The organism is Pseudomonas sp. R4-34-07 (genome assembly GCF_003852375.1).
GTDB lineage: Bacteria > Pseudomonadota > Gammaproteobacteria > Pseudomonadales > Pseudomonadaceae > Aquipseudomonas.
The window spans coordinates 5,312,392-5,370,062 of the sequence record NZ_CP027760.1 but is presented as its reverse complement, the minus strand read 5'-3'; the positions used below and the strand labels follow the sequence as shown (position 1 = coordinate 5,370,062).

At 60.4% G+C, this 57,671-nt stretch carries 51 protein-coding genes and 1 tRNA gene (2 of these 52 only partly in view); 22 read left to right on the top strand and 30 right to left on the bottom strand.

The genetic code is table 11. From position 1 onward, the window contains the following. The 4 genes from pqqF to C4J85_RS24770 form a co-directional block, all read right to left on the bottom strand. Positions 1-524 carry the 5' portion of a pyrroloquinoline quinone biosynthesis protein PqqF gene (gene pqqF, locus C4J85_RS24785; protein WP_124410923.1) on the bottom strand. The gene continues 1,840 nt to the left of window position 1, outside the view, so the window shows 524 of its 2,364 coding nt (coding positions 1-524); the start codon lies at positions 522-524; its stop codon lies off the left edge, out of view. 48 nt (positions 525-572) lie between these two features. Beyond that, entirely contained in the window at positions 573-1,367 is a 795-nt protein-coding gene (locus C4J85_RS24780; RefSeq protein ID WP_124410922.1) for a carbon-nitrogen hydrolase family protein, read from the bottom strand. Between the two features lie 10 nt (positions 1,368-1,377). Continuing rightward, the gene (locus C4J85_RS24775) at positions 1,378-3,060 is read right to left on the bottom strand and encodes an NAD(P)/FAD-dependent oxidoreductase (protein WP_124372479.1); all 1,683 of its coding nucleotides are present in this window, start codon (positions 3,058-3,060) and stop codon (positions 1,378-1,380) included. Between the two features lie 167 nt (positions 3,061-3,227). Next, complete coding sequence (locus C4J85_RS24770) at positions 3,228-3,674, bottom strand: Lrp/AsnC family transcriptional regulator (protein WP_124364663.1); 447 nt, start codon at positions 3,672-3,674, stop codon at positions 3,228-3,230. A gap of 308 nt (positions 3,675-3,982) precedes the next feature. Here C4J85_RS24770 and C4J85_RS24765 point away from each other — a divergent pair, with 308 nt between their 5' ends. After that, the gene (locus tag C4J85_RS24765; RefSeq protein ID WP_124410921.1) at positions 3,983-4,747 is read left to right on the top strand and encodes a helix-turn-helix domain-containing protein; all 765 of its coding nucleotides are present in this window, start codon (positions 3,983-3,985) and stop codon (positions 4,745-4,747) included. Positions 4,748-5,157: 410 nt separating this feature from the next. Here C4J85_RS24765 and C4J85_RS24760 read toward each other — a convergent pair. The 5 genes from C4J85_RS24760 to rpsU form a co-directional block, all read right to left on the bottom strand. Next, a tRNA-Ile gene (locus C4J85_RS24760) sits at positions 5,158-5,234 on the bottom strand. A 15-nt stretch (positions 5,235-5,249) separates the two neighbouring features. Further along, entirely contained in the window at positions 5,250-8,993 is a 3,744-nt protein-coding gene (locus C4J85_RS24755) for a bifunctional diguanylate cyclase/phosphodiesterase (RefSeq protein ID WP_124410920.1), read from the bottom strand. A gap of 133 nt (positions 8,994-9,126) precedes the next feature. Continuing rightward, positions 9,127-10,977, bottom strand: coding sequence for an RNA polymerase sigma factor RpoD (rpoD, locus tag C4J85_RS24750; protein WP_124364661.1), 1,851 nt, complete (start codon positions 10,975-10,977; stop codon positions 9,127-9,129). A gap of 67 nt (positions 10,978-11,044) precedes the next feature. After that, entirely contained in the window at positions 11,045-13,015 is a 1,971-nt protein-coding gene (gene dnaG, locus C4J85_RS24745; protein WP_124364660.1) for a DNA primase, read from the bottom strand. A 440-nt stretch (positions 13,016-13,455) separates the two neighbouring features. Next, complete coding sequence (gene rpsU / locus C4J85_RS24740) at positions 13,456-13,671, bottom strand: 30S ribosomal protein S21 (protein WP_002551877.1); 216 nt, start codon at positions 13,669-13,671, stop codon at positions 13,456-13,458. Positions 13,672-13,873: 202 nt separating this feature from the next. Between rpsU and tsaD the strand changes: the two genes are divergently transcribed. Further along, a complete protein-coding gene (gene tsaD / locus C4J85_RS24735; protein WP_124364659.1) occupies positions 13,874-14,899 on the top strand; it encodes a tRNA (adenosine(37)-N6)-threonylcarbamoyltransferase complex transferase subunit TsaD in 1,026 nt (341 codons plus the stop codon). A 19-nt stretch (positions 14,900-14,918) separates the two neighbouring features. Here the strand turns inward: tsaD and plsY are convergent, their stop codons facing one another. Next, complete coding sequence (plsY, locus tag C4J85_RS24730) at positions 14,919-15,488, bottom strand: glycerol-3-phosphate 1-O-acyltransferase PlsY (protein WP_124368565.1); 570 nt, start codon at positions 15,486-15,488, stop codon at positions 14,919-14,921. Positions 15,489-15,562: 74 nt separating this feature from the next. Here plsY and folB point away from each other — a divergent pair, with 74 nt between their 5' ends. Beyond that, positions 15,563-15,916, top strand: a complete 354-nt coding sequence (gene folB, locus C4J85_RS24725; RefSeq protein WP_124368564.1) for a dihydroneopterin aldolase — start codon at positions 15,563-15,565, stop codon at positions 15,914-15,916. Beyond that, complete coding sequence (gene folK / locus C4J85_RS24720) at positions 15,907-16,425, top strand: 2-amino-4-hydroxy-6-hydroxymethyldihydropteridine diphosphokinase (RefSeq protein ID WP_124410919.1); 519 nt, start codon at positions 15,907-15,909, stop codon at positions 16,423-16,425. The genes folB and folK overlap by 10 nt, the downstream gene beginning before the upstream one ends. Before the next feature lie 71 nt (positions 16,426-16,496). On the opposite strand, the gene C4J85_RS24715 is transcribed toward folK, so the two are convergent. From C4J85_RS24715 to C4J85_RS24665, 11 genes are all read right to left on the bottom strand, one after another. Next, positions 16,497-17,729, bottom strand: a complete 1,233-nt coding sequence (locus C4J85_RS24715; protein ID WP_124410918.1) for a multifunctional CCA addition/repair protein — start codon at positions 17,727-17,729, stop codon at positions 16,497-16,499. Between the two features lie 63 nt (positions 17,730-17,792). Then, positions 17,793-19,358 (bottom strand): SpoVR family protein, encoded by a 1,566-nt coding sequence (locus C4J85_RS24710; RefSeq protein WP_124364655.1) that lies wholly within the window; start codon positions 19,356-19,358, stop codon positions 17,793-17,795. Continuing rightward, positions 19,355-20,626 carry a YeaH/YhbH family protein gene (locus C4J85_RS24705; RefSeq protein ID WP_124410917.1) on the bottom strand — a complete coding sequence of 424 codons (1,272 nt, stop codon included), beginning with the start codon at positions 20,624-20,626 and terminating at the stop codon, positions 19,355-19,357. Before C4J85_RS24705 ends, C4J85_RS24710 begins: the two co-directional genes overlap by 4 nt. Before the next feature lie 113 nt (positions 20,627-20,739). Further along, on the bottom strand, positions 20,740-22,662 hold the full coding sequence (locus C4J85_RS24700) for a PrkA family serine protein kinase (RefSeq protein ID WP_124368560.1): 1,923 nt from the start codon (positions 22,660-22,662) through the stop codon (positions 20,740-20,742). Positions 22,663-22,947: 285 nt separating this feature from the next. Further along, a complete protein-coding gene (gene glpE / locus C4J85_RS24695) occupies positions 22,948-23,277 on the bottom strand; it encodes a thiosulfate sulfurtransferase GlpE (RefSeq protein WP_124410916.1) in 330 nt (109 codons plus the stop codon). A 9-nt stretch (positions 23,278-23,286) separates the two neighbouring features. Further along, on the bottom strand, positions 23,287-24,138 hold the full coding sequence (locus tag C4J85_RS24690; RefSeq protein ID WP_124368559.1) for a symmetrical bis(5'-nucleosyl)-tetraphosphatase: 852 nt from the start codon (positions 24,136-24,138) through the stop codon (positions 23,287-23,289). Continuing rightward, positions 24,138-24,518, bottom strand: coding sequence for a Co2+/Mg2+ efflux protein ApaG (apaG, locus tag C4J85_RS24685; RefSeq protein ID WP_124364650.1), 381 nt, complete (start codon positions 24,516-24,518; stop codon positions 24,138-24,140). The genes C4J85_RS24690 and apaG overlap by 1 nt, the downstream gene beginning before the upstream one ends. Before the next feature lie 195 nt (positions 24,519-24,713). Then, the gene (gene rsmA / locus C4J85_RS24680; RefSeq protein WP_124410915.1) at positions 24,714-25,526 is read right to left on the bottom strand and encodes a 16S rRNA (adenine(1518)-N(6)/adenine(1519)-N(6))-dimethyltransferase RsmA; all 813 of its coding nucleotides are present in this window, start codon (positions 25,524-25,526) and stop codon (positions 24,714-24,716) included. After that, the gene (gene pdxA / locus C4J85_RS24675) at positions 25,523-26,512 is read right to left on the bottom strand and encodes a 4-hydroxythreonine-4-phosphate dehydrogenase PdxA (RefSeq protein WP_124368557.1); all 990 of its coding nucleotides are present in this window, start codon (positions 26,510-26,512) and stop codon (positions 25,523-25,525) included. Before pdxA ends, rsmA begins: the two co-directional genes overlap by 4 nt. Then, complete coding sequence (locus C4J85_RS24670) at positions 26,509-27,843, bottom strand: peptidylprolyl isomerase (protein ID WP_124365212.1); 1,335 nt, start codon at positions 27,841-27,843, stop codon at positions 26,509-26,511. The genes pdxA and C4J85_RS24670 overlap by 4 nt, the downstream gene beginning before the upstream one ends. Next, a complete protein-coding gene (locus C4J85_RS24665; protein ID WP_124410914.1) occupies positions 27,824-30,601 on the bottom strand; it encodes an LPS-assembly protein LptD in 2,778 nt (925 codons plus the stop codon). The genes C4J85_RS24670 and C4J85_RS24665 overlap by 20 nt, the downstream gene beginning before the upstream one ends. 130 nt (positions 30,602-30,731) lie before the next feature. Here C4J85_RS24665 and C4J85_RS24660 point away from each other — a divergent pair, with 130 nt between their 5' ends. Genes C4J85_RS24660 through C4J85_RS24650 form a run of 3 tightly spaced genes read left to right on the top strand, consistent with a single transcriptional unit; the run spans position 30,732 to position 33,197 of the window. Beyond that, a complete protein-coding gene (locus tag C4J85_RS24660; protein WP_124410913.1) occupies positions 30,732-31,757 on the top strand; it encodes an aminoglycoside phosphotransferase family protein in 1,026 nt (341 codons plus the stop codon). Then, positions 31,754-32,428: an N-acetylmuramate alpha-1-phosphate uridylyltransferase MurU gene (murU, locus tag C4J85_RS24655; RefSeq protein ID WP_124364645.1), complete on the top strand. Its 675-nt coding sequence runs from the start codon at positions 31,754-31,756 to the stop codon at positions 32,426-32,428. Before C4J85_RS24660 ends, murU begins: the two co-directional genes overlap by 4 nt. 1 nt (position 32,429) lies before the next feature. Then, positions 32,430-33,197: a TerB family tellurite resistance protein gene (locus C4J85_RS24650; protein WP_124410912.1), complete on the top strand. Its 768-nt coding sequence runs from the start codon at positions 32,430-32,432 to the stop codon at positions 33,195-33,197. A 143-nt stretch (positions 33,198-33,340) separates the two neighbouring features. Here the strand turns inward: C4J85_RS24650 and C4J85_RS24645 are convergent, their stop codons facing one another. Then, positions 33,341-34,315, bottom strand: coding sequence for an alpha/beta hydrolase family protein (locus C4J85_RS24645; RefSeq protein WP_124368552.1), 975 nt, complete (start codon positions 34,313-34,315; stop codon positions 33,341-33,343). Positions 34,316-34,392: 77 nt separating this feature from the next. Between C4J85_RS24645 and C4J85_RS24640 the strand changes: the two genes are divergently transcribed. From C4J85_RS24640 to trpE, 10 genes are all read left to right on the top strand, one after another. Beyond that, a complete protein-coding gene (locus C4J85_RS24640) occupies positions 34,393-36,387 on the top strand; it encodes a histidine kinase (protein ID WP_124410911.1) in 1,995 nt (664 codons plus the stop codon). An 18-nt stretch (positions 36,388-36,405) separates the two neighbouring features. Then, positions 36,406-37,035 (top strand): response regulator transcription factor, encoded by a 630-nt coding sequence (locus tag C4J85_RS24635; protein WP_124408327.1) that lies wholly within the window; start codon positions 36,406-36,408, stop codon positions 37,033-37,035. Between the two features lie 204 nt (positions 37,036-37,239). Beyond that, positions 37,240-38,352, top strand: a complete 1,113-nt coding sequence (locus C4J85_RS24630; RefSeq protein WP_124410910.1) for an ABC transporter ATP-binding protein — start codon at positions 37,240-37,242, stop codon at positions 38,350-38,352. A 43-nt stretch (positions 38,353-38,395) separates the two neighbouring features. Then, complete coding sequence (locus C4J85_RS24625) at positions 38,396-39,436, top strand: ABC transporter substrate-binding protein (protein ID WP_124368548.1); 1,041 nt, start codon at positions 38,396-38,398, stop codon at positions 39,434-39,436. A 220-nt stretch (positions 39,437-39,656) separates the two neighbouring features. Beyond that, a complete protein-coding gene (locus tag C4J85_RS24620) occupies positions 39,657-40,883 on the top strand; it encodes an ABC transporter permease (RefSeq protein ID WP_124372035.1) in 1,227 nt (408 codons plus the stop codon). 12 nt (positions 40,884-40,895) lie between these two features. Beyond that, a complete protein-coding gene (locus C4J85_RS24615; protein WP_124410909.1) occupies positions 40,896-41,720 on the top strand; it encodes an ABC transporter permease in 825 nt (274 codons plus the stop codon). A gap of 216 nt (positions 41,721-41,936) precedes the next feature. Next, positions 41,937-43,085 carry an iron-containing alcohol dehydrogenase gene (locus tag C4J85_RS24610; RefSeq protein ID WP_124368546.1) on the top strand — a complete coding sequence of 383 codons (1,149 nt, stop codon included), beginning with the start codon at positions 41,937-41,939 and terminating at the stop codon, positions 43,083-43,085. An 84-nt stretch (positions 43,086-43,169) separates the two neighbouring features. Further along, positions 43,170-43,844: a ribulose-phosphate 3-epimerase gene (gene rpe / locus C4J85_RS24605; protein WP_057723685.1), complete on the top strand. Its 675-nt coding sequence runs from the start codon at positions 43,170-43,172 to the stop codon at positions 43,842-43,844. Next, entirely contained in the window at positions 43,841-44,659 is an 819-nt protein-coding gene (locus tag C4J85_RS24600) for a phosphoglycolate phosphatase (RefSeq protein WP_124410908.1), read from the top strand. The genes rpe and C4J85_RS24600 overlap by 4 nt, the downstream gene beginning before the upstream one ends. Positions 44,660-44,727: 68 nt before the next feature. Then, positions 44,728-46,209, top strand: a complete 1,482-nt coding sequence (trpE, locus tag C4J85_RS24595) for an anthranilate synthase component I (protein ID WP_124410907.1) — start codon at positions 44,728-44,730, stop codon at positions 46,207-46,209. 136 nt (positions 46,210-46,345) lie between these two features. On the opposite strand, the gene estP is transcribed toward trpE, so the two are convergent. After that, positions 46,346-48,268, bottom strand: a complete 1,923-nt coding sequence (estP, locus tag C4J85_RS24590; protein ID WP_124410906.1) for an esterase EstP — start codon at positions 48,266-48,268, stop codon at positions 46,346-46,348. A gap of 424 nt (positions 48,269-48,692) precedes the next feature. Between estP and C4J85_RS24585 the strand changes: the two genes are divergently transcribed. The 4 genes from C4J85_RS24585 to C4J85_RS24570 all read left to right on the top strand — a co-directional run bounded on the left by C4J85_RS24585 (position 48,693) and on the right by C4J85_RS24570 (position 52,032). Continuing rightward, a complete protein-coding gene (locus tag C4J85_RS24585) occupies positions 48,693-49,286 on the top strand; it encodes an aminodeoxychorismate/anthranilate synthase component II (protein ID WP_124410905.1) in 594 nt (197 codons plus the stop codon). Between the two features lie 9 nt (positions 49,287-49,295). Beyond that, positions 49,296-50,345 carry an anthranilate phosphoribosyltransferase gene (gene trpD / locus C4J85_RS24580; protein WP_057723690.1) on the top strand — a complete coding sequence of 350 codons (1,050 nt, stop codon included), beginning with the start codon at positions 49,296-49,298 and terminating at the stop codon, positions 50,343-50,345. Further along, complete coding sequence (gene trpC, locus C4J85_RS24575) at positions 50,342-51,178, top strand: indole-3-glycerol phosphate synthase TrpC (protein ID WP_124410904.1); 837 nt, start codon at positions 50,342-50,344, stop codon at positions 51,176-51,178. Before trpD ends, trpC begins: the two co-directional genes overlap by 4 nt. 158 nt (positions 51,179-51,336) lie before the next feature. Next, the gene (locus tag C4J85_RS24570) at positions 51,337-52,032 is read left to right on the top strand and encodes a lipoate--protein ligase family protein (protein ID WP_124410903.1); all 696 of its coding nucleotides are present in this window, start codon (positions 51,337-51,339) and stop codon (positions 52,030-52,032) included. Here the strand turns inward: C4J85_RS24570 and crp are convergent. Then, positions 52,029-52,673, bottom strand: a complete 645-nt coding sequence (crp, locus tag C4J85_RS24565; protein WP_124364629.1) for a cAMP-activated global transcriptional regulator CRP — start codon at positions 52,671-52,673, stop codon at positions 52,029-52,031. The two genes, C4J85_RS24570 and crp, sit on opposite strands and share 4 nt — an antisense overlap. 245 nt (positions 52,674-52,918) lie before the next feature. Here crp and C4J85_RS24560 point away from each other — a divergent pair, with 245 nt between their 5' ends. Then, entirely contained in the window at positions 52,919-53,341 is a 423-nt protein-coding gene (locus tag C4J85_RS24560; protein ID WP_124364628.1) for an OsmC family protein, read from the top strand. A gap of 141 nt (positions 53,342-53,482) precedes the next feature. Here C4J85_RS24560 and coq7 read toward each other — a convergent pair whose 3' ends face one another. From coq7 to hemJ, 6 genes are all read right to left on the bottom strand, one after another. Further along, positions 53,483-54,130 carry a 2-polyprenyl-3-methyl-6-methoxy-1,4-benzoquinone monooxygenase gene (coq7, locus tag C4J85_RS24555; RefSeq protein WP_124364627.1) on the bottom strand — a complete coding sequence of 216 codons (648 nt, stop codon included), beginning with the start codon at positions 54,128-54,130 and terminating at the stop codon, positions 53,483-53,485. A gap of 84 nt (positions 54,131-54,214) precedes the next feature. Continuing rightward, positions 54,215-54,553 carry a histidine triad nucleotide-binding protein gene (locus C4J85_RS24550; RefSeq protein ID WP_124364626.1) on the bottom strand — a complete coding sequence of 113 codons (339 nt, stop codon included), beginning with the start codon at positions 54,551-54,553 and terminating at the stop codon, positions 54,215-54,217. Between the two features lie 45 nt (positions 54,554-54,598). Further along, positions 54,599-55,387 (bottom strand): SDR family oxidoreductase, encoded by a 789-nt coding sequence (locus tag C4J85_RS24545; protein WP_124410902.1) that lies wholly within the window; start codon positions 55,385-55,387, stop codon positions 54,599-54,601. 62 nt (positions 55,388-55,449) lie between these two features. After that, on the bottom strand, positions 55,450-56,412 hold the full coding sequence (locus C4J85_RS24540; RefSeq protein WP_124410901.1) for a DUF805 domain-containing protein: 963 nt from the start codon (positions 56,410-56,412) through the stop codon (positions 55,450-55,452). A gap of 69 nt (positions 56,413-56,481) precedes the next feature. Beyond that, positions 56,482-57,444, bottom strand: coding sequence for a nitronate monooxygenase family protein (locus C4J85_RS24535; RefSeq protein WP_124410900.1), 963 nt, complete (start codon positions 57,442-57,444; stop codon positions 56,482-56,484). A 23-nt stretch (positions 57,445-57,467) separates the two neighbouring features. Then, positions 57,468-57,671 carry the 3' portion of a protoporphyrinogen oxidase HemJ gene (gene hemJ / locus C4J85_RS24530; RefSeq protein ID WP_124368536.1) on the bottom strand. The gene runs 225 nt beyond the window's last position, so the window shows 204 of its 429 coding nt (coding positions 226-429); the start codon falls outside the window, past its right edge; its stop codon occupies positions 57,468-57,470.

Sequence of the window (57,671 nt, the reverse complement as noted above, 5' to 3'; positions counted from 1 at the left end):
CGTTCCACTGGCAGGCTGTCGCGATTGCCCGCATGAAAGCCGCGCAGCGGGTGATCAGCGGCCAAGCCCCCCAGCAAGGCCAGTTGTTGCTGCGCCTTGGCATCTTGCGACCAAGCAACGAACTCGGCGTGCAGCACTTCGCGCTCGCGCAGTTGGTCGTCGAGGGCCAGGCGAGGGTGCGTCAGCATGTCGGCCAATCGCACGAGCCCATCGGCGAAGGTCGGAACCGGCAGCTCAAAAAAGAATTCGGTAGTGCGCTCGCGGGTGCTGGCATTCACTTGCCCGCCATGGCGCTGAACGTAGGCCATCAACCCTTCGTCTGCCGGAAAACGCTCGGTAGCCAAAAACAACAAATGCTCAAGGAAATGCGCCAGCCCCGGCCATGCCAATGGCGCGTCATGGCTGCCGGCAGCCACGCGCAAAACAGCCGCGCAGCGCTTCAAACGCGGTGCATGGCGCAGGCAAATGCGCAGGCCATTAGCCAGAGTGAGGTGCAGGGGTTGAGCGAGAACCGACGCAGGCATGGGCACTTCCGAAGCGGGGGAAGCGCCTATGCTAGCAAACCCGGTGGATCAGGGCTTGTGCAGCGCGCCGTAAAGCTCGGGGCGACGGTCATGCAGGTAATGATTGGCGGCGCGGGCATCGAGGATCGATTGCCGGTCCAGCGTGCCGACGATCAACGCTTCATCCAGGCCCGCCTGGGCAATGCGTTGGCCATCGGGCCCGGCAATGCTGCTTTGGCCGCAATAGTGAATATCGTCTTCGTGCCCGCAGTAATTGGCATAGGCCACGAAACATTGGTTCTCGAACGCTCGGGCCCGCACGGTGACGTCGGCGACAAAGTCGAACGGCACCATATTGGCAGTCGGTACCAGGATCAGTTCGGCACCGGCCAGGGCCAGGCGCCGGGTGTTTTCCGGAAACTCCAGGTCGTAGCAAATCAGGAAACCCAGCTTCCAGCCGTTCACTTCCACCAGCGGGAAGTCATCCTCACCCGCGCTGAACATCGCGTGGTCGAGGTCGCCAAACAGGTGAGTCTTGCGGTAGTTGCACAGGCGTTTGCCGTGGGCGTCGATCAACTGCACGGCGTTGTAGATCTGGCCGTCTTCGGCCCGCTCCGGGTAACCATACAGAATCGCCAGCCCGGCACTTTGCGCGATTTCAGCAATGGTGTGTGCCGACTCGCCATCCTGAGCCTCGGCCAAGGCGCCTGTGGCTTCGGCGCCAATGTTGTAGCCGGTCAGGAACATTTCCGGCAGCACCAGCACATCGGCACCCGACGCTTCATGCGCCAGTTGCTGCAGGCGCTTGAGATTACCGGCCACGTCCAGCGGCAGTGGCGGGCATTGGTACAGGGCGACACGCATGTCAGGCTCCTTATTCGGGCAGGGCGATTGGCCCTATCTCGTCAAACACATCGCCGGGCCCTGGGTTTTCCGGATGGGTGCTGCCGCCGAAGTGGGTCATGATGCCCCACACCGCGTTCAGCGAGGTTTGTACCGCGCCCTCCACCCAGGCTGGGGTCCAGGAAACGTCGTCGCCGGCGATAAAAATCCCACGTTGTTCGGCGGGCATGTCCTTCTGCATGAAGTGCGCATACATGCGCTGGTTATACCGATAGTGGCCGGGCAGTGCACCTTTGAACGCCCCGAGGAAATGCGGGTCGGCTTCCCAGGACACGGTGATCGGGTCGCCGATGATGCGCGCCTTGATGTCGACTTTCGGGTAGATCTTCGTCAGCGCATCAAGTGCCAGTTTGACCCGCTTATCGATGGGCTGGGGCAGCATTTTCAGCGCGTCGCTCATCCACGAGTAGGACAGGCAGATCACCCCAGGCTTGTCGTCGCCGTTGTCGAAAAGATAAGTGCCGCGCGTCAGGCGGTCGGTGAGGGTCATGCTCATCAGGTCGCGGCCGGTTTCCGGGTCTTTGTCTTTCCAGAACGGGCGGTCGACCATGACAAAGGTTTTCGATGACTGCATGTAGCGCGTGCGGTCCAGGGCCATCCACATTTTTTGCGAGAACAGGGTTTCGTCGCATTCGATCTGGGTGGTCAGCAGCCAGCTTTGGCAGGTGGTCAATACGGCGGCGTATTCGCGGGTGTCACCGTAGATGTCGGTAACGGCGAAACGGCCGTCGGCGGCGTGGGCAATACGCTTCACGCCGGCCCGTGGCGCGCCTCGATGCAATGAGCTGAGACTGGTGCCGGCAGGCCAGTGGGCGCATTGCTCCGGTACGTGACGCCAAATGCCCATGGGCACTTGGGCCACGCCGCCAACGACCAGGTGCTGATGGTCGTCGCAGTTGGTCATCACCACGCGGAAGATTTCCAGCATCGAGTTGGGGAAATCCGAGTCCCAGCCGCCGGTGCCGAAACCGACCTGGCCAAATACTTCGCGATGATGAAACGACAGCTTGGCAAAGGCTTTTGAGGTGGCGACGAAGTCGTAGAAGGTGCGGTCATCCCACAGCGGCACCAGCTTATTCCACAACGCTTTGAGGCGCGGCACGTCGCGGTCACGGATCGCCTGTTGAATATCGCCGAACTGCGAACCGGCTTCCAGCGCGTCGGCCCAAGCGTCGGCGACCTCCTGGAACAGCACCGGCAGGTCGGAGAGTTTCTGCGCGTAGTGCGTCTGGCCTTCCAGATCGATAACGGTACTGCCAGACGCTGGCGTCAGCGGGTTGGGAAAGGGCTTGGTTTCCAGACCCAGCTTGTCCACATAGTGATAGAACGCGGTGGACGACACCGGAAAGCGCATCCCACCCAGCTCGGCGATAATGCCTTCGGCGCCTTCAAACGCTTGGGAACGCAGGCGACCACCCATTTTCGAGGCTTCGTACACTACCGGCTTGAGGCCCAGCTTCATCAGTTCGTAAGCGGCCACCAGGCCCGCGATCCCCGCGCCGACAATCGCCACTTCAGCACCATGGTTGGCGGCGGGAATACTGCCCAGGCCGGCCGGGTGCTCGATCCAGTCATCAAAGGCGAACGGGAAATCCGGGCCGAAGATGGTGATGGGCTTTTTACCATTGGCGGGGTGTCGGTTGGTCTTGCTGATGGTGCTGGACGGAATGCTCATGGCTGACCTTACTGACGACTCGGCGGGACAGGGCCCGTTGAGTATAGGAAAAGATGGCAGCCAGTTTAGGGAGCGTTGCGCTCGTTAATAAGACGCAATGTGTCGTCGGATTGTACTGGTTTTAGTCAATCTGACGAAGTGGCTGGTCAGATAGGTTGTCCACGGTCCAATTTGTTACTGAGAATGATTGAAGTAGTGGTTTTTTCCACACCCTCGACACTGCCGATCTGATCCAGCAATTGATCAAGCTGCTCCGGCGACTCTGTGCGCAGCCACGCCACGTAATCGAATTCACCGCTCACCGCGCACAACTGCTGCACCTGAGCCATCGCGCTCAGCCGGCGCAGCACTTCCTTGCCCGAACGCGGTTGCACGGTAATCCCCACATACGCCTGCAACCCACCATCCGCCACGCGCTGGCCCAGGCGCACGCCATAACCGGTAATCACCTGCGTCTTCTCAAGACGCGCCAGGCGCGAAGTCACCGTGGTCCGCGCAATCCCCAACTGCCGGGCAAGCATGGCCACGCTTTCGCGGGCGTTGAGCTGCAAGGCGGCGATCAGTTGACGGTCGATTTCGTCTAGGGCGGGCAAGGGTGAAGCTCCAGTGCGGGGGGCAGTGGGCAGGTATGTTACAGGCTTGGTCGGGCATACAGAACTGTGGCACCAGACATGCAAAGCGGTAAGCTCAGCGGCAGCATTCGAACTTAACCATAAGGTATGAGTAGTTAAGTTTAATGCTATCAGTGCACCAGTGAACGCCAGTAATACTCAAATCAAGTTTGTGTACTGTCAGTGTGCCTGCCAAAGGAGTGGTATAGGATGTATCTTTACGAAGGTTTTCTTGCGCGTTGTGATACGGTCAAGAGGGTGATAAGAATAAATTTCTGGTGGAGATTGTTATGGTTGAATGGCTATTTTCTGGTATCGGGGCGACTCTTGTATCCGATTGGTTGAAAAAGCGTGAAAGTCGAAAGCAAAACCTATTTTGCCCGCAAAGCATCCAGCCGCTTGTATTGACGGACTCATCGTATGCACTGTCGCTTGGAGCAAGAGTAAGGTTCATCCGCACAGAAATTTTAAACCTGAGTTTGAGACAGTTAAGTGAAATATTAGAGATCGAAAAAGTTTCCAGTCTCGAACGCTATGAATTAGGTGTTGACGAATTTCCCCTTCAAGTATTGAAAAAATTCGAAGCGTATTTTTCTATAAGGCCAGAGTATCTGGACGGAATCAGTAAAGGGATTTTTTTGAATTTTCATTTGTGTTCGTCTGAGGTCGAGCGTTACCTTTCGCAGGGTTACACACCGCTTATACTATGCTGTCCTAGCGAGAGGAGTGAGCTGTTTTGTAGAGTTGTTTTTAAGAAGCATGATGGCGCATTTTTAAAGGTTGTAGTGGGTAATTTGTTGTGCTCGTTCGCGTCGAGTGGAGGAGGGCAACTCAATATTCAGATACTGATTCAAGCTTTATTGCAGCGAAACGCTTCTTATACCGATGTAGGAGTTTTAAAGGTTACGAACCGTGCGTGGGAATTAATGAGGCAGGGAAGTTATTACAATCAGGATGAACTCCATCGTTCGGCGGATTGGGAATGCCAGGATGTCTTCGTTAAGTGGTTTAAGGACTGCGAAGAGTCTAATAAGCGTTGGAATAAAGTTTGTTAGGAGCAATGAGTTGCAGTAGGTCTTGCCTACAGATGCCGGGTGAGCTGGACGTGTGCTTAGGTGCTCGTTTCAGCTTACCTATGGGCATGCCTTAAGCAGGATGCGCCGATAAAGCCTATAAGGGTTTACCTGCGCGCTGGCGTTAGGATGAAGTCGAGCTTCGTAATGTATTCGTTTTCAGGTTTGGAGTTGCTTGAGATCGCGGATGAGATCGATCGGGACCGGCTGTAGGTTACCGTCAAAAACGAGCCGGGAGTGGCGGCGTGGATATTCCGTAATGCACGTGTCGTTGAACCTATGAAGCTTGAATGTGGACATTTTTTGGACACTTTTGCTTTTCATGAGCTTTTTTTGCCCAGCATTTCGGAGTGTAGAAACGGCAAAAGCCGCGCAACGCGCGGCTTTGAGTATGGTGGGCCCAGTAGGACTCGAACCTACGACCAAGGGATTATGAGTCCCCTGCTCTAACCAACTGAGCTATAGGCCCTCAGTAGGTCGCGGATTATAACGATGGTTTGTTCACTGTGCCATCCGAAAAATCCTCCTGTCTCGTGCGAAGGAAGGTTGCGGCAAATTGCTCCGGTGGCAGGGGCAGGCTGACAATGTAGCCTTGCATCTGTTCACAGCCTTCTGCGGCGAGGAAGGCTTGCTGGGCGGGGTTCTCCACGCCTTCGGCGATGATGGTGAATTGCATGCTGTGGCCGAGGGCGATGATGGCGCGGACGATGGCGGCGTCGTGAGGGTCGTCGGGCAGGCCGCGGACGAAGGATTGGTCAATCTTGAGGAAGTCCAGCGGCAGGCGCTTGAGGTAGCTGAGGGAAGAATAGCCGGTACCGAAATCATCGATTGCCAGCTGCACGCCCAGGCCTTTGAGTTGGTGCAGCACTTCCAGCGCTTCTTCGGCCTGGCTCATGATGAAGTTTTCGGTGATCTCCAGTTGCAGGCAGCCGGGCTCCAGGCGGTAGTCGCGCAGCAGTTGTTCGATGCGTGACAGCAGGTTGGGGTGACGCAGTTGCGCGCCGGCGAGGTTGACGGACAGTGGCCCGAAATCATCGAAAGCGTCTTGCCAGGCGTGCATCTGTCGGCAGGCCTGTTCCAGTACCCAGTCGCCAATTTGCAGGATCGTGCCGTTCTCTTCGGCCAGGGCGATGAAGTGTTCGGGCGGTACGTCGCCAAAGGTCGGGTGGTGCCAGCGTATCAAGGCTTCGGCGCCGATCAGTTGCTGGGTGAGCAGGCTGCGTTTGGGTTGGTAATACAGGCTCATCTCTTCACGTTCGATGGCGCGGCGCAGTTCATGCTCCAGTGCCACGCGTTCATTGGCCTGAGCCGTCAGGTCGCGGGTGTAGCTTTCAACGCGGTTGCGGCCCTTGGCTTTGGAACGGTACATCGCGGCGTCGGCATTTTTGACCAGGGTGGCGACATCGGTGCCGTCCTGCGGGTACAAACTTGTGCCGATACTCGCGCTGATAAAGAATTCGTGCTCGCCGGCCTGGAAGGGCGGTGTGAAGCAATCGAGCAGTTTGTTCGCCAGATATTGCGCATCGCTGGCCTGGTGCAGGCCGGGCAGCAGGATGATGAATTCATCGCCGCCCAGGCGGGCGACGGTGTCGATATCGCGCAGCTGGTCCTTGAGGCGTACGGCGATGTCTTTGAGCAGCAGGTCGCCGACCGGGTGGCCCAGGCTGTCGTTGATGTGTTTGAAGCGGTCCAGGTCAAGAAACAACACCGCGCCTTGATTGCCGCTTTCCTGCTGGCCGTTGAGGGCCGCCTGTAGTCGGCTTTCAAACAGCGTGCGGTTGGGCAGGCCGGTCAATGGGTCGTGATGGGCCTGATAGTCGAGGCGCGCCTGGGCGAGCTTGAGGCTGGAGATGTCGGCAAATACGGCGACAAAATGCGTGACCACCTGCTCGCGATTGCGCACGGCGCTGATGGTCAGCCAGCTGGGGTACAGCTCACCGTTCTTGCGCCGGTTGGAAATTTCGCCCTGCCAGTGACCTTGGGTCGTCAGTTGGTGCCACATCGCGGCATAGAAAGCGCTGTCGTGCATGCCGGAGGCGAGCAGGCGCGGGGTGTGGCCCAGCGCTTCGGCCTCGCTGTAGCCAGTGATTTCGCTGAAGGCGCGGTTTACTGCACTGATGTTCTGCCGCGTATCGGTGATCAATACGCCTTCGGCGGTGCTTTCGAACACCGTGGCGGCTTGTTGCAGTTTTTCCTGCATCAGCTGGCGTTCGGTGATGTCGCGGGCGATGGTTAGCATGCAGTCTTCGTCGCCGATGGGCAGCGGGCGGCTGGACAGTTCGCAGAGGCGAATCTGGCCGTCAACGCGGCGGATATGGCAGATGAAGTCGCGGACAAAGCCGTCGCGCTGCATCAACTCCAGCATGTGCTTGCGCTCATTAAGGTCGACCCATATGCCAAGGTCCAAAGCCGACTGGTCGAGCGACGTGGCGCTGGTGTAGCCGGTCAGGTGGCTGAAGCCTTCGTTCACTTCGATCAGCAGCCCATCGCTTTGCCGGCTCAGCAACAAGCCATCGGGGGAGGCATGAAACGCCTTGGCAAACTTCTCCTCGGAAGTTTGCAGCTGCTGTTGGGTTTCCTTGAGCTGGGTGATATCTCGCACCACGACCACCAGTGCCTCGGTGGTATCGAGTTGGAACGGCTCGGTCGAAATAAGCCCGGTAAACGCCTGGCCATTGCTGCGCCAGAAAATCATCTCCAGGTTGCGGATGCTGGTGGTCTGCACGCGTTGCAGCAAATCCGGACCGACGCCTTCAACACCCCAGATATTCAGCTCGGTGGCGGTTTTGCCCACCACCTCCTGGGCGCTCAGGCCAATCTGGTCTTCAAAGGCCTTGTTGACTTCAAGCAGGCATCCGTCGGACAGGCGGGCGATCACCAGGATGTCCGGGCATTGCTGGAACACGGAGGCAAATTTCTGCTCTGACAGCTGCAGTGCCTCTTCCGTACGCTTGGCTTCGCTGATGTCGATCATCAAGCCGCGCAGCACCGGTTCATGGCCGTATTCGATCAGGCTGACAATGTCGCGTACCCACAGGCAGCGGCCATCGGCGGTGATAACGCGATAGTCGATGCTGTGATCACGGTTGGCGCGGGTTTCACGGTAGCAATACGTTTCGGCGCGGGTCAGGTCGGCGGGGTGAATGATGTTGCGCCAGAAACCGGGGATCAGCCAATGTGCGCGGGGGTAGCCGAGCAATTCTTCAGCATGGGGCGACACGTAGCTGTAGGTGAAATCGCTGATGTTGGCTTCCCAGGCGATAGCGGACAGGCTCTCCACCAGGCCGCGATAGTGGTACTCGCTGCTGCGCAGTTCTTGCTCAAGGGCAACCCGGCGGGAAATTTCCGAGCTGAGCCGACGATTGATTCGAATCACAACGGCCAGCACGGTGCTCAGCAGCAATACCGCAGGCAGACCGTACATCAGCAAATCCGCCCATAGCGTGCGGTGATCGCTGAAGCTGCCGACCCAGCGCTGCTGGATCGCATCGGTTTCGGCTGGGCTGAGATCGGCGAGGACCTTGTCCAGAATGCCCACCAGTATTTTCTCATCCTGCGGGACGCCCATTGCCAACTGATAGCGGTAGGGCGTTTCGCCGCTCACGTACAAGCCATCGAGTTTCAGTTGGCGCAGGCTCCACACGCTGGAAGCCAGGTCGCTGACGACCGCATCGACTTCATCGGTGGCCAGGGCCTGCAGCATAGAGCTGACGTTCGGCATCGCGACGAGATTGAGGTCCGGATGGTGGGTGCGCAGTAATTCATGAGGCGCATAGTTTTCCACCACGGCGATTTTCAGTCCGTACAAATCGTTGAGATTGCGCGGCTTGGCGCCGCCTTCATGGGCCAGTATCACGATGGGAAAGTCGAGATAGGGGCGCGTGAAGGCCAGGAAACTCTGGCGTTCCGGGGTAGACATGACGCCAGGTAGCAGGTCGAGCTGACTGTTGCGTGCTTGCTCAAGCACAGCGGTCCAGTTTGCCGGCTCGATCAGCTTGACCCGGATGCCCAGGCGATCCTGGATCAGGCGCACATAATCGGCGGACAGGCCCTGGTAGCGGCTCTCTTCATCGCGGTATTCAAAGGGCGGCCAGGACGCATCCACCCCAAGGCGCAGCTCCTGATGGTCCGTCAGCCAGCTACGCTCATCATCCGTGAGAGTCAACGCGCCAGCCGTTGCGGTCCAGGTCAGCAGCGACAGCAGTATCACGGTCGGCAATCTGGGCATAACGGTCTCGTTATGGCACGGGGAATTTCTCGAGTGTAGACGGGCATTGCGGGGGAGGGGGGTTGCGGGGCAGTTATCTGTGGAAGTAATTGTTAGAAAGCAAAACCCCCGGCCTGGGCCGGGGGTTCTGGTATCACTCGTCGAGGAAGGAGCGCAGATGCTCGCTTCGCGTCGGGTGGCGCAACTTGCGCAACGCCTTGGCTTCGATCTGACGGATCCGCTCGCGGGTCACGTCAAACTGCTTACCGACTTCCTCAAGGGTGTGGTCGGTATTCATGTCGATGCCGAAACGCATGCGCAGTACCTTGGCTTCACGGGCAGTGAGGCCGGAGAGTACGTCGCGAGTCGCTTCCTTAAGGCTCTCAACGGTGGCGACATCGATTGGCGACTGCATGGTCGAGTCTTCGATGAAGTCACCCAGATGGGAGTCTTCGTCATCACCGATCGGGGTTTCCATGGAGATCGGTTCTTTAGCGATCTTCAATACCTTGCGGATTTTGTCCTCAGGCATTTCCATGCGTTCGCCCAGCTCTTCCGGGGTCGGTTCGCGACCCATTTCCTGCAACATCTGCCGGGAAATACGGTTGAGCTTGTTGATGGTCTCGATCATGTGCACCGGAATACGGATGGTGCGGGCCTGGTCGGCGATCGAGCGAGTGATCGCCTGACGGATCCACCAGGTGGCATAAGTCGAGAACTTGTAGCCGCGACGGTATTCGAACTTGTCCACTGCCTTCATCAAGCCGATGTTGCCTTCCTGGATCAGGTCGAGGAATTGCAGGCCACGGTTGGTGTACTTCTTGGCGATGGAGATCACCAGACGCAAGTTGGCTTCAACCATCTCTTTCTTCGCGCGGCGGGCCTTGGCCTCACCGATCGACATGCGACGGTTGATGTCCTTGATCTCGGCAATCGTCAGGCCGGTTTCAGCCTCCAGTGCGCTCAGTTTCTGCTGGCAACGGAGGATGTCCGGCTGCAAGCGACCAATGGCTTCGGCGTATTTCGCCTTGCCTTTGGCCAGGGCGTCGCTCCAGCTTTCGTCAACTTCGTGGCCTGGGAACTGGCGCAGGAAGTCGGTACGCGGCATGCGCGCATCACGGACACAGAGCTGCATGATCGCACGCTCTTGTGCACGCAGACGCTCAAGGGCGCTACGAACCCGTTCAACCAGGCCTTCGAATTGCTTCGGTACCAGCTTGATCGGCATGAACAGCTCAGCCAGGGCCAGCAGCTCGGCAATGGCCTGCTTGTTGGCACGACCATGCTTCTTCAGGGCCTTGCGGGTGATTTCCATTTGATCGGAAACCGCACCGAAACGCTGGGCGGCGATGACTGGGTCTGGACCGCTTTCGACTTCTTCTTCGTCGTCGGTGCTGGCTTCAGCCTCGTCTTCGTCGGCGTCGTCGTCCGCTTTCGGCGCCTTCGGATCGACAGGCGGCGGTATTTCGGCGGCAGGCGGCGCAATGCCGTCGTCCGGGTCGATATAACCGCTGAGGACGTCAGACAGGCGGCCGCCTTCGGTAGTGACGCGAGTGTACTCGGAGAGAATGTGGTCAACCGTGCCAGGGAAGTGCGCGATTGCGCCCATCACTTCACGGATGCCCTCTTCGATACGCTTGGCGATTTCGATTTCGCCTTCGCGTGTCAGCAACTCGACGGTACCCATTTCACGCATATACATGCGCACAGGGTCAGTCGTGCGACCGATGTCGGTCTCCACCGCGGCCAACGCGGCAGCGGCTTCTTCAGCGGCTGCCTCGTCGGTATCGGCGTCGGCCAACATAAGGGCGTCCGCATCCGGAGCACTCTCGTGTACGGGGATCCCCATGTCATTAATCATGCGGATGATGTCTTCCACCTGCTCTGGATCTGAAATATCCTCAGGCAGGTGGTCGTTGACCTCTGCGTAAGTCAGATACTTCTGCTCACGACCAAGGGTGATCAACTCTTTGATACGAGACTGCTGTTGCGCTTTTCCGGACATAACACCCTATCCACTGAAGGTCTTGGCGGGCAAAAAACAAGCCGAGGATTATACCCGAGCTATGACCTCACACGCCAGCTGAGGTCGGGTTTGATGTGCAAACGTTCTGTTTTAAGAGGTCGCGCATCTGTTTTGCTATCTGAATCTGCTCTTCAGCCGACAATCCCGGCTGTCTTGCTCTCTTGATGAGCTCATCGAGGGTCTGTGTATGTTGACCCGCGGATAACCTGTTAATGGTGTCTAAAAACTGTTGTTCAAGGTTATCGCCGTCAATTAGCCACTCCTTTTCCGCGAGTGCCTTCAACAGGCGGCCCTGTTCCGTGCCATGCCAGCGAGCCATCAGCTGAATTGAGTTTAGCTTAGGATTTTTCTGCACGGCCTCGATCAGGGCGATAAGCACCTGAGCGTAGGTGTTGCTCTCGTTGGCAAAATGATCGGCGCTTTCTACCTTGCCCGCCAATTGCGGGTGGTGGATAAGCGTGCGCAACGCAATCAGCGTCGGCGCCTCTACGGCAACCGGCGTGCGCGGGGCATAGGCCTCATCGCGATCGCCGCGCTTGCCATTCTTGCTCCAGGGCTTCTTGTCCCACTTCTTGCCGCCGGCCCCGGGCTTCTTCGGCGTCCACTCCTGCTGGGGCGTAAACGCCTCCTGCGGTTGGTGGAAGTCGGCATAGTCCGGCATGGCGTCGTAATCCATGCCTGGGTCGTAGGCGGGCGGCGCATGCTGAGGAGCGCTGTGCACCAGCTGGCTCACGGCTTCGCCGCTCAATCCGGTGATTTCCAGCAGGCGCTGGCGCATCAGGGTGCGCAAGTTGGCACCTGGGACTTTGTCGATCAACGGGGCTGCGAGGGTGGCCATATGGGCCTTGCCTTCAAGCGAGCGCGGGTCGGCCTCTTCGGTCAACTGCTGGAAAAAATAGTCCGCCAGCGGTTGTGCATGTTGATTGATACGCGCCCGGAACGCATCGGTGCCTTCGGAGCGCACCAGGGTGTCCGGGTCTTCACCTTCGGGCAGGAACAAAAAGCGTGCACGGCGCCCGTCCTGCAGGCTCGACAGCGTGGCCTCGAGCGCGCGCCAGGCGGCATTGCGGCCGGCCTGGTCGCCGTCGAAACAGAACAGCACGCTGGGCACGACACGGAACAGGCGCTTCATGTGTTCTTCGCTGGTGGCGGTGCCGAGGGTCGCCACCGCATTGCGCAGGCCCTGCTGAGCCAGGGCGATGACGTCCATATAGCCTTCAACCACGATGATCTCGTCGAGGTTGCGGTTGTTCTTGCGCGCTTCGAACAGGCCGTAGAGTTCCTGGCCTTTATGGAACACCGGGGTTTCCGGGGAGTTCAGGTACTTGGGCTTGTCGTCCCCCAGCACTCGACCGCCGAACGCGATGATGCGGCCGCGGCTGTCGCGGATCGGAAACATCACGCGGTCACGGAAGCGGTCATAGCGTTTGCCAGTCTCGGCGTTTTCAATCAGCAGGCCGGCGTCAATCATGGCTTTTTGCTGGAGCGTATCGCTGCTCAGGTGCTTGTACAGGTTGTCCCAGCCGGGCGGGGCAAAACCGAGGCCGAAGTCCCGGGCGATTTCCCCGGTGAGGCCCCGGCCCTTGAGGTAATCGACAGCGGCTTTGCGCTGCGGATGGCTTTTAAGCGCCTGCCGATAGAAATCGGCAGCGGCGGTCAGCAGCGGATACAGCGGCGAGTCGGTGGGTTGTCGCGGTTTGTGCGCGCGGCCACTTTCTTCGCGGGGGATTTCCATGCCGGCGGCTTTCGCCAGGTCCTCGACGGCCTGGGGGAAATCCAGATTGTCGTGGTCCATCAGGAAGCCGAGGGCGTTGCCGCCGGCGCCGCAACCGAAGCAGTAATAGAACTGCTTGTCCGGGCTGACACTGAACGACGGGGTTTTTTCTTTATGGAACGGGCAGCAGGCGGTGTAGTTCTTGCCGGCTTTTTTCAGTTGCACGCGTGAGCTGACAACATCGACGATGTCGGTGCGGTTCAGAAGGTCGTCAATAAAGCTCTGGGGAATCAGCCCGGCCATGGCGTTCTCGTCATCACTGCGTGTAAATGAGGGCCCGTGAAATGTTCAAGCGCGCGTTGGGCGCTCGAGCATTATCGTCTGCATGGGGTGTCAGGGAGTGTATCTGCCGAACATTCGCTGACGTTAGTCTCTATCAGTGTCCGACGAATAAAAGTTGCCCGTGAGTCCGGTCTTGACCTGTGAGCGGTCTCGGAAGCTCATCGATGGGCACAGTCGACACAGTTGATCGCCTGCTTGAAGAATAGGTGTGCTCGTCAGTAGCCTTGTTAGGCTCGTCAGAAGAGACGTGCACCGCTGGCAAAAGAGCCAGTCCTGACGTGTGAAGCAGTGTCTCGGTCGCGTGTGCGGCGTCGACGATGAAGCATCAAGCGATATCCGCAAATGCCAACAGCCCGGCTGAGGGCCGGGCTTGGCAGAAGCTTGCTACGAACGTCTGTGTATTAGTACAGACGAACGGCGCGGCGCTGTTCGCGCTGAACTTTCTTGGCGTGACGCTTAACAGCGGCTGCTGCCTTACGCTTACGCTCAGAAGTTGGCTTCTCATAAAATTCGCGGCTACGAACTTCAGCCAGAACACCGGCTTTTTCGCAGGAGCGCTTGAAACGACGCAGAGCTACGTCGAAGGGTTCGTTCTCTTTTACTTTGACGGCTGGCATCCAGAGCTACCTTCTTTCATTACCGGGATCAACGTTCTCGTCGCAAACAATTCGCGGCTGAGGTCGTCGGTTTTTAAGGGTTGCGGATGTTAACCCCTCATTGGCAGGAATGCAAAGCCTCTGATCGAAAACCGCTAGTCGGGAGGGGGAGTGGCGACTATTATGCGCGCCTTCGAATTCAGCCTCTACAAGGCGCAAACCCATGCTAGTACTGGGACTTGAAACCTCCTGCGACGAAACCGGTGTCGCACTTTACGACAGTGAACGCGGGCTTTTGGCCGATGCGCTGTTCAGTCAGATCGACCTGCACCGCGCCTATGGCGGCGTGGTGCCGGAGCTTGCCAGCCGTGATCACGTCAAACGCATGCTGCCGTTGATTCGCCAGGTGTTGGATGAGGCCGGCTGCGTGCCGACCGAGATCGACGCGATTGCCTATACCGCAGGCCCGGGATTGGTCGGAGCCCTTCTGGTTGGGGCTTCCTGTGCCCAGGCGTTGGCGTTTGCCTGGGGGATTCCGGCCCTCGGTGTGCACCACATGGAAGGGCATTTGCTGGCACCGATGCTGGAAAAAACACCGCCAGCGTTCCCGTTCGTCGCTTTGTTGGTTTCGGGGGGGCATACGCAACTGGTTCAGGTCGACGGCATCGGCCAATACACGCTGTTGGGCGAGTCGCTGGACGACGCCGCAGGCGAAGCATTCGACAAGACCGCGAAGATGATGGGGCTCAATTACCCCGGTGGTCCGGAAATCGCCCGTCTTGCCGAAAAAGGCGTGGCCGGTCGTTACACCTTCCCACGGCCGATGTGCGATCGCCCGGGGCTGATGTTCAGCTTCAGCGGCTTGAAAACCTCGGCGTTGAATACCTGGCAGCAGAGCGTCAGCGCCGGAGACGACGGCGAGCAAGCCCGTTGCGACATCGCGCTGGCGTTCCAGCAGGCCGTGGTGGAGACTTTGACCATCAAGTGCAAGCGCGCCCTGAAGCAGGCAGGCATGAAGCGCCTGGTGATAGCTGGCGGCGTCAGTGCCAACAAGGCTTTGCGCAGCGCGTTGGAGAAAATGCTCGGTGAGATGAACGGCGACGTGTTCTATGCGCGCCCAGAGTTCTGCACCGACAATGGCGCCATGATCGCCTACGCTGGCTGTCAACGCCTGCAGGCCGGGCAGCATGAGAGCCTGGCGATCAGCGTGCAGGCGCGTTGGCCGATGGAGCAGTTGTCACCGCTGTAAGGGTTAGCCTGGACGCCCGTTAGAAATGCCGTTCGCGCCCGGCAAACAGGTCGCGTAGATTGCCGCGGTGGCGCCAGACGATCAGCAGTGTCACCACGCTCATCGGCAGCAGCGCCGCCGGTGCTTGCCAGGCCAGCAAGGGCAGGGTGAGCGGTGTGGCGATCAGCGCAGCCAGCGAGCTGGTGCGGGTCAGGTAGAACGTCAGCAGCCAGGCGAGCACCGCCAGCAAGGCTGCCGGCGGGTAGATCCCCAGCAGCATGCCGGCCGCCGTGGCGACGCCTTTGCCGCCGCGAAAGCGGAAGTACAGGGGAAACAGATGGCCCAGGACGGCGCATACGCCCACCCAGGCCTGCTGTTGCAGGGTAAGGCCGACGAGGCTGGCGAGCAGTACGGGCAGCAGGCCCTTGCAGATGTCGCCCAGCAGCGTCAGCACGGCGAGTTTCTTGCCGGCCAGGCGCAACATATTGGTGGCGCCGGCATTGCCTGAGCCACTCATTCGCGGATCGGGACTTCCCGTCAGGCGGCTGAGCAAAATGGCAAAGGACAGCGAGCCGAGCAGGTAGGCGAGAATCGCCAGTGACCAAAACATGCTAACTATTCCGGGCGAGGACGCCCTGATTCTAACGGGGCATCGCGCCCTTGTCGTGCTGCGGAGAAGAGTGCTTGGACAGAGTGTTTATCGAAGGCCTGGAAGTCGACACCGTGATCGGAGCCTACGACTGGGAGCGCGGAATCCGTCAATGCCTGCGCCTGGACCTGAGCTTTGCCTGGGATAACCGTCCGGCCGCCGCCGGTGACGACTTGGCCCTGGCACTGGATTATGCCAGCGTGTCCGCGCGTATCCAGGCCTTTGCCGAGCAATCCCACTACCAATTGGTGGAAACCTTCGCCGAACGCCTGGCCGAAGTGTTGATGAGTGAATTCCAGATTCCCTGGCTGCACCTCAAATTGACCAAGCCAGGTGCCGTCCCAGCGGCCAAAGGCGTGGGCGTGGAGATCGAGCGCGGATGTCGCTGACTCAGGTTTACCTTGGCCTGGGCAGTAATATCGAGCGCGAGCTCAATTTACGTGCGGGACTCGATGCGCTGGCGAGCTTTTTGACGGACATGCGCTGTTCGGCGGTGTTCGAAAGCCAGCCGGTGGGTATCAAGAGCGGGCCGTTCTTCAATCTGGTGGTGTCGGCCTGGACCGACCTGTCGTTGATAGAGCTGGACCGTCGGTTGAAATCCATCGAGGCCGACAACGGCCGCTATGCGCCAGATCGTAAGGGGCTGCCCCTGGATATCGACGTGCTGCTGTATGGCGACCTGGTGGGTAATTTCGACGGGTTGATCCTGCCGCGGGCAGAGATCCTGAAAAACGCTTTCGTGTTGTGGCCGCTGTCGATGATGGCACCGGATCGGGTGCATCCTGAAGCGGGCAAGACCATGGCTGCGCTGTGGCGCGATGCGCAGATCGATCAGGTGCTCGCGCCTGTGGCGTTTGAGTGGCGGGGTGAGCAACTCACGCCACTGGCTTTTCTGTAGGGGCCGAGACTGCTCGCGAAACACCGAGGGCGCTGCGTTATCGTTGACGTGCTTCGCGAGCAAGCTCGCTCCTACAGAGGCTTGTGTTGTTCCTTGTAGGCTTTCAGTGCCTTGAGTCGTTCACGCTTCAGCGCCTCGCCCAGCTCCGGGCCTTTGAAGCCTTTTTCCAGCAAGGGCGCCACCGCCACCTCGCGCGCAGCCTTTGCCGCACCCCGCAAATAATCCGCCTGTGGATAACTGCGCTGTTTAAGACCCTTGCGGCCCCGCGCATCCATCTCGCAGGCGACCACGAATTCCTCGAAGCGTTGCGGTCGACGGTAGACGTCAAAACTTTGCAGCAACTCCAATAGCGTCGACGCCTTCAGCTCCAGGGCGCGATGCCCGTGGGTGTGATATTGGCCCACCAGCAGCGCCAGCTCCTGGCAATCCTTTGGCACTTTGAAACGTTCATTAACTGCCTTGATCAGCTTCAAGCCCCGGTGTTCGTGGGCAATGTGCTGCGGCAACTTATCCACAGGCGTCAGCCCTTTGCCCAGGTCATGCAGCAAGCAGGCCCAGCGTACGGTCAGCGGTTGTTTGTGCACAGCAGCCTGTTCCAGCACGCTCAGGGTGTGCACGCCGGTGTCGATCTCGGGATGATGGGCTTCGGGCTGCGGTACGCCAAACAGCGCATCCACTTCCGGCATCAAGGTTTTCAGCGCATGGCAGTCACGCAGCACTTGGATAAACACCTGGGGCTGGTCTTCCATCAACGCCCGGGAAATCTCCTTCCAGCTGCGCTCTGGCGTCAGCGCTTCCAGCTCGCCGGATTCGCTGAGCTGACGCATCAGTGCCAGGGTTTCGGGAGCCACGCTGAATCCGAGGTGCGCATAGCGAGCGGCAAACCGCGCAACCCGCAGCACTCGCAGGGGATCTTCGGCGAACGCGGGCGAAACGTGACGTAAAACACGCGCGTCCAGGTCGCGTTGGCCGTGGTAGGGGTCGGTCAGATTGCCCTCATCATCTTCGGCCATGGCATTGATGGTCAGGTCGCGACGAACCAGGTCTTCTTCCAGCGTGACGTCGGGGCTGGCGTGAAACACGAAGCCGCCGTAGCCCCTGCCACTTTTGCGCTCGGTGCGGGCGAGGGCGTATTCATCGCCGTTTTTCGGGTCCAGGAACACGGGGAAGTCAGCGCCGACCGGCTTGAAACCTTTGGCCTGCATCTCCTCGATGGTGGCGCCAACGACGACGCGATCGATATCGGTGACCTCGATGCCCAGCAGGCGATCACGCACGGCACCGCCGACTTTGTAGATTTTCATGAAAAAGCCTCCATTAGCGGCACAGGATACCGTCTGTGCCGGACCAATGGAGGCTTTGCCGTTTCAGAGATGCACGACGGCCAGGTCCAGGCGGCCGTAGTCGGTGTCGTTATGATCGCTGCGCGGGGGAACATGGTGGGTTTTCACCACCTGGTCGCCCTGCAGGGTTTCCAAGTGGATATCGAAGCCCCACAGCCGGTGCAGGTGCTTGAGCACCTCCTCGGTGGATTCGCCCAAGGGTTTGCGGTCGTGCTGCTGGTGACGCAAGGTCAGCGAGCGGTCACCCCGCACGTCGATGCTGTAGATCTGAACGTTGGGCTCGCGGTTGCCCAGGTTGTATTGCGCCGCCAGGGTCTCGCGGATAGTCCGGTAGCCGGGTTCGTCATGAATAGCGGGCACTACCAGGTCGTCCTTGAGGTCGTCATCCATGATGCTGAACAGCTTGAGGTCGCGAATCACCTGTGGAGACAGGTACTGCAGGATGAAACTCTCGTCCTTGAAACTGCTCATGGCGAACTTGATGGTAGAGAGCCAGTCGCTGCCAGCGATTTCCGGGAACCAGCGACGGTCCTCCTCGGTGGGGTGTTCGCACATGCGCCGGATGTCCCGATACATCGCAAAGCCCAGCGCATAGGGATTGATGCCGTTGTAGTACGGGCTATCGAAACCGGGCTGGAACACCACACTGGTGTGGGAGGTGAGGAATTCCATCATGAACCCGTCGGTGACCAGGCCTTCGTCGTACAGGTCGTTCATCAGCGTGTAGTGCCAGAACGTCGCCCAGCCCTCGTTCATCACCTGGGTCTGGCGCTGGGGATAAAAGTACTGGGCGATCTTGCGCACAATGCGCACGATTTCGCGTTGCCATGGCTCCAGCAGTGGCGCATGTTTTTCCAGAAAATACAGGATGTTTTCCTGAGGTTCGGCGGGGAAGCGTGCATTGTCCTTGTCGCTGTTCTTGCCGGCGCGCTTTGGAATGGTGCGCCACAGATCGTTGATCTGTTTCTGCAAGTGTTCCTCACGTTCCTTCTGGCGCAGGCGTTCTTCTTCGGCCGAAATCGGATAGGGACGTTTGTAACGGTCAACGCCGTAGTTCATCAACGCGTGGCAGGAGTCGAGCAGGTCTTCCACCGCGTCGATGCCGTGGCGCTCCTCGCATTGCATGATGTACTGCTTGGCGAACACCAGGTAATCGATGATCGAACTGGCATCGGTCCAGGTGCGGAACAGGTAGTTGCCCTTGAAAAAGCTGTTATGCCCGTAGCATGCGTGGGCCACCACCAACGCCTGCATGCAGATGGTGTTTTCTTCCATCAGGTAAGCGATGCACGGGTCGGAGTTGATCACGATCTCGTAGGCCAGGCCCATCTGGCCGCGGGTGTAGGACTTTTCGGTGCTGAGAAAGTGTTTGCCGTAGGACCAATGGTGATAACCCAGCGGCATACCGACGGAGGCGTAGGCGTCCATCATCTGTTCGGCGGTGATCACTTCGATCTGATTGGGGTAAGTGTCCAGGGCATAACCCGCCGCGATGCGGCTGATTTCCCGGTCATAGGCCTGGATCAGTTCAAAGGTCCACTCGGACCCGGTGGAAATAGGTTGGCGCTTATGCTCTTTTTTGGCGGTCATGACACTAACCTGCGCTGGAAGAGTTCACGGAAGACCGGATAGATATCGCCGGCCGAGACCAGTTGCTGTTGGGCGAACGTATCGGCAAAGGCTTCGCCGATGCGCTCGTATTCGAACCATAGCGCCTGGTGCTCACGGGGAGTAATTTCGACGTAGGTGTAGTACTGCACGAAAGGCATGATCTGGTTGATCAGGATGTCGCGGCAGATCGGCGAGTCATCGTTCCAGTTGTCCCCGTCGGACGCCTGCGCCGCATAGATGTTCCACTCATTGACCGGGTAGCGCTCGGCCATGATTTCCTGCATCAGCTTCAGCGCGCTGGAGACGATGGTGCCGCCGGTTTCGCGGGAATAGAAGAATTCTTCTTCGTCCACTTCCCGGGCGCTGGTGTGATGGCGGATGAACACCACCTCGATCTTGTCGTAGTTCCGCTTCAGGAACAGGTACAGCAAAATAAAGAAGCGCTTGGCGATATCCTTGGTAGCCTGGGTCATGGAGCCGGACACGTCCATCAGGCAGAACATCACGGCCTTGGAGCTCGGGTTGGGCTGCTTGACCAGCAGGTTGTATTTCAAGTCAAAGGTATCGAGGAACGGCACGCGATGAATGCGCGCGCTGAGCTTCTCGATTTCTGCCTCTATTGCCTGGATATCGCCGAAGTTGTCCGGTTCTTCGCGCCTCAGACGCTCCAGCTCTTCCTTGGCCTGCTTCAGTTTTGCACGGCTGCTCCCCGACAGGGCGATACGCCGGGCGTGGGCTGAGCGCAGGGTGCGGATGATGTTGATACGGGACGGGTTGCCTTCGTTGCTGATACCCGCACGCACGGTTTTGAACGTGTCGGTGCCGGTCAGGTTGCGTTTGACCAGGTTGGGCAGTTCCAGGTCCTCGAACATGAACTCGAGAAATTCTTCCTGGGTGATCTGGAACACGAACTCGTCCATGCCCTCGCCGGAGTTACCGGCCTTGCCCGCGCCCTTGCCCCCACCGCCACCCTGCGGGCGCTGGATGTGGTCACCCGTGGTGAACTCCTTGTTGCCCGGATGCACCACGGTTTGCTTACCGCCCCGGCCATGGTGCAGCACGGGTTCGTCGATGTCCCGTCCGGGAATGCTGATTTGTTCGCCATGTTCCATGTCGGTGATGGAGCGGCGGCTTACGGCCTCTTCAACGGCCTTTTTGATGTGGTCACGGTAACGCCGCAGGAAACGCTGGCGGTTTACCGTGCTCTTGTTCTTGCCATTGAGGCGTCGGTCGATCACATAGCTCATGGGGAGCCCTCCGGGCAGCTTCACGTTACAAGCTTCAAGCCGCGAGCTGGAAGCTTAGGGACAAGCGGTCTACTGCCAGGACGGATGCCTGGCAGTGGCCGCCTGTCGCTGCCTTACTGCGATTTGCGCACCCGCAGGTACCACTCGGAGAGCAGCCGTACCTGTTTGTCGGTGTAGCCGCGCTCGACCATTCGTGTGACGAAGTCGTTGTGTTTTTGCTGGTCCTCCTTGCTCGCCTTGGCGTTGAAGCTGATAACCGGCAGCAGGTCCTCGGTGTTGGAGAACATTTTCTTCTCGATCACCACCCGCAGCTTCTCGTAGCTGAGCCAGGTTGGGTTCTTGCCGTTGTTGTTGGCGCGGGCGCGCAGCACGAAGTTGACGATTTCGTTGCGGAAATCCTTCGGATTGCTGATGCCGGCGGGTTTCTCGATTTTCTCCAGCTCCTCGTTGAGTGCCACGCGGTTGAGGATTTCGCCGGTTTCCGGGTCGCGGTATTCCTGGTCCTGAATCCAGAAGTCGGCGTACAGCACGTAGCGGTCGAAAATGTTCTGGCCGTACTCGCTGTAGGACTCCAGGTAGGCGGTCTGGATTTCCTTGCCGATGAATTCGATGTAGCGCGGCGCCAGGTATTCCTTGAGGAAGCGCAGATAGCGCTCGCGGGTTTCGGCCTGGAATTGTTCCTGTTCGATCTGCTGCTCCAGCACGTACAGCAAATGCACCGGGTTGGCGGCGATCTCGTGAGGGTCGAAGTTGAAGACCTTGGAGAGGATCTTGAACGCGAAGCGCGTCGACAGGCCGTTCATGCCTTCATCGACGCCCGCCGTGTCGCGGTATTCCTGGATCGATTTGGCCTTGGGATCGGTGTCCTTGAGGTTTTCCCCATCGTACACGCGCATTTTCGAGTAGATATTCGAGTTCTCCGGCTCCTTGAGGCGCGACAGCACGGTGAACTGGGCGAGCATCTTCAGGGTGTCGGGTGCGCAATGCGCCTTGGCCAGGGAGCTGTTGAACAGCAGTTTGTCGTAGATCTTGATTTCATCGCTGACCCGCAGGCAGTAAGGCACCTTGACGATGTAGATACGGTCGATGAAGGCTTCGTTGTTCTTGTTGTTGCGGAAGGTGTGCCACTCCGATTCGTTGGAGTGAGCCAGCAGGATCCCGGTGAACGGAATCGCGCCCAGGCCTTCGGTACTGTTGTAGTTACCTTCCTGGGTGGCCGTGAGCAGTGGGTGCAGCACCTTGATCGGCGCCTTGAACATCTCCACGAATTCCATCAGGCCCTGGTTGGCCCGGCACAGTGCGCCCGAGTAGCTGTAGGCATCGGCGTCGTTCTGTGGGAATTCTTCCAGTTTGCGGATATCGACCTTGCCCACCAGTGCGGAGATGTCCTGGTTGTTCTCGTCGCCCGGTTCAGTCTTGGCGACGCCGATCTGGTTGAGGATCGACGGGTAGAGCTTGACCACGCGGAACTGGCTGATATCGCCACCGAATTCGGACAGGCGCTTGGTGGCCCAGGGCGACATGATGGTATTGAGATAGCGCCGAGGGATGCCAAAGTCTTCTTCGAGGATGGCGCCGTCTTCGGTGGCGTTGAACAGGCCCAGGGGCGACTCGAACACCGGCGAGCCCTTGATCGCGTAGAAGGGCACCTTTTCGATCAGTTGCTTGAGTTTTTCGGCCAGGGACGACTTGCCACCGCCGACGGGGCCGAGCAGGTAGAGGATCTGTTTCTTTTCCTCCAGGCCTTGGGCAGCATGGCGGAAGTAGGAGACGATCTGGTCGATGCATTCCTCCATGCCGTGGAAGTCTTCAAAGGCCGGATAGCGGCGGATCACCTTGTTGGAGAATATTCGCGACAGCCGCGAGTTGTTGGCGGTTTCCACCAGTTGCGGCTCGCCGATTGCCAGCAGCAGGCGTTCGGCGGCAGACGCATAGGTACTGCGGTCCTGTTTGCACAGTTCGAGGTACTCTTGAAGCGTGAGTTCCTCCTCCTGTGTGGACGCGAAACGTTGTTGGAAGTGGCTAAAGATACTCATGACGTCGTCACCTCGCTCGATACGTGGAGCCGACGCCGGATCAATCAGTCGATGCTGGCAGTCATTGACGTTCGCCAATAGCTGTTTTCCCCCCAGAACACCCTGAAACGCTACCGATGACCCGCACGCCGGTGTACCGGCTCTCCCCTGATTTGGATGGCCTGCGCTTAAGGATAGTTCGGAATCGGGGAGGTCAAGGCGAGATGCGCAATTAGTTTGGCCGCGCCGTTCGTCAGAAACGGCGCAAGCCCAAGCGTCACGCGGGGTAGCGGGGTGTGAAAAAAATTATTGCGAATCGCCTGAAGATATTTCCGCAGGATAGGTCGCACGCCACAGCTCAAAGCCGCCGTCCAGGCTGTAGACGTCGGAGAAACCCTGGCTGACCAGATAGGCCGCTGCGCTCTGGCTGGAGTTGCCGTGGTAGCACGCAACGATCAGCGGCGCGTCGAGGTCGGCGGAGCGGATGAAGTCGGCGATGTTGACGTTGTCCAGATGCTGGGCGCCGGCAATGTGCGCAGCGGCATACGTAGGCTGGTCACGGATATCGACGACCACAGCGCCTTGTTCGCGCAGGGCTTGGGCTTGTTCGGGGGGAATACGTTTGAATTCTGTCATGGCGGGCTCCTATGGCTTGGCGGCGGCCGTCTGTGTATTGGTTGCGGGGGGTTCACACTGGCAGCTGATGCGCTCGCCGGTGTCGATGTTCATCAGGGTCATGGCACCACCCCACACGCAGCCGGTGTCGAGGGCGAACACGCCAGGTTCTTCGCATTTGCCTTCTAGGGCGGCCCAATGACCGAAGATGATTTTCGTGTCACGAGTTTTGCGTTCCTTGTGCGCAAACCATGGCTTATAGCCAGGCAGCGCGGTATCGGCGCCTTCCTTGCTCTTGAGGTCCAGTCGGCCCTCGGCCGTGCAGAAGCGCATGCGCGTGAAGTAGTTGGTGATCACCCTCAGGCGGGCAACGCCGCTGAGGTCGCTGTCCCACTTCATCGGCTCGTTGCCATACATGCCGTCGAGGTAGGCGGTGTAGAGGTTGTCATCGCCCAGGGCGCTTTCGACTTCGGCTGCGCACTTGAGGGCTTTTTTCAACGTCCATTGCGGTGGGATGCCAGCATGGACCATGGCGATGTTGCGGGCCTCGTCGTAATGCATGAGTTTTTGTCGGCGCACCCATTCCAGCAACTCGGCCCGGTCCGGCGCTTCGAGGATTTCCCGCAGCGTGTCGCCTTTTTTCAGGCGCTCGATGTTGTGGCCGGCCGCGAGCAGGTGCAGGTCATGGTTGCCCAGCACGCACACCAGCGAATCACGCAGGTTATAGAGGTAGCGCAAGGTTTCCAGCGACTGCGGACCACGGTTGACCAGATCGCCGACCAGCCACAGGCGATCGGTTGCCGGGTCGAACGTGACGCGATCGAGCAGGCACTTGAGGGGCTCCAGGCAGCCTTGCAGGTCACCGACCGCATACGTTGCCATCAGTGCAGCGCTCCGGGTACGGCGAGGCGGAACGGCTTGATGATCGCGTCGAACAGCTTGCCGTCGGTCGCTTTCATTTGATAGGTGCCTTGCATGGTGCCGACTTTGGAGGTCATCACCGTGCCGCTGCTGTAGGTATGGCTGGCGCCGATGTCGATCAACGGTTGCTGGCCGACAACACCCGCGCCGCGTACTTCTTCGACCTGACCATCACCGTCGGTGATCACCCAATGGCGCGACAGCAGCTTGGCCGGCACCAGCCCGTTGTTTTTCACCGTGATGGTGTAGGCAAAGGCAAAGCGGTTGTGTTCAGGTTGGGATTGGTCCGCCAGGAAGCGGGTAACGACGCTGACGTCGATCTGGTAGCGAGGATCGGACATGCAAGAGGCCTTAAAAGCAGATGCGCAGGACAGCTGATGCGGGCCAGTCTAGGCCAAGAGGTGGGCACTAGGCCAGATATGTGATCCAAATGTGGGAGGGGGCGTGCTCCCGATAGCGGTGTGTCAGTTGAAGTTTATGCACTGATACTCCCCTATCGGGAGCAAGCCCCCTCCCACATTGGATCGCGTTGAACCTTACCCTTCTGCCGGAGCAGGCTGAATCGCCAGCTGGTCGGCCAGGCGCACGAACGCGGCCAGGTCCAGTTGCTCGGGGCGCAGGCTGCCGTCGACGCCGGCCGCTTCGATTTCGGCGTTGCTCAACAGCGCCTTGAGCGTGTTGCGCAGGGTCTTGCGGCGTTGGTTGAACGCTTCACGCACGACGCGCTCAAGCAATTTGTGGTCCTTGGCCGGGTGCGGCAGCACGGCATGGGGCACCAGGCGCACGATGGCCGAGTCGACCTTCGGCGGCGGGTTGAATGCGCCCGGGCCGACGTTGAACAGATGTTCCACGCGGCAATGGTACTGGACCATGATCGACAGGCGACCCCAATCACCGCCACCCGGCCCGGCGGCCAAGCGCTCCACCACTTCTTTTTGCAGCATGAAGTGCATGTCGCGGATGATCCCGGCGTTGTTCAGCAGGTGGAAAATCAGCGGGGTGGAGATGTTGTATGGCAGGTTACCGACCACACGCAGGCTGCTGGGCGCAGCATTGAGCGTATTGAAGTCGAACTTCAGCGCATCGCCCTGATGCAGATTGAAGTTGGGCTTGTCGGCAAACTGCTGGTTGAGAATCGGGATCAGGTCCTTGTCCAGCTCAACCACGTCCAGTTGGCCGCCGCTGGCCAGCAGGCCCTGGGTCAATGCGCCCTGGCCTGGGCCAATTTCCAGCAGGCGGTCTTCGGGCTTGGCGTGGATGGAGCGCAGGATACGGTCAATTACGCCAGCGTCGTGCAGGAAGTTTTGCCCGAAGCGCTTGCGCGCCCGGTGTTGGTAATGCTCAGTCATATACGGGTCTCGGCCATCTGATAGGCGGTTTCCAGGGCCACGTGCAGGCTGCCGGTATCGATCTTGCCGCTGCCTGCCAGGTCCAGGGCAGTGCCATGGTCGACGGAGGTGCGGATGATCGGCAGGCCCAGTGTCACGTTGACTGCGGCGCCGAAGCCTTTGTATTTCAGCACGGGCAGCCCCTGGTCATGGTACATCGCCAGCACTGCGTCGCAGTGCTCCAGATATTTGGGGGTAAACAGAGTGTCGGCAGGCAATGGGCCACGCAGGTCCATGCCTTCTTGGCGCAGACGCTCTAATGTCGGTTCAATGATGTCGATTTCTTCACGGCCCAAATGCCCGCCTTCACCGGCGTGGGGGTTGAGCCCGCAGACCAGGATACGCGGTTGGGCAATGCCGAATTTGTGTTGCAGGTCGGCGTGCAGGATGCGTGTGACGCGTTCTATGCGCTCGGCGGTGATGGCGTCGGCGATGTCGCGCAGCGGCAGGTGCGTGGTGACCAGCGCGACGCGAAGACCCCGGGTGGCCAGCATCATCACGACTTGTTCGGTGTGTGTGAGTTCAGCCAGGAATTCGGTATGGCCGGAAAAGGCGATACCGGATTCGTTGATCACGCCTTTATGGACGGGCGCGGTGATCATGCCGGCGAAGTCGCCGTCGATGCAGCCTTGGCCGGCGCGGGTCAGGGTTTCCAGCACGAAGGCCGCATTGGCCTTGTCCAGTTGCCCGGCGATGACCTTGGCTTGCAGGGGCGTGTCCCACACATACAGGCTGCCCGCCGACGCCGGCAGGTCGGGCCAGTTGCCCGGTGCGACGCTCAGCAGGTTGACAGCCACACCCAGTTGCGCGGCCCGCTCAAGGAGCAGGTCGCGGCTGGTAATGGCAATCAGGGGGTATGGCTGGGGTTGCGAGGCGAGCAGCAGGCACAGGTCTGGACCAATGCCGGCCGGCTCGCCGGGTGTTACCGCGAAACGCTGGGGTTTCACTGGGTTGCCTGGTCGGTGCCTGTTTGCTCGGCGCCTGGCAGCTTGTTTTCTACGTAGGCTTCGTCACGGATCTGACGCAACCAGGTTTGCAGCTCTTCGTCGTACTTGCGGTTACGCAGTACGGTCAGGGCTTGCTGTTCGCGGGCCTGGTTGGTGTTGTCGGTGGCGCGACGGCCAAGGACTTCCAGCACATGCCAGCCGTATTGGGTCTTGAACGGCTTGGAGAGTACGCCTTGCGGAGTATCGGCCATCACCTGCTGGAACTCGGGCACCAGGGCTTTCGGGTCGATCCAGTTCAGGTCGCCGCCGTTGAGGGCAGAACCCGGGTCTTCCGAAAAGCTCTTGGCCAGGGTGGCGAAGTCTTCACCGCTTTCGATGCGGTCATAGATCTTCTGGGCCAGTTCCTTGGTTTGTGCCTCGGTACGGATTTCGCTTGGTTTGACCAGAATGTGACGAACGTGTACTTCGTCTTTCAGCGAGGTCTCGCCGCCGCGCTTGGCCAGCAGCTTGAGGATGATGAAACCGCCCGGGGTACGTGCCGGTTGGGTAATGTCACCCACGTTCATCGCACTCAGCTCGCGGTCAAACGGCGGTGGTAGTTGAGCGGCTTTACGCCAGCCCATGTCACCACCGTCGAGCGCGTTGTCGCTGCCGGACTGGGCAATCGCCATCTGGGCGAAATCAGCGCCGGCCTTGAGGCGATCATAGATAGCCTGGGTTTTGGCTGCGGCCGCATTGAGCTGCTCGGCATTGGCGCTGTCGGGTGTTGGGATGAGGATATTGGCCAGGTGCAGCTCTTCAGAGAGCTGCATCTTGCCCAGGTCCGAGGCCAGGAAGTTTTTCACTTCCTGCTCCGACACCTGCACCCGTTCGGCTACTCGACGCTGGCGTACACGGCTGATGATCATTTCACGCTTGATCTGGTCACGTGCGTCCTCATAGGACAGGCCATCGTGAGCCAGGGCCGCGCGGAACTGATCGATGCTCATGTTGTTGCGCTGAGCGATGGTGCCGACGGCCTGGTTCAGCTCTTCGTCAGAAATACGGATGCCGGAGCGTTCGCCGATCTGCAGTTGCAGGTTTTCCACGATCAGGCGTTCCAGCACCTGGGGCTCCAGGACGCTGGTCGGCGGCACACCACCGCCACGCTTGGCGATGGTTTGCTGAACTTCCTTGACCCGTTGGTCCAGTTGGCTCTGCATGATCACGTCGTTATCGACGATGGCTGCGACTTTATCCAGCTGTTGCACCGCGGCATGCGCCGAGGCGGCACCCAGGAACAGCGCGCCCAGCACGAGCGGGCGCAAGCACTCAGAAAGCTTTGTCTTCACGTTCACGATAACCTTCAATGCCTTTGTCGAGGAAGCTCTCTACCTTGGCGCCGGTCAGGCCGCCGAGTCCTTTGAGGACGATCTGGAAGAAGAGCCCGTGGTCACCCTTTTCGTTAAGGGGGGCGATCTGGGTATATTCGTCGTTGGAAACCCAATAACGGTTGATGACGCGCAGTTTCCAGCAGCAGTTGTCGTATTCGAAGCCACCAAAGGCTTCCAGGGTACGGTTACGTGCATAGTCATACTGCCAACGGGTGATCAGGTTCCACTGTGGAATGATCGGCCACATCATCGAGAAATCGTGTTGTTGGATTTTGTAGTAATCCTTCACGAAGTTCGGATCGCCTGGTTGGCCGTAGTCACCACCGAACTGCCATTTACCGGTCAGTTGGTTGTAGACCACTTGGTCGTTGCGATAGCGATAGCCGAGGTTGACCACCTTGTTCGGGTTGTCTTCTGGCTGGTAATGGAACATCGCGCTGCCGGAACGTGGGGCGTGGCTTTCGGTGTCCCAGTTGTAGTCGGCGGTGGCGCGCCAATCGCGGTTGAAGCGGAATTCATACTCCAGGGCGATAGGCGAGACATCGGTGCGAGCGTCGTCGCGGTCGGCAGCCAGTACGCCTGGCAGTTGGACTTCACGATCCTTGAAGTACAGCGCTTGGCCAACGGAAACGCGTTGGCGTTCGAAGCCGTTATCCTCAATCCAGCGGCTGGTTACACCCAGGGACAGTTTGTTCTCGTCACCAATCCGGTCGGAGCCGCTGAAGCGGTTGTCGCGAAACAGCGAAGAGTAGCTGAACGAATATTCACTGGTATCGAAGACCGGAATATCGCTCTGGTCCTTGTTCGGTACGTAGAGGTAGTAAGCCCGCGGTTCGAGGGTCTGGTTAAAGTCCTTACCGAACAAATTGGTCTTGCGATCAAAGTACAGGCCGCTGTCTACACTGGCGATAGGTATCGCACGGTCTTGCGAGCTCTTGAAAGTTTCACCAGCAGCGGCCATTTGGCTCTTGCCGGTACCATCAAGATCAAGATCGTATTTGGTATAGACGTACTTCAACTTCGGCGTCACAAAGCCGTAGGACCAGTTCATCGGATAAGAGACGGCTGGTGCTACGTTGAGGCGAGTACCGTTTGCACGGGTCAGGCCGGTGACATTGGTATCGAGACGACGCGACACCAGGCCATTCTCGTCGGTGAAATTACCGTTCTCCAGACTCCGGTCAAAGCGCACGGCTTCAGTTTCATAACTGAAGTCCAGACCGCCCGGATGGAACGGCAGTTGGCCATTGAAAGTAACCTGCGGCAACCGGTCATACGGCGTGATCTGAGAGATCGTCGCCAACTGGTAAGCCTGCATATTCAAGCGAGCCTGATAAGAATCGCCCCGATAAGTCAGGGAACCCTGCTGGTTCAGGAAGTCCTGGCTCTCAACGCCTTCTTCAAAGGACTTCAAGTCCTGGAAGTAGTAAGGATCGCTGATCCGGGTGTAATCCACCTGCGACGTCAGACGCGAATCCAACCCACCCTTATGCTGCCAATTGAGCATATAGCGGGTTTTTTCGTAATCGGTCTGGTTCTTTCGCTCGTCGTTGTCGTCGTTGAGGTACGCCCCACCAAACTGCCCTTCGCTGGACTTGGTGAGGTAGCGGAATTCGCCTTCCATCAACATGCCGCGCTTGGTCATGTATTGCGGGTACAACGTGGCGTCGTAGTTCGGTGCCAGGTTGAAGTAGTACGGCGTCACCAGCGTAAAGCCAGTTTCACTGCCGGTGCTGAAGCTCGGCGGCAGGAAGCCGGACTGACGACGGTCGTCAATCGGGAAATAGATGTAAGGGGTGTACAGGATCGGGATGTTCTTGACCCGCAACGTCGCGTTGGTGGCCGTACCGAAACCGGTGGCCGGGTTCAACGTGATGTTGTTGCCCTTGAGCTGCCAAGCGTTGCTGTCTGGCTCGCAGGTGGTGTATGTACCGTCCTTGAGACGGATGATCGCGTTCTCGGCACGCTTGGCGTACAGCGCGTTACCGCGGATACGCGACTTGTGCATCACGTATTCGGCGTTGTCGATCTGGGCCGCGCCAGTATCGAGCTGGACCTGGGCATGGTCGCCCACGATCAGGGCGCCGTTGTCGCGCAGGCGCACGTTGCCGTTCAGCTCGCCACGGTTCTCGGCCTGATACAGGCTGGCTTCCTCGGATTCCAGCTGCATGCTGCCCTGGCGCATGACGACGTCACCGGCCAGTGTGGCAACCTGCTGTTCCTGCTCGTAACGAGAGGCCTTGGCACCGATGAAGGTCGGCGCATCGCTCTTGTCCGTCTTGTCGTTCATGCCAGGACGAGTCGGCTCGATGTAGGCGCCGCCGCAGTAAGGGCCGGTTTCGGCCAGCTGCGCTGCGGTCAGCTTCTCGCGAGGCACCCAGTCCAGGTGGCTGTAGTCTTTGCTGCGCGAACGCAGCCCACGGCCCTTGGCTTCGGTGACCAGCATGGTCTTGGGCTCGGCGTCGACGCTGCCGCCAGCCTCGCCTTGCGGCGTGCTGTTGGCCGAGCTGACGGCAGAGCCGTCATGCACCGGGCGCGGTGGCAATGGGGCGGCGGCGGTTTTCGGCGCGCAGTCCCAGGCACCCGAAGCAGAGACTGAGCAGTCATACTGTTCCGCGGCGACCACGAATGAGGTGGCGAAGGGTTGCAAGGCCAGCAGACTGCCGGTTACCAGCAACGGAAATTTTCTACGAAACGCGGGGGATTTCAATGCCATCTTATTAGTCCGGGCTTCCTGCGTGCCATCTGCCCGCGGTTTGGGCCGCACGCCTCTCGATGGTCTGAAAAAGATGCGTGATAATAAAGCATGCCCCGCTTGACGGCTAGCGCCGTCGGAGACCCTTGTAATGCCCGAGCACGATCTACGTTTACAACAGCTGGAAGTCTGGCTGGATGAGCAGTTGCCGATCCTCTTCAACGCCCAGGACTGGGGCGCCGTACCCCCGGCCACATTGACTGCGGCCAGCAGCGACGCGAGTTTCAGGCGTTACTTCCGCTGGGAGGGTGGGGCGCATACATTCGTCGTGATGGATGCGCCACCGCCCCAGGAAAACTGCAAACCTTTCGTCGATATCGCGCATTTGCTCGCGAAATCGGGAATTAATGTGCCAAAAATTTATGCGGAAGATTTGCCGCGTGGCTTTCTTTTGCTCAATGACCTGGGCCGAAACACCTACCTGGACGTGATTGACGAACAAAACGCCGATCAATTGTTTGCCGACGCCATCGATGCGTTGCTGGCGCTCCAGCAGTTGCCCATGGACGCGCCGCTGCCCAGCTATGACGTGGCGTTGTTGCGCCGCGAGCTCGAATTGTTTCCTGAATGGTACATACGCCGGCACTTGGGTATCGAGTTGGATGCTCAGCAGCAAGCCCTCTGGCAGCGCGCCAGCGAACAGCTGATCGACAGCGCCCTGGCGCAGCCCAAAGTGCTGGTGCACCGCGACTATATGCCGCGCAACCTGATGATCAGCGAGCCCAGCCCCGGCGTGCTGGATTTCCAGGACGCGGTCTACGGCCCGGTGACCTACGACATTACCTGCCTGTTCAAGGACGCCTTCCTCAGTTGGCCCCAGGCTCGCGTGCGGGAGTGGCAGCGTGGCTATTGGGAGCGCGCCGGGCAGTTGGGGATCCCCGTGCAGGCCGAGTTTGAAGAATTCCTGCGCGCCAGCGACCTGATGGGCGTGCAGCGTCACCTCAAGGTCATCGGTATCTTCTCGCGGATTTGCCACCGTGATGGCAAGCCACGCTACCTGGCGGATGTGCCGCGCTTCTTTGCCTATATAGAAGCGGTGCTCGCCGACCGACCGGAGTTGAGTGACCTCGGCGAGCTGCTCGCCAGCCTGCGCCAACCGGCCGAGGCCTGCGTATGAAAGCGATGATCCTGGCGGCCGGCAAGGGTGAGCGCATGCGCCCGCTGACGCTGCATACGCCCAAGCCGCTGGTGCAGGCGGGCGGCAAGCGGCTGATCGAGTATCACCTTGAAGCGCTGGCCAAGGCCGGCTTCACCGAGATCGTGATCAACCATGCCTGGCTCGGCGAACAGATCGAAAGCTACCTGGGCGACGGTGCCCAGTTCGGCGTGCGCATCCGCTATTCAGCCGAAGGCGAGCCGCTGGAAACCGGCGGCGGGATCTTCAAGGCGTTGCCGTTGCTGGGGGATGCGCCGTTTCTGGTGGTCAACGGTGATATCTGGACCGACTACGACTTCAGCCAGTTGAAGCGACCGCTCCAGGGCCTGGCCCACCTGGTGATGGTCGACAACCCGGCGCATCACCCGTCTGGTGGCGACTTCTACTTGAACGACGGGTTGCTTCATGATGCGGCGCCCGGTGCCGATAACCTGACCTTCAGTGGCATTTCCGTGCTCGACCCCCAGTTGTTCGCGGGCTGCAGTGCGGGTGCCTTCAAGCTGGCGCCGCTGTTGCGGGCGGCGATGGACAAAGGTCTGGTAACGGGTGAACACATGAAGGGACGCTGGGTTGATGTCGGAACGCTTGAGCGTCTGGCGCAGGTCGAAACCTTGCTGACAGCGAGGCCGTAGGATGTTGTGGCCAGGGACGCTGATCGGCGCCGGGGCTGGCTTTGCGATTGCCAGTATTCCGGGGGCTTTGTTGGGTGCATTGTTGGGACAGGCGCTGGACCGGCGCCTGCAGTTGCACAGCTGGGCGCAGTTGCGCGAACGTCTTGGCGGGCGCCCCGCGTTGCGCAACGACGAGTTGTTGTTCGTGCTGCTGGGGCGCCTGGCCAAAAGTAACGGCCGGATCGTGGACGGGCATATCCAGCAGGCGCGCCAGGAAATGCGCGCCCTGGAGATGACCGAGTCGGCCCAGCGCCGAGCCATCCTGGCGTTTAACCGTGGCAAATCCGGCAGCGACCGGGTGCGCAGTTATCTGCGCGTGCTCAAGGCGCAACCCCATGCCGCCGAGGGCGTTTTACGTGCCTGCTGGCGCATGGCCTGGGCGGACGGCCGGGCGGATGATGCCGAGCGCGACCTGATCGAGCTGTGGGGCAAATGGCTGGGCTGGACGCCGCAACAGGTCCGGGCCTTGGCCTCCGATTACACGCCGGCGCGCAAGCCATTGGTCAATCGTAGCGGGGCTTATCAGGACGCGTTGCGGCTTCTGGGGGTGACTGCCACCGCCGAGCCTTCGGTGATCAAGCGGGCCTATCGCCGCCTGCTCAGCCGCCACCACCCAGACAAGATCGCCGGCAGTGGCGCCAGCCCCGCGCAGGTGCGCGAGGCGACCGAGCGAACCCGTGAGCTGCATAACGCCTATACGTTGATTCGCGAGCGGCGCGACTTTCGCTGAGGCGATTGCCCTGACACCGATCCAATGTGGGAGGGGGCTTGCTCCCGATAGCGGTGTATCAGTATCAAATGTACTGACTGACACACTGCTATCGGGAGCAAGCCCCCTCCCACATTGTTTTTTGGCATTGGCGGACACTGTGTTCAGCCTTTGCTGGCCTGCGGGCTCAACCAGCCGCGAACGCGCCGGTACAGCTGTTCCTGCTCGGCGGCGCTGTTGCCGGGCAACGCCTTGAGCTGCACCTGCTTGTAGCCCTCATTTTTGCCGCGTTTGGCCGCTTGGCTACGGGCCAACGCGTTTTTGCCGTCCTGGGCGCCGTCTTGATAGAACACATCCGCCGTAGGCAGTTTCAACGCTGGCGCCAATTGCTGCAGGTCCGGTTGACGCGCGGCGGGTGTCTTTCCGGCCACCATCACCAGCTTCTGCACCTGGGCAGGCTGTTTCTCGCTCAGATAACGCGCGGCCCACCATGCGCCGGTGCCATGACCGAGCAATACCACACTGCGGGCGCCCTGGGTCTGGGCGAACGCGACGGCGGCGTCGATCCGGTCGAAGATGCGTTTGGCATCGGTCTTGTCCTGTTCATCCGCGCCCGGTACCACCGCCGGGTCAGTGCCTTCGGCTTCTGCGCTGGCGGCCTGTTCGACCGGCTTGGCGACCGTGCTGCCGTCTTTGCTGCTGGTGTCGACCGCCGCTTTGGGCGGTTCGATGACGCGTGGCGGCAGGGTGTCCAGATTGACGTCCGGCAATGACAGGCTGAGGGTGCCCCAGGCAGCGTTCGGCAATTTACTACGCAGCGGGCCGATTGCTTGCGGCCAGTCAGCATTTTCGCCGGCGCCTGGCACGATAATCACCACGCCCTGGGGTTCGGCGCTGTTGGCAGGCTTCCACAAGGCCAGGAACGTATCGCTGCCGGCCTGCAATTGTTGTTGTTCCTGTTGTGCGACCTGGCGTTCGAGGGCGCTGGCTTCTGCCTGGCTGCGCTCGACCAAGGGCTGGCGCTCGACGGGTGTTTCGGCGGCGGGCGCTGGCGCGTCGGCGGCCTGAACAGAAAAGGCGCTGGTAAATAGCAGCGACAGGCACAATGCTGGCAGTGCCGAACGGTTTCGAGGTGGCATCGTTAAATCCCGGCCAGAAATGATTCCAGCAGCCTAATGGGTTGATCAGTATTTGTCAGTGATGTGAGACGTGGATCATGGGTTTTCGCTTCCTGCTGGTTATCGGCTGTCTGTGGGTTGCCTTGATGGCGAACGCCGCGCCGGCACCCGCTACACCCCAGGCGCAACTGAATGCGCAGCAGCGCGAATGGCTGGCGCTGCACCCGCAATTGCGCGTGGGCTTGGTATTGCAGGCGCCTTACGCACAGTACGACCGACGGCTGCAGCGCTTGTCCGGGGCCAATGTCGAGTTGATGCAGTGGCTGGCCAAAGCGCTGGGCATCGAGCTGACCTGGCGTAACTTTCCTGATCTGGAGCAGTTGGAAGCCGCCGTGCGTGACGGCGAGGTGGATATCGCTCCCGGCCTGCAGCAAACCCCGGCCGGCTTGCGCCTGTGGTTGTTCAGCGACCCTTATATGCGGGTGCCTCAGCATATCGTCGGCATTCGCGAAGGCGGCGGCGCGGTGGAGCTGGAAAAACTCGACACACACTCGCGCATCGCTGTGCGCATGCCCAGCGCGGTGGCCGACTACCTGCGCAGTACGTATCCCAACCTCAACCTGCAAGGCGTGCCCATGGAACGCCAGGCCCTGCAGTTACTGGTGAGCCGGCAGGCGCGCTATGCGGTGGTGGATGAGGCGCAACTGAGCCGGTTGGCCGGCGAGGCGGAGTTTGCCGGGCTGGCGGTGGTCGGCGATATCGGCCTGCCGCAGTTGCTGCGGGTGGCCACGCGGCATGAGTGGCCGGAACTGGCGGGCATCATGCAAAGTGCCTTGCGGGCAATACCCGCCCGCGACCTCGACCAGTTGCACAATCGCTGGCTGCAACCCCAGTACCCGCGTTTTTCCGAATCAATGGGCTTGTGGAAAAACCTCAGCGTGTTGCTGGGCCTGTTGCTGCTCGCCAGCCTCGCGGCAGTGCTCTGGCAGCGCCGCCAGCAGCGCAGTCTGGAGCACGCCCTGCTGGCGGCGCGGGAGGAAAGCGCAGCGCGTGCCGCCGGTGCCGAAGCCTTGCGGCTGACGCAGTTTTCCATCGATCAAAGTACGGTCGGCATCCTGTGGGTCAATTGGGACAGCCATGTGCGGTACGCCAACCGCGCCGCCGAAAGCATGCTCGGCTATGGCCCTGGCGCGTTGATCGAACGGCCGCTGATCGATCTTGACCCGGCCTTGAGCATGGACCGCTGGCTCAACCTGTGGAAGCGCGCGCGTGCCAGCGAGGACGGCGCCCAGACCTTCGCCACCGATTGCCTGCGCGCTGACGGCAGCATCCTGCCCGCCGATGTGTCCTTGAGCTTTCTGCGCTTTGCCGACGGCGAGTATCTGGTGGTGTACCTGACGGACGTCACCGAGCGCCGCCGCTATGTGGCCGCCTTGCTGCAAAGCGAGGCGCAGTTGCGCGAATTGTCAGCCCACCTGGAAACGGTGCGCGAAGAAGAAAAGGCGCGTATCGCCCGCGAGGTTCACGACGAACTCGGGCAGATGCTCACCGTGCTCAAGCTGGAAACCTCGATGTGCGAATTGGCCTATGCACAGCTCGACCCGGGCCTCAACGAGCGCTTGAACAGTATGAAGCGCCTGATCGCGCAGCTCTTCCAACTGGTGCGGGATGTGGCAACCGCGCTGCGCCCGCCGATTCTCGACGCCGGCATTGCTTCGGCCATCGAATGGCAGGCGCGACGTTTCGAAGCGCGCACGCAGATTCCCTGCCTGGTCAAAGTCCCGGAAAACGTGCCGGTGCTGAGCGATGCCAAGGCCATCGGCCTGTTTCGCATTCTGCAGGAGGCCCTGACCAATGTGATGCGCCATGCCCAGGCGCATACTGTAGAACTCACGCTGGAGATGGACGGCCCAGACCTGCGGCTGACTATCAGCGATGACGGTATCGGCTTCGTGCAGGCCCAAGGGCGGCCGGTATCGTTCGGCCTGGTCGGCATGCGTGAGCGGGTGCTGATCATGGGCGGGCAGTTGTCCCTGGTCAGTGAGCTGGGGGAGGGCACCACCCTGAGCGTCACGGTGCCGTTGAATGCATGACACTAAAAGGAAATTCCCGTGATCCGCGTACTGGTAGCCGAAGACCACACCATTGTTCGTGAAGGCATCAAGCAATTGATCGGCCTGGCCAAAGACCTGCTGGTTGTGGGTGAAGCGAGCAATGGCGAGCAGTTGCTGGAGACTTTGCGACATGTGCCCTGCGAAGTGGTGTTGCTGGATATCTCCATGCCCGGCGTGAATGGCCTGGAAGCCATCGCGCGCATTCGTGCGCTGAATAACCCGCCGGCCATCCTGGTGCTGTCCATGCACGATGAAGCGCAGATGGCCGCTCGTGCCCTCAAGGTTGGCGCGGCCGGCTATGCCACCAAGGACAGCGACCCGGCGCTGTTGCTGATGGCGATTCGCAAGGTCGCGGCGGGCGGGCGTTATATCGACCCGGACCTGGCCGACCGCATGGTTTTCGAAGTCGGCCTGACGGACTCACGCCCCTTGCATTCGCTGTTGTCGGAGCGCGAGTTTTCGGTGTTCGAACGCCTGGCCCAGGGCGCCAACGTGAACGACATCGCCGCGCAACTGGCCCTGAGCAGCAAAACCATCAGCACCCACAAGGCGCGCTTGATGCAAAAGCTCCATATCACCTCCCTGGCCGAGCTGGTGAAATACGCCATGGAACACAAGCTGCTGTAGCGGCGTATCCATTAACGACACCGCGCAAGCGCCGCCCAGCGAAGGCTTGTCGCTGCACTGTCCCATGCCCGCCATGTGTGTAGGGCGATCCCTACCCCGAACCTTCCATCCGGCTGATGTGATTCTCTCCTGGCCCCCGATTTCCGGGGCCTCGCGCCTGGACTACGCTTGTGTCACAGCAGTCCAAAACACAAAGGTGCGGGTATGAGCGAGGTGGATTCAAATGATGTGCTGGTCAGCTTTCGTGGCGTGCAGAAAAGCTACGATGGCGAAAACCTGATCGTCAAAGACCTCAACCTGGAGATTCGCAAGGGCGAGTTCCTCACCTTGCTTGGGCCGTCCGGTTCGGGCAAGACCACCAGCCTGATGATACTGGCCGGTTTTGAAACGCCCACCGCTGGCGAAATCCAGCTGGCTGGCCGCTCGATCAATAACGTGCCGCCGCACAAGCGCGATATCGGCATGGTGTTCCAGAACTACGCCTTGTTCCCGCACATGACCGTGGCCGAGAACCTGGCATTTCCCCTGTCCGTACGTGGCTTGAGCAAGACCGACATCAGCGAGCGGGTCAAGCGCGTGCTGAGCATGGTTCAGCTCGACGCCTTCGCCCAGCGCTACCCCGCGCAACTGTCCGGTGGCCAGCAACAGCGGGTGGCCCTCGCCCGCGCATTGGTGTTCGAGCCGCAGTTGGTGCTGATGGACGAACCCCTCGGCGCCCTCGACAAGCAACTGCGCGAACACATGCAGATGGAAATCAAGCACCTGCACCAGCGCCTCGGCGTCACCGTGGTGTATGTGACCCACGACCAGGGCGAAGCCTTGACCATGTCCGACCGCGTGGCGGTGTTCCACCAGGGCGAAATTCAGCAGATCGCCGCGCCGCGCACCCTCTACGAAGAACCGAAAAACACCTTTGTGGCCAACTTCATCGGCGAAAACAACCGCCTCAATGGCCGTCTGCACAGCCACACCGGCGAGCGCTGCGTGGTGGAGCTGGCGCGCGGCGAGAAGGTGGAAGCGCTGGCGGTGAACGTCGGCCAGATCGGCGGCCCGGTGACCCTGTCGGTGCGCCCGGAGCGCGTCAGCCTCAATGGGGCGAGTGACAATTGCATCAACCGTTTTTCCGGGCGGGTGGCGGAGTTCATCTACCTGGGCGACCACGTGCGTTTGCGCCTGGAAGTCTGCGGCAAGACCGATTTTTTCGTGAAACAACCGATCGCCGAGCTGGACCCGGCCCTGGCGGTCGGCGACGTAGTACCGATTGGCTGGCAAGTCGAGCACGTTCGCGCACTCGACCCACTTCTAGAGGCGAACTGATCGCCCCCTGGCTTCACCAACCCTGCACGTGGAGAGCACAACAATGTTGAGATCCCTTAAGTTTTCCGTCCTGGCTATCGGCCTGATGGGCGCGACACAGGCCATGGCAGGCCCGGACCTGACCGTCGTATCGTTTGGCGGCGCCAACAAGGCGGCCCAGGTCAAGGCCTTCTATGCACCGTGGGAAAGCGCGGGCAACGGCAAGATCATCGCCGGTGAATACAACGGTGAGATGGCCAAGGTCAAAGCCATGGTCGACACCAAGAGCGTGTCCTGGGACCTGGTGGAAGTGGAGTCGCCTGAGCTTTCCCGTGGGTGCGACGAAGACATGTTCGAGCCCCTGGACCCGAAACTGTTCGGCAACACGGCAGACTACGTCAAAGGCGCGATCCAGCCCTGCGGCGTAGGCTTCTTCGTATGGTCGACGGTGCTGGCCTATAACGCCGACAAACTGGCGTCCGCACCCGCCGGCTGGGCGGATTTCTGGGACACCAAGAAATTCCCGGGCAAGCGTGGCCTGCGCAAAGGCGCCAAGTACACCCTGGAATTCGCCTTGATGGCCGACGGCGTCGCGCCTAAGGACGTCTACAAAGTGCTGGCCGGCAAAGACGGCCAGGACCGTGCGTTCAAGAAACTCGACGAACTCAAAGCCTCGATCCAATGGTGGGAGGCCGGTGCGCAACCGCCGCAGTACCTCGCTTCGGGCGACGTGGTGATGAGCTCGGCCTATAACGGCCGCATCGCCGCCGTGCAGAAAGAAAGCAACCTGAAAGTGGTGTGGAACGGCGGCATCTATGACTTCGATGCCTGGGCCATTCCAAAGGGCCTGGCCAAGGACCGCGCCGAAGCGGCGAAGAAATTCATCGCCTTCTCGGTGCAGCCGCAGCAGCAGAAGACCTACTCCGAAAACATCGCCTACGGCCCGGCCAACACCCAGGCCGTACCGTTGCTGGCCAAGGACGTGCTCAAGGACATGCCGACCACCCCGGAAAACATCGCCAACCAGGTGCAGATCGATGTGAGTTTCTGGGCCGATAACGGCGAGCAGCTCGAGCAGCGCTTCAATTCCTGGGCTGCCAAGTAACACCGCATCACCCTGTGGGAGGGGGCAAGCCTTGAGGCTTTTTGTAGGAGCGAGGCGGGCGGCTAGCCCTTGCTCGCGAAGAACTCAGGGCCCCGCGTTTATTCAGAATGAACGCGTTGCCTGGGCGTTTTTCGCGAGCAAGCTCGCTCCTACACTGGCATTAGGGCAAGCCCCCTCCCACAAGGGATTTGCATTTATCTTCAAGATCCGGAGTTCAGCCATGGCCCTCGCCATTCCCACCCTCAAGCAGCGCCTGGCCCGTGCCGAGCGGCTCAATCGCTGGAAAGCCCAGGCCTTGATTGCGCCGCTGGTGCTGTTTTTGCTGCTGGTGTTCCTGGTGCCCATTGTTGCGCTGCTCTACAAGAGCGTCGGCAACCCGGAAGTGGTGGGCGGCTTGCCGCGTACGGTGGTGGCGGTGACGGCTTGGGATGGCCGTGGCTTGCCCGGCGAGCCGGTGTACCAGGCGCTCAGTGAAGACCTGGCTCAAGCGCGCAAAAACCAGACCCTTGGCGATCTGTCCAAACGCTTGAACATGGAACTGGCCGGCTATCGCAGCCTGCTCACCAAAACCGCGCGGGCGCTGCCGTTTACCGAAGCGCCGGCCTCTTATAAAGCCGCGCTGGAAACCCTCGACGAACGTTGGGGCGACCCGGCGTACTGGCAGGCGATCCGGCGCAATACCAGCAGCCTGACGCCTTACTACCTGCTGGCGGCCGTCGATCATCGTATTGACGACTTGGGCGAAATCGCTCCGGCCACCCCCGACCAGGCCATCTACCTGGATATCTTCGCCCGAACGTTCTGGATGGGCCTGGTGATCACGGTCATCTGCCTGCTGCTGGCCTATCCCCTGGCTTACCTGTTGGCCAACCTGCCGGCGCGCAAAAGCAACCTGCTGATGATCCTGGTACTGCTGCCATTCTGGACCTCGATCCTGGTGCGGGTGGCGGCGTGGATCGTATTGCTGCAATCCGGCGGCCTGATCAACAGCGCCCTGATGGGCCTGGGCCTGATCGATGCGCCGCTGGAGCTGGTGTTCAACCGTACCGGTGTGTACATCTCCATGGTGCATATCCTGCTGCCGTTCATGATTCTGCCGATCTACAGCGTGATGAAAGGCATCTCGCCGACGTACATGCGGGCGGCGATTTCCCTGGGCTGCCATCCGTTCGCCAGCTTCTGGCGCGTGTACTTCCCGCAAACCTACGCCGGCGTCGGCGCCGGTTGCCTGTTGGTGTTCATCCTGGCGATTGGTTACTACATCACCCCGGCCTTGCTGGGCAGCCCGAACGACCAGATGGTCAGCTACTTCGTGGCCTTCTACACCAACACCAGCATCAACTGGGGCATGGCCACGGCGTTGGGCGGCTTGCTGCTGCTGGCGACGGTGTTGCTGTACCTGATCTACAACCGGCTGGTGGGCGCCAGTCGCCTGCGCCTGAGCTGAGGAGACCTTGCGATGCTGAGCCCTTATATGTCACCGGTGGAGCGGCTGTGGTTCTACAGCCTGCGGATTCTGTGTGGCCTGATCCTGCTGTTCCTGATCCTGCCGGTGCTGGTGATCATCCCGCTGTCGTTCAACAGCGGCAGTTTCCTGGTGTACCCGTTGCAGGGCTTCTCACTGCAGTGGTATCAGGACTTCTTCGCCTCGGCCGAGTGGATGCGTGCCCTGAAGAACAGCATCATCGTCGCCCCGGCAGCCACGGTGCTGGCGATGGTGTTCGGCACGCTGGCGGCGATTGGCCTGACCCGTGGCAATTTCCCTGGCAAGGCCTTGGTGATGGCCCTGGTGATTTCGCCGATGGTGGTGCCGGTGGTGATCATTGGCGTGGCCAGTTACCTGTTCTTCGCCCCGCTGGGCCTGGGCAACAGCTTTTTCTCGCTGATCGTGGTGCATGCGGTACTGGGCGTGCCGTTTGTCATCATCACCGTGTCGGCGACCTTGCAAGGGTTCAACCACAATCTGGTGCGGGCGGCGGCCAGCCTGGGCGCGTCACCGTTGACTGCGTTTCGCCGCGTGACCTTGCCGCTGATCGCGCCGGGGGTGATTTCCGGGGCGTTGTTCGCCTTCGCCACGTCGTTCGATGAGGTGGTGGTGACGCTGTTCCTCGCCGGGCCGGAGCAAGCCACATTGCCCAGGCAGATGTTCAGCGGCATCCGTGAAAACCTCAGCCCCACCATTGCCGCAGCGGCGACCCTGCTGATCGGCTTCTCGGTGGTGCTGTTGCTGACCCTGGAGTGGCTGCGCGGCCGTAGCGAGAAGCTGCGCAGCGCCCAGGTCTAAAGCCTGTTGGAGATCAAAATGTGGGAGGGGGCTTGCTCCCGATAGCATTCTTTCAGTTGATGAATAAGTCGACTGACAAAATGCTATCGGGAGCAAGCCCCCTCCCACAGTGGATTTGTATTGGCTCGGAAATCACTATTCGGATCCTGAATAGCAGACAACCTGTTTCGGTCAGCTATTCTTGTGCCAGCCCATCACCGACAAGAGGCCGCGCACATGAGTACTTCCTCATTCAAGATCGCCCACAAACTGCTGACCGGCGCTGGCGCCATTGAGCAACTCGGCGCCGAGTTGACGCGCCTGGATGTGGATAACCCGCTGATCGTCACCGATGCCGCGCTGGTCAAGTCCGGCACCGTCGCGCTGGCACTCGAACATCTGGGCGGGCGAACTTATGAAATTTTCGACCGCGTGCTGCCCGACCCGGAAATCGCCATTGTCGAAGATTGCATGCAGGCCTACCGCGACGGCGGGCACGACGGCCTGATCGGCGTGGGCGGCGGCAGTGCCATCGACATCGCCAAGAGCGTGGCCGCATACGCCGGTTACCACGGCGCCCTGGCGGATTTGTTCGGCGTCGACCAGGTACCGCGCAAGGGCCCGCCGCTGATCGCGATTCCCACTACCGCCGGCACCGGCTCCGAGGTGACCAATGTGGCGATTCTTTCCGACAAGGTCGCCCAGCTGAAAAAAGGCATCGTCAGCGACTACCTGCTGCCGGATGTCGCGCTGATCAGCCCGCAAATGACCCTGACCTGCCCACGCAGCGTCACTGCCGCCAGTGGCGTCGACGCGCTGGTGCATGCCATTGAATCCTACCTGTCACTGAACGCCTCGCCGATCACCGATGCCCTGGCGATCGGCGCGATCAAGCTGATTGCCGGCGCCTTGCCCAAGGTTTATGCCAACCCGGCCAACCTGCAGGCCCGTGACGATATGGCCACCGCCAGCCTGATGGCCGGCATGGCCTTTGGCAACGCGGGTGTGGGCGCGGTGCATGCGCTGGCGTATCCGTTGGGCGGCCGGTTCAACATTGCCCACGGCGTGAGCAACGCACTGTTGCTGCCCTATGTGATGCACTGGAACAAGCTGGCCTGTGTCGAGCGGATGCGTGACATCGCCCAGGCCATGGGGGTAAATGTCAGCGGGTTGAGCGTGAATGATGCCGCCGACCAGGCCGTCGAGGCGATGACGCGACTGTGCGCCGCCGTCGAGATTCCATCGGGCCTGCGCAGTTTCGGCGTGCCGGAGGAAGCTATTCCGGCGATGGCCACTGAAGCGGCGGGTATCGAACGCCTGATGCGCAACAATCCGCGCCAGCTCAGTGCCGCCGATATCGAGAAAATCTACCGGGCTGCGTACTAGCCGTTGAGTTAGGTCACGGTGCGCACGGCAAAGCATGAGGTATACAATGCGCGCCATCGTGATTTAGCTCAAAAAAGGTGCGTCATGCAGCCCTTCGTCATTGCTCCATCGATTCTCTCCGCCGACTTCGCCCGCCTGGGCGAAGAAGTGGACAAGGTATTGGCCGCGGGTGCCGACTTCGTGCACTTCGACGTCATGGACAACCATTACGTGCCCAACCTGACCATCGGCCCGATGGTGTGCGCTGCGCTGCGCAAATATGGGATTACCGCGCCGATCGACGCGCACCTGATGGTCAGCCCGGTGGACCGCATCGTCGGCGACTTCATCGACGCCGGCGCGACCTACATCACCTTCCACCCGGAAGCCACGCTGCACGTCGACCGCACTCTGCAATTGATCCGCGAAGGCGGCTGCAAGGCGGGCCTGGTGTTCAACCCGGCCACGCCGCTGAGTGTGCTGGAGTACGTGATGGACAAGGTCGACATGGTCCTGCTGATGAGCGTCAACCCAGGCTTTGGCGGGCAGAAGTTCATCCCCGGCACCCTGAACAAGCTGCGCGAAGCGCGGGCGCTGATCGATGCGTCGGGCCGGGAGATCCGCCTGGAGATCGACGGCGGGGTCAATGTGAACAATATCCGTGAAATCGCGGCGGCGGGCGCCGACACCTTTGTGGCCGGCTCGGCGATCTTCAACGCGCCGGATTACCAGGAAGTGATCGCCAAGATGCATGCCGAACTGGCGCTGGCGCGCCCATGAGCGGCTTTGAGCAGCTGTTCCCCGGCAAATTGCCACGGCTGGTGATGTTCGATCTGGACGGTACCTTGATCGACTCGGTGCCTGACCTTGCGGCGGCGGTGGACCAGATGCTGCTCAAACTGGGGCGCAAGCCTGCGGGGATCGAGGCGGTGCGTGAATGGGTCGGCAACGGCGCGCCGATGCTGGTGCGGCGGGCGCTGGCAGGCCATATCGACGCCACCGGTGTGGACGAGATGGAAGCCGAACAGGCCCTGCAATTGTTCAACGCCGCCTATGAAAGCAGCCACGAACGGACGGTGGTGTATCCCGGCGTGCGTGACACCCTCAAGTGGCTGAGCAAGCAGGGCGTGGAAATGGCCCTGATCACCAACAAGCCGGAGCGCTTCGTCGCACCGCTGTTGGACCAGATGAAGATCGGCCGGTATTTTCGCTGGATCATCGGCGGCGATACCCTGCCGCAGAAAAAGCCTGACCCGGCGGCGCTGTTTTTCGTGATGAAAATGGCGAATATTCCGGCGTCCCAATCGTTGTTCGTCGGCGACTCGCGCAGCGATGTATTGGCGGCAAAAGCGGCGGGGGTGCAGTGCGTGGCCTTGAGTTACGGCTACAACCATGGCCGGCCGATTGCAGAAGAATCGCCAGCGCTGGTCATCGATGACCTGCGCCTGTTAATCCCCGGTTGCTTGGGCGCGGGCGCTGAGATAACGTTGCCCGACATCGACCCGTCCCCTACTGGAAATGCCATCGTGGTGGTCACTCGCAAACTCTGGATGAAAGTCATCAAGGCCCTGGCCCGCTGGCGTTGGCGCGCCTGACTGATCCCCGCCGCGCTGCGGCCCGTTTGCCTACCTGACCGATTGACCCTCACACCACGAGGCACCTGATGATCCGCGAAGAATTCCTGCGTTTGGCCGCTGCCGGCTATAACCGTATCCCCATGGCCTGTGAAACCCTGGCCGACTTCGACACGCCGCTGTCGATCTACCTGAAACTGGCCGACGAGCCGAACTCTTATCTGCTGGAATCGGTACAGGGCGGCGAGAAGTGGGGCCGTTATTCGATCATCGGCCTGCCGTGCCGCACGGTACTGCGAGTGCATGACCATCATGTGAGCATCACCCATGATGGCATCGAGATCGAAAGCCATGATGTAGAAGACCCGCTGGCCTTCGTCGAAGCCTTCAAGGCGCGCTACAACGTGCCGACCATTCCCGGCCTGCCGCGTTTCAACGGCGGTCTGGTGGGGTATTTCGGTTATGACTGCGTGCGCTACGTGGAGCAGCGCTTGGGTAAATGCCCGAACCCGGACCCGCTCGGCGTGCCGGACATCTTGCTGATGGTCTCCGACGCGGTGGTGGTGTTCGACAACCTCGCCGGCAAGATGCATGCGATTGTGCTGGCCGACCCTGCCCAGGCGGACGCCTTCGAGCAAGGCCAGGCCAGCCTCGAAGCGCTGCTGGAAAAACTGCGCCAGCCGATCACCCCGCGCCGTGGCCTGGACCTCAGCCGTCCGCCCGCCGCCGACCCGGTATTTCGCTCCAGCTTTACCCAGGCGGACTACGAGCGGGCAGTCGATACCATCAAGGAATACATCCTCGCCGGTGACTGCATGCAGGTGGTGCCCTCGCAACGGATGTCCATCGACTTCAAGGCCGCGCCGATCGACCTGTATCGAGCGCTGCGTTGCTTCAACCCGACGCCGTATATGTATTTCTTCAATTTCGGTGACTTCCACGTGGTGGGCAGCTCGCCGGAAGTGCTGGTGCGCGTCGAAGACAACCTGATCACCGTGCGCCCGATCGCCGGTACGCGCCCGCGTGGCGCCACCGAAGAAGCGGATCTGGCGCTGGAAGAAGACCTGTTGAGCGACGACAAGGAAATCGCCGAGCACCTGATGCTGATCGACCTGGGGCGTAATGACACCGGGCGGGTCTCGGAAATCGGCTCGGTGAAGTTGACCGAGAAGATGGTCATCGAGCGGTATTCCAATGTGATGCATATCGTGTCCAACGTCACCGGTGAGCTGAAGGCCGGCCTGACCGCGATGGACGCACTGCGCGCGATTCTGCCGGCCGGTACCTTGTCGGGCGCACCAAAGATTCGCGCCATGGAAATCATCGACGAACTGGAGCCGGTCAAGCGGGGCGTCTACGGCGGCGCAGTGGGGTATTTCGCCTGGAACGGCAACATGGACACGGCGATTGCGATCCGTACGGCGGTGATCAAGGACAGCGAACTGCATGTGCAGGCCGGTGGCGGCATCGTGGCTGACTCGGTGCCGGCCCTTGAATGGGAGGAAACCCTGAACAAGCGCCGGGCGATGTTCCGTGCGGTGGCGTTGGCTGAGCAAACGCCGCAGGGTTGAAGGCTGGCGCCGATCAAAATGTGGGAGGGGGCTTGCTCCCGATAGCGGTGTATCAGTCGCAGATGCAGTGACTGAGACTCTGCTATCGGGAGCAAGCCCCCTCCCACATTGGTTTTGTGTTGGTTTTACGAGCGCATCAGAAATCCAGACTCACCCCGACACTGACCCCTTGCTGGGTCAAATTGTCATCCTTCCTCACGTTGTACGCCGCTCGTAACGCCAGTTCCTGCGTCAGCTTGTGGCTGACCCCCAGGCTCAAGCGATCCGAATTGCTGCGCGGCGTATATCCGTCCAGCTTGAAGTCGAGCCCTTGCACGCTGTTGAGCGAAATATTCACCTTCTGGGTGTCATTTTCGAACTCGTGCTCGTGGGCCACTTCGCCAAACACCTGGGTGTGCGGTGTGATGCGGTAGCTGCCCTGCAGCCCGACGCCCAGGCGCTTGGAGTCGCGCTGCTGGTCATCGAAGGTCAGGGCGGTGGAGCGGCTGTCTTTTTCCGAGTAGCCGTTCACTTCGACCCGCGCGTAATCGGCGCTGATAAAGGGCGACAGGTGCCAGTCACTGTCCGGCGCGGCGATGTCATAACCCACGCGACCACTCAGGGCCCATAGCCAGCCATCGGTGTCACCCTTTTCCGCCCCCTCGCTGACGCCCAGGGCGAACTTGCGCTTGAGGCTGTCGAAGTCCAGCTTGCCGCCGGTCAAGGCGGCGTCGGCCCACCAGTGATTCTGTTGATACTGGGCGAATGCAGTGCCCATGTAGCTGTTGAGCTTGTAATCCGAGTCGCTGGCGCCGGCTTCCAGTGTCTGGCGGTACAGGCCTGCGGCTACGCCCACGCGCCAGGCCTCGTTGAGTCGGTAGCTGCCACCGATGTTGAGGTTATAGCCACTGCCATCGCCGCTGGCCGAGCTGCTCTGGTCATCGAAATCCAGACGCTGGCCACCGCCCGCCACGATCGCGCGCCATTGGCCCACGGCTTGCCATTGGCCGGTGTCTGCCTGCCATTGATTGCGCAATTCATCTTGATGGGCGCGCAATGTGCCTTGGGCCATTTCCGGCAGCAGGGTCAGCTCCCAGGGCGCCGCGAGCAGGGAATAGGCGTAGTCGGCGATCAGCTGTTGCCCGGCGACGGTAGGATGGACCGAGTCGTTGTAGATCAGCTTGGTCGGGTCCGGATTGGTGCCGCCGATGCCGTAGACCGGGTTGGCGGTGCAGCTGTTTCCACTGAAACAGGTACCGGTCAAGTTTTGCCCGGTGGCGAGGCCGAAGCGGGCCGGATCGACGAAGGCTTCGTTCAACAACAACGGAATGTTCAGCGGGATGATCTGTGCATCGATCTGCGACAGGCGCTGTACCAGGGACTGGTTGAAAATAGTGCTCAGGGCCGACGTCGCCGCCTGCTGCGGGGTGCCATTGATGGCCGGCGTCAGTCCGAGGTCGGGCAGCATCCATACCATGATGTAACGCGCGCCGGCTTGTTGCAGGGCCTGGGCACTGTCCGCCAGTCGCCCGCCGGCGGCGACCGCTTGAGCGGGGCTGAGTACGCGACCCTGGAGGAAGTCATTGCCGCCTCCGGACAGAAAGTACAGCGCATTTGGATCGGCCAGCCCGCCGTTTGCCGGCAGGTAACCCTGTCGACTGCGCAGCACCGTGCCGCCCCCTGCGTTGCCGGGGGGGATCGCAGCGTTGGAAACCGAAGTAATGGAGTCGAGGATATTGTCGGTACGGTAGCCGCCGACCGCCCAGTTGTTGCCGTCCGGCAAGCCCTGGGCCGCGCGCACCGGTGAGGTGGAGGCATTCAGGTCGTTTGGTGCCACACCCAGTTTTGCGCCGAGCAAGGTCGAAGAAACGAGACCGTAATCCCCTTGGAACGTCGGCCCGGTGCGGTTGGTAAAGCGCAACGTCGATCCGGCGCTGCCGTCGGGGAACTGACCGGCATCAGCCAGGCTGTCGCCGAACACCACCATGGTTGAGTAGGGTGACGGTGCCGCATAGGCCTGCGCGCAAGCCAGGGAAAGCAGGCCGGCAGCCAGGGGCGCGAAGAACGGAGCTCTGAGCATGGAAAATTCCATTGAGTTGTTTTTATGTCTGAATCGAAACACTAGCAAAGTATTGAGCGTTTTCTATAGCGCAAAACCGAATTTTCCTACGGGCATCCCATCGAGCATAAGCCCGTATTTGCTGCTCCATATTGCACCGCTGGCGAGGCTACGTTACTGTGCCTGAACGTATGAATGAGACCCTCCCCGTGTTGATCATCAGCAAACTCTTGATGCGAGTAGTCAAGGCACACGCCCGTTGGCGTTGGCGCACCTGACATTTTTCCCTGCCGGCCTGGCCGGATCTGTACCGATTTGCCTTCTTTACCTTTTGTCTGACGCCCCTTGCCGTTCACCCCGGCAACCGGAACGTGCGTCTGGCAGCGGGCCACACGCTTGGAAGGCGGTCATTTGAAATCAGTGAATTCAAGAGGTTTGAACCCACATGTTGCTGATGATTGATAACTACGATTCGTTTACCTACAACGTTGTGCAGTACCTGGGCGAGCTGGGTGCCGAGGTCAAGGTCGTGCGCAACGACGAACTGACCGTCGCCGAGATCGCCGCACTGAATCCGGAACGGATCGTGGTTTCGCCTGGCCCGTGCACGCCGAACGAAGCGGGCATCTCCCTGGAAGCCATTCAGTATTTTTCCGGCAAGCTGCCAATTCTCGGCGTGTGCCTGGGCCATCAGTCCATTGGCCAGGCGTTTGGCGGCGACGTGGTGCGCGCGCGCCAGGTGATGCACGGCAAGACCAGCCCGGTATTCCACAAGGATCTGGGCGTGTTCCACGGCTTGAACCTGCCCGTGACCGTGACCCGTTATCACTCGTTGGTGGTCAAGCGCGACACCCTGCCCGAGTGCCTGGAACTGACGGCCTGGACCCAGCTGGAAGACGGCTCGGTCGACGAGATCATGGGCCTGCGCCACAAGACACTGAATATCGAAGGGGTGCAGTTTCACCCTGAATCGATCCTGACCGAGCAGGGCTACGAGCTGTTCGCCAATTTTCTCAAGCAGAGCGGCGGCACGCGCTAAGGACTTTCCATGGATATCAAGACTGCCCTGGGCCGTATCGTCGGTCACCTGGACCTGAGCACCGCTGAAATGAGCGATGTGATGCGCGAGATCATGACCGGCCAGTGCTCCGACGCACAGATCGGCGCCTTTATGATGGCCATGCGCATGAAGAGCGAAAGCATCGACGAAATCGTCGGCGCCGTATCGGTGATGCGCGAGCTGGCGGACAAGGTCGAACTCAAGACCCTCGACGGCGTGGTCGATGTGGTCGGCACCGGCGGCGACGGTGCGAACATCTTCAACGTATCGACGGCGTCCTCGTTCGTGGTCGCGGCAGCGGGTTGCACCGTGGCCAAGCACGGCAACCGCGCGGTGTCCGGCAAAAGTGGCAGCGCGGACCTACTGGAAGCGGCCGGCATCTACCTGAACCTGACGCCGGTACAGGTGGCACGCTGCATCGACAGCGTCGGCATCGGCTTCATGTTTGCCCAGTCTCACCACGGCGCGATGAAACACGCGGCCGGCCCGCGCAAGGACCTTGGCCTGCGTACCCTGTTCAATATGCTCGGCCCGCTTACGAATCCGGCCGGTGTGAAGCATCAAGTCGTCGGTGTATTCAGCCAGGCGTTGTGCCGGCCATTGGCCGAAGTGCTGCAGCGCCTGGGCAGCAAGCATGTGCTGGTGGTGCATTCCAAAGATGGCCTGGACGAATTCAGCCTGGCGGCACCGACCTTCGTGGCGGAGTTGAAGAACGACCAGGTTACAGAGTATTGGGTCGAGCCTGAGGACTTGGGCATGAAGAGCCAAAGCCTGCACGGCCTGGCGGTGGAAAGCCCAGCGGCGTCGCTGGAATTGATTCGTGATGCCTTGGGGCGACGCAAGACCGAAAACGGTCAAAAAGCTGCGGAAATGATTGTGCTCAATGCTGGCGCGGCACTTTACGCAGCCGACCATGCCTATAGTCTTAAGGAAGGTGTCGCCTTGGCCCACGATGCGCTGCACACCGGTCTGGCTCGCGAGAAACTTGAAGAACTCGGAGCATTCACCGCCGTATTCAAGATGGAGAATGAAGCATGAGTGTTCCGACCGTTCTGGAAAAAATCCTGGCGCGCAAGGCTGAAGAAGTCGCCGAGCGCCGTGCCCGCGTGAGCCTGGCCGAGCTGGAAACCCTGGCAAAAGCTGCTGATGCGCCACGAGGGTTTGCCAGGGCCTTGCTCGAACAGGCCAAGAAGAAGCAGCCGGCGGTGATCGCCGAGATCAAGAAGGCCTCACCGAGCAAAGGCGTGATCCGCGAGCACTTCGTGCCACAGGAAATCGCCGTCAGCTATGAAAAGGGTGGGGCGACGTGCCTGTCCGTACTGACCGATGTTGATTTCTTCCAGGGTTCTGATCTGTTCCTGCAGCAGGCGCGCGCCGCGTGCACATTGCCGGTGATCCGCAAGGATTTCATGGTTGATCCCTACCAGATCGTCGAAGCGCGCGCCCTGGGCGCCGACTGTGTGCTGCTGATCGTTTCCGCGCTGGATGACGTGAAGATGGCCGAGCTGGCAGCGGTAGCCAAGAGTGTGGGCCTGGATGTATTGGTCGAAGTGCACGACGGCGACGAGTTGGAGCGTGCACTGAAGACCCTCGACACACCGCTGGTGGGGGTCAACAACCGTAACCTGCACACCTTCGATGTCAGCCTGGAAACCACCCTCGACCTGCTGCCGCGTATTCCCCGTGACCGCTTGGTGATCACCGAGAGCGGCATCGTCAACCGTGCCGATGTGGAGCTGATGGAGATCAGCGAGGTGTATTCGTTCCTGGTCGGCGAGACGTTCATGCGCGCCGAGAATCCAGGGGCGGAACTGCAGCGTCTGTTCTTCCCGGAGCGGGGTGGGGCGGTCAGCGGTTCCACACTGGATTGATTCCGGCGCAGTCGGTATGTGAAATGCAGTAAAAGTGTGGGAGGGGGCTTGCTCCCGATAGCGGTGGTTCAGTTGACTGATTCACAACTGATACACCGCCATCGGGAGCAAGCCCCCTCCCACATTGGTCTTGTGCTTATTCAGATAGGTCAATGTTGATGACTAAGCTGGTTTCGATGACTGTGCAAGCAGGCCTTGCCGCCGAGCAGGACTTGCTGGCCGCCGTCTGCGCAGGTGAGCGGGAATACGGGCTGTTGTTCTGGCAACCCAACGATCAAGCCTTGGTCATGCCGCGCCGTTTGAGCCGATTGCCGGCTTTTGAAGCGGCCAGCCGAGTCTCGGCAGAGGCCGGTTGGCCGGTGCTGTTGCGCGAAACCGGCGGTGAGCCGGTGCCGCAGTCGGCCGCCACGGTCAATATCGCCTTGGTCTATGCGCCGCCGCGCAGTGAGGGGGATCAAGGGCGCATCGAAACCGGCTACCAGCGCCTGTGCCAGCCGATCTGCGATGTGCTGCTTGAATTGGGCGGCGAGGCGTCTATTGGCGAAATTGATGGCGCGTTTTGCGACGGTCGTTACAACGTCAATCTCAACGGGCGGAAAATGGTCGGCACGGCCCAGCGCTGGCGGCAGAGCGGTGGTCGCCCAGTGGGGTTGGTGCACGGTGCTTTATTGCTGGATAACGATCGCGATGAGTTGGTTGCGGCGGTCAATCGTTTCAATCAAGCCTGTGGCCTGGAACAGCGGGTGCGTGCTGAGAGCCATATTGCGCTGCATGAAGTGTTTCCGGTGCCGGACGTGCTCAGCCGGCTCGACACCTTGTACCGTCAGATGTTGGCAGGCTTGCTGCCAGGTTAACGGGTTCCGAACACCACCATCGTCTTGCCTTTGACGTGCACCAGGTTGCGCTCTTCCAGATCCTTGAGCACACGCCCCACCATTTCCCGCGAACAGCCCACGATGCGCCCGATTTCCTGGCGCGTGACCTTGATCTGCATTCCGTCGGGGTGGGTCATGGCGTCTGGCTGCTTGCACAGCTCCAGCAGGCAGCGAGCGACACGCCCGGTCACGTCGAAGAACGCCAGGTCGCCGACCTTGCGCGTGGTATCGCGCAGACGTTGGGCGATCTGCCCGCTCAGGGCATACAGGATGTCGGGATCATGTTGGGCCAGTTCGCGAAATTTCGTATAGCTGATCTCGGCCACTTCGCACTCCACCTTGGTGCGTACCCAAGCGCTGCGCTGTTGCTCCTTGCCGGCCTGCTCGAACAGTCCCAGCTCGCCGAAAAAATCCCCGGTGTTGAGGTAGGCGATGATCATTTCGCGACCGTCTTCGTCCTCAATCAGGATGGTGACCGAGCCCTTGATAATGAAGAACAGCGTTTCGGAGCGCTCGCCCGCGCAGATGATGTTGTGCTTGGCCGGATGACGCCGGCGCTGGCAATGCATCAGCAGCTTGTCGAGGTTCTTGATCTTGGGTGTGGGAGTAAGAGCAACCATGGTTGTATCCCGAAAAACTGCACGATGTGGTTGGATTTGTTTTTATCAGCGCGACCGGCATTGATACACGCTGTACAAACGATGGCAATGCGCCATTGATTTGGCGCCAGCTTACCAGACACATTCTGACTCGATTAGCGTATTTCACCGGCAAACGCTGTTATTGATCGTTTTCCTGCAGGGCGCTGCCGCTGCGGGGCCCTGTGCTAAGCTGGCGACCCTTTTTTAGCAGTGGAGTCTGGGCGATGAAGGCACGCATCCAATGGGCGGGCGAAGCCATGTTCCTCGGTGAATCGGGCAGTGGCCATGTGGTGGTGATGGACGGCCCGCCGGAAGCCGGTGGCCGCAACCTGGGTGTACGCCCGATGGAAATGTTGCTGCTGGGTGTCGGCGGTTGCAGCAATTTCGACGTGGTCAGTATCCTGAAAAAATCCCGTCAGGCCGTGGAAAGCTGCGAAGCCTTTCTGGAGGCCGAACGCGCAACCGAAGATCCCAAGGTGTTTACCAAGATCCATATGCATTTTGTGGTCAAGGGGCGCGCGCTGAAGGAAGCGCAGGTCAAGCGTGCCATCGAGCTGTCGGCAGAGAAGTACTGCTCGGCGTCGATCATGCTGGGCGCGGCCGGTGTGGCCATTACCCATGATTACGAAATCGTCGAGTTGGGTTGATCGTTCTCACGCTCTGCGTGGGGATGCATCTCGTGACGCTCCGCGTCACCCTTGCGCAGGTGCCGGATTTTGCGCTGAAAGCGGGACGCGGAGCGTCCTGGGTGGCATTCCCACGCGGAGCGTGGGAATGATCTTCATGCTTCAGATTCTGTAGGTGCTCTTGGTCATGACTTTGGCCAGCATGCTCATGCCGAATCTCACCGGCGCAGGAAAGCGGAAGCCGCCGGCATCCAGTGCGCTTTCAGCGTGGTGCTCTTCATCGATGCGCATCTGCTCAAGAATGGCCCGGGACTTTTCGTCCTCGGCCGGCAATTGTTCAAGGTGTTCGTCCAGGTGCTTGCAGACCTGGCGTTCGGTGGCTGCGACAAAACCGAGGCTGACCTTGTCACTGATCAGGCCGGCAGCGGCACCGATACCGAACGACAAACCGTAGAACAGCGGGTTCAACACGCTGGGATGACTGCCCAGCTGGCGAATGCGTTGTTCGCACCACGCCAGGTGGTCGATCTCTTCCTCGGCCGCGTGCTCCATCGCTGCACGTACCTGCGGTAACTTGGCGGTCAGCGCCTGGCCCTGGTACAACGCCTGGGCACAGACTTCACCGGTATGGTTGATGCGCATCAGGCCGGCCACATGGCGGGTCTCGGTCTCGCTCATCTGTGCGTCCGGCTGCACGATGGCGGGTGACGGGCGGTACGGTTGGCCGCTGAACGGCAGCAGCGTACGCATGGCTGTGTCGGCTTGCAGCAACAGACGGTCAATCGGCGAGTAGTGACGTTGGGTAGTCATGCTGACCTCCGGGAAGAATCTCGGCGGCCAGTTTACCGCAAGAGAGGACGGCGCGTTTGCGCTGAGTCAATTGCCCCTGCGAACTCAGCCCGGCGGCCAGTTCATCTGGCGCTGACCCAGCACATGCATATGAATGTGGTAAACGGTCTGCCCGCCGTCTTCGTTGCAGTTCATCACCACGCGGAAGCCTTTTTCGCAGCCTAGTTCCACCGCCAGGCGCTGGGCGGTGAACAGGATATGGCCGGCCAGGGCTTTGTCGTCTTCGGTCAGGTCATTGAGGGTGCGAATGGGTTTTTTCGGGATAACCAGAAAATGGACCGGCGCCTGTGGGGCGATGTCGTGGAAAGCCAGGACCTGGTCATCTTCATAGATGATGTTCGCGGGTATTTCCCGGTTGATGATCTTGGTGAACAGAGTATCCACAGCTGTTTCTCCAGGGTGAAAGTGAGGGTGAGTGTACTCAAGCGGTCAACGCGGGCAATAGGCCTTGTTGATGGCGCCAGCAATTTTGCGGGTCAGCCAGCGCGGGCTCAGGCGTGGGCTGAATGCCAGCCAGCGGTTGCGCCGTCCGGGGATGATAATGGCCTTGTTCTTTTCCAGCGCACGCACGGTATAGAGCGCGACTTCTTCGGGGCTCATCAACTGTTGGCTGCGGTCGAGCTTTGCGGTGTCCATTTGCGCGGTACCGAAGAAGGCGGTGCGCGTAGGGCCTGGGCACAGCACCGAGACCTTGATGCCACAGGTCTTCAGTTCCTCGCGCAAGCCTTCGGAGAAGTGCAGCACAAAGGCTTTGCTCGCGTAGTAGCTGCTCATCCACGGGCCTGGCTGGAAGGCGGCGACCGAGGCCACGTTGAGAATCTGCCCGCCGCCGTGCAGCGCCATGGCATTGCCCAGCGCATGGCACATGCGGGTCAGGGCGAGGATGTTGACTTCGATCAGGTCCTGCTCGGTCATCCAGTCCTGGGCCAGGAACGGCCCGCTGGTGCCGATACCGGCGCAGTTGACCAGCAGGTCGATCTGCCGCTCACCTTCTTCGAGTTCCAGCAAAAAACCCGACAACCGCAGCGGCTCGCCAAGGTCACAGGCGCGAAACAGCACCTCGACGCCGAAACGCTGAGTCAATTCGATCGCAATGCTTTCCAACTGATCACGCTGGCGGGCCACCAGAATCAAGCTGCGGCCACGTCGGGCCAGGGCTTCGGCCAAAGCCAGGCCGATACCGCTGGAGGCACCGGTGATCAGAGCGTAACGGGTCATGCCTTTCTCCATCGCAACGCCGCCGGCCTGTGACAGAGGCATCACAGGCGGCGGGCGTTTCTTCACTGTTCTGGAGAGTCTACAGGTTCGGCCGCGTCGTCAGCACTTTGCGCGGCGTCTTCATCACCGATGACGCTTTGGTCGGCATCTTCATCGGTGCTCAGGGAGCTGCTTTCATAGCTGCTGCCCATGTTGGCTTCGAGTTGGTCCAGGTAGCCGTTCATGCCCAGGGTGACCACGACGATGAGCATCAACGGGATAAACGCCAGCCACAACGAAGCCAGGATTTTAACCGCTGTGGAGTTGCGCGGTGGGGGCGCACCGTACTGGTTGGCGCCAGTGTTACCCGGCAGTACCAGCAGCAGCAGAGGGAACACGCTGTTCACCAGCGGAACCAGGTTCAGCAAATACAGCCAGCCAGACCAGCCCAGGTCGTGCAGGCGCTGCACGCCGATTTGCACGCTTACCACGACGAGCGCAACGAACAGTGCAAAGCCCAGCAGCGAACCGAGAATGATCGCGATCGTTGGCGAGGCAGTGGCCACCGCGAAACCCACGGTGCTGATGATGCCTGCAGCCACAAGCATCGCGACGGTCAGTGCCAGCGTCCAGGCGAGATAGCGCAGGCGACCGATACGCCCGTGGATAGTGAAGACCTTGAGCGTGGCGTACTCCGGCAAGCTATCACCGACCGCAGCGCGTGGCGGTGCGTAAGGCGATGCGGCGGTGTGCGAGAAGTCCGAGGCCGATGCGCCTGTTTCGTGGGTTTCGGCAAGGCTGAAAGCCACGGGTTGTTCGGCTTCGATACGTGCCTCGACCCCGGCGTTTTGCAAGGCGGTGAGGTAGGTGTCGGCATCGGCGCGGGACAGATCGCGCTTGAGCGCGACCGGGCGGCCGGTGAAAAGCTTTTCGATCGCTTCGACATCGCTCTTGAACAGCTCGGCGAGGTTCAGTTTGGCGGTGGTGCTTTCGACACCCGGGCGCAAGGCTCCGTCGAACACAATCTTGAAACGGCTGTCGCTCATGCGGGCATCCTTGTCACTTGATCAGGGGAGGGTATGCAGGCTGCCCAATTGGCAGGCCTGGTATTAGGTTCAACGTGGCCAGCGCAATTGTGCCGCGTTTTCGCGTGCCTGGCGGTATTGCGCATCCAGTCGCGCGACGAGTTCATCCACGCTCGGCAAATCATTGATCTCACCGACGCCTTGGCCGGCAGACCATACAGTCTTCCATGCTTTGGCCTCATCGCTCAACGGTTTGAGCTTGGAGCCGAGGTTGACCTCACCTTTGCCTTGAAGGGCAGCGAGATCAAAACCGGCGTTTTCCAGGCTCTGGCGCATAAAGCTTGCAGGTACGCCGGAAACAGCCGGAGTGTGCACGATGTCGGCGGCGCGCGCTGTGAGCAGCATCTCTTTATACGCATCCGGGGCGTGGCTTTCGGTGGTGCCGATAAAGCGCGTGCCGAAATACGCCAGGTCCGCGCCAAGCACTTGGGCGGCGAGAATCTCCCGACCGTGGTTAAGACAGCCGGCCAGCAACAGGGTTTTGTCGAAGAACTGGCGTATTTCGGCAATCAGCGCGAACGGGCTCCAGGTGCCGGCGTGACCGCCCGCGCCGGCGGCGACCGCGATCAGGCCGTCGACGCCTGCTTCAGCGGCTTTTTCGGCATGGCGACGAGTAGTTACGTCATGAAACACCAGGCCGCCGTAGCTGTGCACGGCATCGACCAGTTCCTTCACCGCACCGAGGCTGGTGATAACGATGGGCACTTTGTGCTCGACGCAGATCGCCAGGTCGGCCGCCAGTCGTGGGTTACTGTTGTGCACGATCAGGTTGACGGCATAGGGCGCTGGGTTATCCAACAGCGCCAGGCCGGCTTCGATTTCCTCCAGCCAGGCCCTGAAGCCGCTGCTTTCGCGTTGATTGAGCGCCGGGAAACTGCCGACGACCCCGTTGCGGCAGCAGGCCAGCACCAGTTGCGGGTTGGAAATCAGGAACATCGGCGCAGCCACCACAGGCAGGCGCAGACGTTGTTCAAGCAGGACGGGCAGCGACATTGGAGGTTCCCCGGGTAATGACGTTAAAACGGTTTGACCACGACCAGAATTACGACCGCCAGCAATATCAGAACGGGCACTTCATTGAACCAGCGATAAAAGACATGGCTGCGGGTGTTTTCGCCACGGGCGAAGCGTTTTACCTGCGCGCCGCACATGTGGTGGTAGCCGATCAGCAGGACGACCAGGGTGAGTTTGGCGTGGATCCACGCGCCCGATTGGAAAAT

Coding starts and splice junctions, on each gene's coding strand:
- C4J85_RS24545 (WP_124410902.1), bottom strand. CDS start 55,387: ATGACCCGTTACGCTCTGATCACCGGTGCCTCCAGCGGTATCGGCCTG.
- C4J85_RS24610 (WP_124368546.1), top strand. CDS start 41,937: ATGAGTACTTCCTCATTCAAGATCGCCCACAAACTGCTGACCGGCGCT.
- C4J85_RS24615 (WP_124410909.1), top strand. CDS start 40,896: ATGCTGAGCCCTTATATGTCACCGGTGGAGCGGCTGTGGTTCTACAGC.
- C4J85_RS24690 (WP_124368559.1), bottom strand. CDS start 24,138: ATGGCAACGTATGCGGTCGGTGACCTGCAAGGCTGCCTGGAGCCCCTC.
- plsY (WP_124368565.1), bottom strand. CDS start 15,488: ATGTTTTGGTCACTGGCGATTCTCGCCTACCTGCTCGGCTCGCTGTCC.
- C4J85_RS24630 (WP_124410910.1), top strand. CDS start 37,240: ATGAGCGAGGTGGATTCAAATGATGTGCTGGTCAGCTTTCGTGGCGTG.
- C4J85_RS24660 (WP_124410913.1), top strand. CDS start 30,732: ATGCCCGAGCACGATCTACGTTTACAACAGCTGGAAGTCTGGCTGGAT.
- C4J85_RS24765 (WP_124410921.1), top strand. CDS start 3,983: ATGGTTGAATGGCTATTTTCTGGTATCGGGGCGACTCTTGTATCCGAT.
- C4J85_RS24665 (WP_124410914.1), bottom strand. CDS start 30,601: ATGGCATTGAAATCCCCCGCGTTTCGTAGAAAATTTCCGTTGCTGGTA.
- C4J85_RS24600 (WP_124410908.1), top strand. CDS start 43,841: ATGAGCGGCTTTGAGCAGCTGTTCCCCGGCAAATTGCCACGGCTGGTG.
- rpoD (WP_124364661.1), bottom strand. CDS start 10,977: ATGTCCGGAAAAGCGCAACAGCAGTCTCGTATCAAAGAGTTGATCACC.
- C4J85_RS24700 (WP_124368560.1), bottom strand. CDS start 22,662: ATGAGTATCTTTAGCCACTTCCAACAACGTTTCGCGTCCACACAGGAG.
- trpC (WP_124410904.1), top strand. CDS start 50,342: ATGAGTGTTCCGACCGTTCTGGAAAAAATCCTGGCGCGCAAGGCTGAA.
- rpe (WP_057723685.1), top strand. CDS start 43,170: ATGCAGCCCTTCGTCATTGCTCCATCGATTCTCTCCGCCGACTTCGCC.
- C4J85_RS24710 (WP_124364655.1), bottom strand. CDS start 19,358: ATGACCGCCAAAAAAGAGCATAAGCGCCAACCTATTTCCACCGGGTCC.
- C4J85_RS24620 (WP_124372035.1), top strand. CDS start 39,657: ATGGCCCTCGCCATTCCCACCCTCAAGCAGCGCCTGGCCCGTGCCGAG.
- C4J85_RS24540 (WP_124410901.1), bottom strand. CDS start 56,412: ATGAGCGACAGCCGTTTCAAGATTGTGTTCGACGGAGCCTTGCGCCCG.
- folK (WP_124410919.1), top strand. CDS start 15,907: ATGTCGCTGACTCAGGTTTACCTTGGCCTGGGCAGTAATATCGAGCGC.
- C4J85_RS24780 (WP_124410922.1), bottom strand. CDS start 1,367: ATGCGTGTCGCCCTGTACCAATGCCCGCCACTGCCGCTGGACGTGGCC.
- dnaG (WP_124364660.1), bottom strand. CDS start 13,015: ATGGCCGGGCTGATTCCCCAGAGCTTTATTGACGACCTTCTGAACCGC.
- estP (WP_124410906.1), bottom strand. CDS start 48,268: ATGCTCAGAGCTCCGTTCTTCGCGCCCCTGGCTGCCGGCCTGCTTTCC.
- C4J85_RS24560 (WP_124364628.1), top strand. CDS start 52,919: ATGAAGGCACGCATCCAATGGGCGGGCGAAGCCATGTTCCTCGGTGAA.
- rpsU (WP_002551877.1), bottom strand. CDS start 13,671: ATGCCAGCCGTCAAAGTAAAAGAGAACGAACCCTTCGACGTAGCTCTG.
- C4J85_RS24640 (WP_124410911.1), top strand. CDS start 34,393: ATGGGTTTTCGCTTCCTGCTGGTTATCGGCTGTCTGTGGGTTGCCTTG.
- C4J85_RS24625 (WP_124368548.1), top strand. CDS start 38,396: ATGTTGAGATCCCTTAAGTTTTCCGTCCTGGCTATCGGCCTGATGGGC.
- C4J85_RS24715 (WP_124410918.1), bottom strand. CDS start 17,729: ATGAAAATCTACAAAGTCGGCGGTGCCGTGCGTGATCGCCTGCTGGGC.
- tsaD (WP_124364659.1), top strand. CDS start 13,874: ATGCTAGTACTGGGACTTGAAACCTCCTGCGACGAAACCGGTGTCGCA.
- coq7 (WP_124364627.1), bottom strand. CDS start 54,130: ATGACTACCCAACGTCACTACTCGCCGATTGACCGTCTGTTGCTGCAA.
- C4J85_RS24535 (WP_124410900.1), bottom strand. CDS start 57,444: ATGTCGCTGCCCGTCCTGCTTGAACAACGTCTGCGCCTGCCTGTGGTG.
- C4J85_RS24585 (WP_124410905.1), top strand. CDS start 48,693: ATGTTGCTGATGATTGATAACTACGATTCGTTTACCTACAACGTTGTG.
- C4J85_RS24645 (WP_124368552.1), bottom strand. CDS start 34,315: ATGCCACCTCGAAACCGTTCGGCACTGCCAGCATTGTGCCTGTCGCTG.
- trpD (WP_057723690.1), top strand. CDS start 49,296: ATGGATATCAAGACTGCCCTGGGCCGTATCGTCGGTCACCTGGACCTG.
- C4J85_RS24755 (WP_124410920.1), bottom strand. CDS start 8,993: ATGCCCAGATTGCCGACCGTGATACTGCTGTCGCTGCTGACCTGGACC.
- trpE (WP_124410907.1), top strand. CDS start 44,728: ATGATCCGCGAAGAATTCCTGCGTTTGGCCGCTGCCGGCTATAACCGT.
- C4J85_RS24705 (WP_124410917.1), bottom strand. CDS start 20,626: ATGAGCTATGTGATCGACCGACGCCTCAATGGCAAGAACAAGAGCACG.
- rsmA (WP_124410915.1), bottom strand. CDS start 25,526: ATGACTGAGCATTACCAACACCGGGCGCGCAAGCGCTTCGGGCAAAAC.
- apaG (WP_124364650.1), bottom strand. CDS start 24,518: ATGTCCGATCCTCGCTACCAGATCGACGTCAGCGTCGTTACCCGCTTC.
- C4J85_RS24570 (WP_124410903.1), top strand. CDS start 51,337: ATGACTAAGCTGGTTTCGATGACTGTGCAAGCAGGCCTTGCCGCCGAG.
- glpE (WP_124410916.1), bottom strand. CDS start 23,277: ATGACAGAATTCAAACGTATTCCCCCCGAACAAGCCCAAGCCCTGCGC.
- C4J85_RS24650 (WP_124410912.1), top strand. CDS start 32,430: ATGTTGTGGCCAGGGACGCTGATCGGCGCCGGGGCTGGCTTTGCGATT.
- crp (WP_124364629.1), bottom strand. CDS start 52,673: ATGGTTGCTCTTACTCCCACACCCAAGATCAAGAACCTCGACAAGCTG.
- murU (WP_124364645.1), top strand. CDS start 31,754: ATGAAAGCGATGATCCTGGCGGCCGGCAAGGGTGAGCGCATGCGCCCG.